Annotated in this window: 58 protein-coding genes (2 of these 58 only partly in view); 37 read left to right on the forward strand and 21 right to left on the reverse strand. The window is 48.5% G+C overall.

Annotated features, from left to right (window positions below):
• On the forward strand, positions 1-828 hold the 3' portion of the coding sequence (locus DFP83_RS01970) for a sensor domain-containing diguanylate cyclase (protein ID WP_110572636.1). 504 nt of this gene lie to the left of the window's left edge; 828 of the gene's 1,332 nt are visible here — the last part of the coding sequence; its start codon lies off the left edge, out of view; it ends in the stop codon at positions 826-828.
• Here the strand turns inward: DFP83_RS01970 and DFP83_RS01975 are convergent.
• Together DFP83_RS01975 and DFP83_RS01980 are read right to left on the reverse strand one after the other, a co-directional pair.
• The gene (locus DFP83_RS01975; RefSeq protein WP_110572638.1) at positions 825-1,487 is read right to left on the reverse strand and encodes an SdpI family protein; all 663 of its coding nucleotides are present in this window, start codon (positions 1,485-1,487) and stop codon (positions 825-827) included. The two genes, DFP83_RS01970 and DFP83_RS01975, sit on opposite strands and share 4 nt — an antisense overlap.
• A complete protein-coding gene (locus DFP83_RS01980; RefSeq protein ID WP_110572640.1) occupies positions 1,484-1,759 on the reverse strand; it encodes an autorepressor SdpR family transcription factor in 276 nt (91 codons plus the stop codon). Before DFP83_RS01980 ends, DFP83_RS01975 begins: the two co-directional genes overlap by 4 nt.
• 99 nt (positions 1,760-1,858) lie before the next feature.
• Here DFP83_RS01980 and DFP83_RS01985 point away from each other — a divergent pair, with 99 nt between their 5' ends.
• Positions 1,859-2,407, forward strand: coding sequence for a GNAT family N-acetyltransferase (locus DFP83_RS01985; RefSeq protein WP_110572642.1), 549 nt, complete (start codon positions 1,859-1,861; stop codon positions 2,405-2,407).
• Here the strand turns inward: DFP83_RS01985 and DFP83_RS01990 are convergent.
• Genes DFP83_RS01990 through DFP83_RS02000 form a run of 3 tightly spaced genes read right to left on the reverse strand, consistent with a single transcriptional unit; the run spans position 2,393 to position 4,470 of the window.
• Complete coding sequence (locus DFP83_RS01990) at positions 2,393-3,388, reverse strand: branched-chain amino acid aminotransferase (protein ID WP_110572644.1); 996 nt, start codon at positions 3,386-3,388, stop codon at positions 2,393-2,395. The two genes, DFP83_RS01985 and DFP83_RS01990, sit on opposite strands and share 15 nt — an antisense overlap.
• Before the next feature lie 59 nt (positions 3,389-3,447).
• Positions 3,448-3,735: a hypothetical protein gene (locus DFP83_RS01995; protein ID WP_110572647.1), complete on the reverse strand. Its 288-nt coding sequence runs from the start codon at positions 3,733-3,735 to the stop codon at positions 3,448-3,450.
• Between the two features lie 6 nt (positions 3,736-3,741).
• The gene (locus DFP83_RS02000; RefSeq protein WP_110572649.1) at positions 3,742-4,470 is read right to left on the reverse strand and encodes a sulfite exporter TauE/SafE family protein; all 729 of its coding nucleotides are present in this window, start codon (positions 4,468-4,470) and stop codon (positions 3,742-3,744) included.
• A gap of 76 nt (positions 4,471-4,546) precedes the next feature.
• Between DFP83_RS02000 and ftsB the strand changes: the two genes are divergently transcribed.
• From ftsB to rpoS, 9 genes are all read left to right on the forward strand, one after another.
• The gene (gene ftsB, locus DFP83_RS02005; RefSeq protein ID WP_006956042.1) at positions 4,547-4,834 is read left to right on the forward strand and encodes a cell division protein FtsB; all 288 of its coding nucleotides are present in this window, start codon (positions 4,547-4,549) and stop codon (positions 4,832-4,834) included.
• A 1-nt stretch (position 4,835) separates the two neighbouring features.
• On the forward strand, positions 4,836-5,540 hold the full coding sequence (gene ispD, locus DFP83_RS02010; protein ID WP_110572651.1) for a 2-C-methyl-D-erythritol 4-phosphate cytidylyltransferase: 705 nt from the start codon (positions 4,836-4,838) through the stop codon (positions 5,538-5,540).
• Positions 5,540-6,025, forward strand: a complete 486-nt coding sequence (gene ispF / locus DFP83_RS02015) for a 2-C-methyl-D-erythritol 2,4-cyclodiphosphate synthase (protein WP_110572878.1) — start codon at positions 5,540-5,542, stop codon at positions 6,023-6,025. The genes ispD and ispF overlap by 1 nt, the downstream gene beginning before the upstream one ends.
• Complete coding sequence (gene truD, locus DFP83_RS02020; protein ID WP_110572653.1) at positions 6,022-7,083, forward strand: tRNA pseudouridine(13) synthase TruD; 1,062 nt, start codon at positions 6,022-6,024, stop codon at positions 7,081-7,083. The genes ispF and truD overlap by 4 nt, the downstream gene beginning before the upstream one ends.
• Positions 7,061-7,822 carry a 5'/3'-nucleotidase SurE gene (gene surE / locus DFP83_RS02025; protein ID WP_110572655.1) on the forward strand — a complete coding sequence of 254 codons (762 nt, stop codon included), beginning with the start codon at positions 7,061-7,063 and terminating at the stop codon, positions 7,820-7,822. Before truD ends, surE begins: the two co-directional genes overlap by 23 nt.
• Positions 7,812-8,450, forward strand: coding sequence for a protein-L-isoaspartate(D-aspartate) O-methyltransferase (locus tag DFP83_RS02030; RefSeq protein WP_181416351.1), 639 nt, complete (start codon positions 7,812-7,814; stop codon positions 8,448-8,450). Before surE ends, DFP83_RS02030 begins: the two co-directional genes overlap by 11 nt.
• Positions 8,447-9,031, forward strand: a complete 585-nt coding sequence (locus DFP83_RS02035; RefSeq protein ID WP_110572657.1) for a YqaA family protein — start codon at positions 8,447-8,449, stop codon at positions 9,029-9,031. Before DFP83_RS02030 ends, DFP83_RS02035 begins: the two co-directional genes overlap by 4 nt.
• A gap of 31 nt (positions 9,032-9,062) precedes the next feature.
• Complete coding sequence (locus DFP83_RS02040) at positions 9,063-9,941, forward strand: peptidoglycan DD-metalloendopeptidase family protein (RefSeq protein ID WP_244912972.1); 879 nt, start codon at positions 9,063-9,065, stop codon at positions 9,939-9,941.
• Between the two features lie 70 nt (positions 9,942-10,011).
• Positions 10,012-11,016 (forward strand): RNA polymerase sigma factor RpoS, encoded by a 1,005-nt coding sequence (rpoS, locus tag DFP83_RS02045; protein WP_110572661.1) that lies wholly within the window; start codon positions 10,012-10,014, stop codon positions 11,014-11,016.
• Here rpoS and mutS read toward each other — a convergent pair.
• Complete coding sequence (gene mutS / locus DFP83_RS02050) at positions 11,013-13,574, reverse strand: DNA mismatch repair protein MutS (protein ID WP_181416354.1); 2,562 nt, start codon at positions 13,572-13,574, stop codon at positions 11,013-11,015. The genes rpoS and mutS overlap by 4 nt on opposite strands.
• Before the next feature lie 35 nt (positions 13,575-13,609).
• Here mutS and DFP83_RS02055 point away from each other — a divergent pair, with 35 nt between their 5' ends.
• Together DFP83_RS02055 and recA are read left to right on the forward strand one after the other, a co-directional pair.
• The gene (locus DFP83_RS02055) at positions 13,610-14,113 is read left to right on the forward strand and encodes a CinA family protein (protein WP_110572663.1); all 504 of its coding nucleotides are present in this window, start codon (positions 13,610-13,612) and stop codon (positions 14,111-14,113) included.
• A 63-nt stretch (positions 14,114-14,176) separates the two neighbouring features.
• The gene (recA, locus tag DFP83_RS02060) at positions 14,177-15,271 is read left to right on the forward strand and encodes a recombinase RecA (protein WP_110572665.1); all 1,095 of its coding nucleotides are present in this window, start codon (positions 14,177-14,179) and stop codon (positions 15,269-15,271) included.
• Positions 15,272-15,329: 58 nt separating this feature from the next.
• Here recA and DFP83_RS02065 read toward each other — a convergent pair whose 3' ends face one another.
• Positions 15,330-16,649, reverse strand: coding sequence for an anti-phage deoxyguanosine triphosphatase (locus DFP83_RS02065; protein WP_110572667.1), 1,320 nt, complete (start codon positions 16,647-16,649; stop codon positions 15,330-15,332).
• 17 nt (positions 16,650-16,666) lie between these two features.
• Positions 16,667-17,881: an EAL and HDOD domain-containing protein gene (locus tag DFP83_RS02070; RefSeq protein WP_110572669.1), complete on the reverse strand. Its 1,215-nt coding sequence runs from the start codon at positions 17,879-17,881 to the stop codon at positions 16,667-16,669.
• A gap of 87 nt (positions 17,882-17,968) precedes the next feature.
• On the opposite strand from DFP83_RS02070, the gene rssA reads away from it, so the two are divergent.
• Complete coding sequence (gene rssA, locus DFP83_RS02075) at positions 17,969-18,943, forward strand: patatin-like phospholipase RssA (RefSeq protein WP_110572671.1); 975 nt, start codon at positions 17,969-17,971, stop codon at positions 18,941-18,943.
• Between the two features lie 79 nt (positions 18,944-19,022).
• Here the strand turns inward: rssA and putP are convergent, their stop codons facing one another.
• Genes putP through pspF form a run of 7 tightly spaced genes read right to left on the reverse strand, consistent with a single transcriptional unit; the run spans position 19,023 to position 26,992 of the window.
• The gene (gene putP, locus DFP83_RS02080; protein WP_110572673.1) at positions 19,023-20,546 is read right to left on the reverse strand and encodes a sodium/proline symporter PutP; all 1,524 of its coding nucleotides are present in this window, start codon (positions 20,544-20,546) and stop codon (positions 19,023-19,025) included.
• Between the two features lie 17 nt (positions 20,547-20,563).
• Positions 20,564-21,376, reverse strand: coding sequence for an ATP-binding cassette domain-containing protein (locus DFP83_RS02085; RefSeq protein WP_110572675.1), 813 nt, complete (start codon positions 21,374-21,376; stop codon positions 20,564-20,566).
• A complete protein-coding gene (locus DFP83_RS02090; RefSeq protein WP_110572676.1) occupies positions 21,373-22,365 on the reverse strand; it encodes an oligopeptide/dipeptide ABC transporter ATP-binding protein in 993 nt (330 codons plus the stop codon). The genes DFP83_RS02085 and DFP83_RS02090 overlap by 4 nt, the downstream gene beginning before the upstream one ends.
• Before the next feature lies 1 nt (position 22,366).
• Complete coding sequence (locus DFP83_RS02095) at positions 22,367-23,260, reverse strand: ABC transporter permease subunit (RefSeq protein ID WP_110572678.1); 894 nt, start codon at positions 23,258-23,260, stop codon at positions 22,367-22,369.
• Positions 23,247-24,275, reverse strand: coding sequence for an ABC transporter permease (locus tag DFP83_RS02100; RefSeq protein ID WP_110572680.1), 1,029 nt, complete (start codon positions 24,273-24,275; stop codon positions 23,247-23,249). The genes DFP83_RS02095 and DFP83_RS02100 overlap by 14 nt, the downstream gene beginning before the upstream one ends.
• Complete coding sequence (locus DFP83_RS02105; protein ID WP_110572682.1) at positions 24,272-25,894, reverse strand: ABC transporter substrate-binding protein; 1,623 nt, start codon at positions 25,892-25,894, stop codon at positions 24,272-24,274. The genes DFP83_RS02100 and DFP83_RS02105 overlap by 4 nt, the downstream gene beginning before the upstream one ends.
• A 3-nt stretch (positions 25,895-25,897) precedes the next feature.
• Entirely contained in the window at positions 25,898-26,992 is a 1,095-nt protein-coding gene (gene pspF / locus DFP83_RS02110; RefSeq protein ID WP_110572684.1) for a phage shock protein operon transcriptional activator, read from the reverse strand.
• A 204-nt stretch (positions 26,993-27,196) separates the two neighbouring features.
• Here pspF and pspA point away from each other — a divergent pair, with 204 nt between their 5' ends.
• The 14 genes from pspA (at position 27,197) to DFP83_RS02180 (ending at position 41,757) form a co-directional block, all read left to right on the forward strand.
• Positions 27,197-27,874: a phage shock protein PspA gene (pspA, locus tag DFP83_RS02115; protein ID WP_110572686.1), complete on the forward strand. Its 678-nt coding sequence runs from the start codon at positions 27,197-27,199 to the stop codon at positions 27,872-27,874.
• 23 nt (positions 27,875-27,897) lie between these two features.
• Complete coding sequence (gene pspB, locus DFP83_RS02120; RefSeq protein WP_110572688.1) at positions 27,898-28,131, forward strand: envelope stress response membrane protein PspB; 234 nt, start codon at positions 27,898-27,900, stop codon at positions 28,129-28,131.
• On the forward strand, positions 28,128-28,511 hold the full coding sequence (gene pspC / locus DFP83_RS02125; RefSeq protein WP_110572689.1) for an envelope stress response membrane protein PspC: 384 nt from the start codon (positions 28,128-28,130) through the stop codon (positions 28,509-28,511). Before pspB ends, pspC begins: the two co-directional genes overlap by 4 nt.
• A complete protein-coding gene (locus tag DFP83_RS02130; protein WP_110572691.1) occupies positions 28,508-29,872 on the forward strand; it encodes a YcjX family protein in 1,365 nt (454 codons plus the stop codon). The genes pspC and DFP83_RS02130 overlap by 4 nt, the downstream gene beginning before the upstream one ends.
• On the forward strand, positions 29,869-30,837 hold the full coding sequence (locus tag DFP83_RS02135; RefSeq protein ID WP_110572693.1) for a TIGR01620 family protein: 969 nt from the start codon (positions 29,869-29,871) through the stop codon (positions 30,835-30,837). Before DFP83_RS02130 ends, DFP83_RS02135 begins: the two co-directional genes overlap by 4 nt.
• A 166-nt stretch (positions 30,838-31,003) precedes the next feature.
• On the forward strand, positions 31,004-32,227 hold the full coding sequence (locus tag DFP83_RS02140) for a trans-sulfuration enzyme family protein (RefSeq protein ID WP_110572695.1): 1,224 nt from the start codon (positions 31,004-31,006) through the stop codon (positions 32,225-32,227).
• A gap of 60 nt (positions 32,228-32,287) precedes the next feature.
• Positions 32,288-33,082 carry a phenylalanine 4-monooxygenase gene (gene phhA, locus DFP83_RS02145; protein WP_110572698.1) on the forward strand — a complete coding sequence of 265 codons (795 nt, stop codon included), beginning with the start codon at positions 32,288-32,290 and terminating at the stop codon, positions 33,080-33,082.
• A 20-nt stretch (positions 33,083-33,102) separates the two neighbouring features.
• Entirely contained in the window at positions 33,103-33,441 is a 339-nt protein-coding gene (locus DFP83_RS02150) for a 4a-hydroxytetrahydrobiopterin dehydratase (protein WP_110572700.1), read from the forward strand.
• A 128-nt stretch (positions 33,442-33,569) separates the two neighbouring features.
• Positions 33,570-35,129, forward strand: coding sequence for a transcriptional regulator TyrR (tyrR, locus tag DFP83_RS02155; RefSeq protein ID WP_110572702.1), 1,560 nt, complete (start codon positions 33,570-33,572; stop codon positions 35,127-35,129).
• A 251-nt stretch (positions 35,130-35,380) separates the two neighbouring features.
• The gene (gene hppD / locus DFP83_RS02160; RefSeq protein WP_110572704.1) at positions 35,381-36,454 is read left to right on the forward strand and encodes a 4-hydroxyphenylpyruvate dioxygenase; all 1,074 of its coding nucleotides are present in this window, start codon (positions 35,381-35,383) and stop codon (positions 36,452-36,454) included.
• Complete coding sequence (locus DFP83_RS02165) at positions 36,447-37,577, forward strand: homogentisate 1,2-dioxygenase (RefSeq protein WP_110572706.1); 1,131 nt, start codon at positions 36,447-36,449, stop codon at positions 37,575-37,577. Before hppD ends, DFP83_RS02165 begins: the two co-directional genes overlap by 8 nt.
• A gap of 6 nt (positions 37,578-37,583) precedes the next feature.
• Positions 37,584-38,606, forward strand: coding sequence for a fumarylacetoacetate hydrolase family protein (locus DFP83_RS02170; protein ID WP_110572708.1), 1,023 nt, complete (start codon positions 37,584-37,586; stop codon positions 38,604-38,606).
• A gap of 2 nt (positions 38,607-38,608) precedes the next feature.
• Positions 38,609-39,247 carry a maleylacetoacetate isomerase gene (gene maiA / locus DFP83_RS02175; protein WP_110572884.1) on the forward strand — a complete coding sequence of 213 codons (639 nt, stop codon included), beginning with the start codon at positions 38,609-38,611 and terminating at the stop codon, positions 39,245-39,247.
• Between the two features lie 11 nt (positions 39,248-39,258).
• Positions 39,259-41,757, forward strand: a complete 2,499-nt coding sequence (locus DFP83_RS02180) for a S9 family peptidase (RefSeq protein ID WP_110572710.1) — start codon at positions 39,259-39,261, stop codon at positions 41,755-41,757.
• Here DFP83_RS02180 and rrtA read toward each other — a convergent pair.
• A complete protein-coding gene (gene rrtA, locus DFP83_RS02185) occupies positions 41,754-42,338 on the reverse strand; it encodes a rhombosortase (RefSeq protein ID WP_157981510.1) in 585 nt (194 codons plus the stop codon). The genes DFP83_RS02180 and rrtA overlap by 4 nt on opposite strands.
• 70 nt (positions 42,339-42,408) lie before the next feature.
• Here rrtA and ggt point away from each other — a divergent pair, with 70 nt between their 5' ends.
• Together ggt and DFP83_RS02195 are read left to right on the forward strand one after the other, a co-directional pair.
• On the forward strand, positions 42,409-44,208 hold the full coding sequence (gene ggt / locus DFP83_RS02190) for a gamma-glutamyltransferase (protein WP_110572714.1): 1,800 nt from the start codon (positions 42,409-42,411) through the stop codon (positions 44,206-44,208).
• A gap of 8 nt (positions 44,209-44,216) precedes the next feature.
• The gene (locus DFP83_RS02195; protein ID WP_241971560.1) at positions 44,217-44,711 is read left to right on the forward strand and encodes a hypothetical protein; all 495 of its coding nucleotides are present in this window, start codon (positions 44,217-44,219) and stop codon (positions 44,709-44,711) included.
• Between the two features lie 2 nt (positions 44,712-44,713).
• Here DFP83_RS02195 and DFP83_RS02200 read toward each other — a convergent pair whose 3' ends face one another.
• Positions 44,714-45,082 (reverse strand): histidine triad nucleotide-binding protein, encoded by a 369-nt coding sequence (locus tag DFP83_RS02200; RefSeq protein WP_110572716.1) that lies wholly within the window; start codon positions 45,080-45,082, stop codon positions 44,714-44,716.
• Positions 45,083-45,147: 65 nt separating this feature from the next.
• Positions 45,148-45,471 carry a heat shock protein HspQ gene (gene hspQ, locus DFP83_RS02205; protein ID WP_241971561.1) on the reverse strand — a complete coding sequence of 108 codons (324 nt, stop codon included), beginning with the start codon at positions 45,469-45,471 and terminating at the stop codon, positions 45,148-45,150.
• Between the two features lie 91 nt (positions 45,472-45,562).
• Here hspQ and DFP83_RS02210 point away from each other — a divergent pair, with 91 nt between their 5' ends.
• Positions 45,563-45,844 carry a PilZ domain-containing protein gene (locus DFP83_RS02210; RefSeq protein WP_110572718.1) on the forward strand — a complete coding sequence of 94 codons (282 nt, stop codon included), beginning with the start codon at positions 45,563-45,565 and terminating at the stop codon, positions 45,842-45,844.
• Positions 45,845-45,854: 10 nt separating this feature from the next.
• Here the strand turns inward: DFP83_RS02210 and metG are convergent, their stop codons facing one another.
• The gene (gene metG, locus DFP83_RS02215; protein ID WP_110572720.1) at positions 45,855-47,900 is read right to left on the reverse strand and encodes a methionine--tRNA ligase; all 2,046 of its coding nucleotides are present in this window, start codon (positions 47,898-47,900) and stop codon (positions 45,855-45,857) included.
• 89 nt (positions 47,901-47,989) lie between these two features.
• Here metG and DFP83_RS02220 point away from each other — a divergent pair, with 89 nt between their 5' ends.
• Positions 47,990-49,009 carry an Mrp/NBP35 family ATP-binding protein gene (locus tag DFP83_RS02220; RefSeq protein ID WP_110572722.1) on the forward strand — a complete coding sequence of 340 codons (1,020 nt, stop codon included), beginning with the start codon at positions 47,990-47,992 and terminating at the stop codon, positions 49,007-49,009.
• A 22-nt stretch (positions 49,010-49,031) separates the two neighbouring features.
• Positions 49,032-49,619: a dCTP deaminase gene (gene dcd / locus DFP83_RS02225; RefSeq protein WP_110572724.1), complete on the forward strand. Its 588-nt coding sequence runs from the start codon at positions 49,032-49,034 to the stop codon at positions 49,617-49,619.
• Here the strand turns inward: dcd and DFP83_RS02230 are convergent.
• Entirely contained in the window at positions 49,616-50,509 is an 894-nt protein-coding gene (locus DFP83_RS02230) for a gluconeogenesis factor YvcK family protein (protein WP_110572726.1), read from the reverse strand. The genes dcd and DFP83_RS02230 overlap by 4 nt on opposite strands.
• 103 nt (positions 50,510-50,612) lie before the next feature.
• Between DFP83_RS02230 and DFP83_RS02235 the strand changes: the two genes are divergently transcribed.
• From DFP83_RS02235 to DFP83_RS02250, 4 genes are all read left to right on the forward strand, one after another.
• On the forward strand, positions 50,613-52,010 hold the full coding sequence (locus DFP83_RS02235; RefSeq protein WP_110572727.1) for a protein adenylyltransferase SelO: 1,398 nt from the start codon (positions 50,613-50,615) through the stop codon (positions 52,008-52,010).
• 66 nt (positions 52,011-52,076) lie between these two features.
• On the forward strand, positions 52,077-52,583 hold the full coding sequence (locus DFP83_RS02240; protein ID WP_110572729.1) for a DUF192 domain-containing protein: 507 nt from the start codon (positions 52,077-52,079) through the stop codon (positions 52,581-52,583).
• A gap of 14 nt (positions 52,584-52,597) precedes the next feature.
• Positions 52,598-54,289, forward strand: coding sequence for a M28 family metallopeptidase (locus DFP83_RS02245; protein ID WP_110572731.1), 1,692 nt, complete (start codon positions 52,598-52,600; stop codon positions 54,287-54,289).
• 66 nt (positions 54,290-54,355) lie between these two features.
• The gene (locus tag DFP83_RS02250; protein WP_110572733.1) at positions 54,356-54,700 is read left to right on the forward strand and encodes a DUF2371 domain-containing protein; all 345 of its coding nucleotides are present in this window, start codon (positions 54,356-54,358) and stop codon (positions 54,698-54,700) included.
• A gap of 60 nt (positions 54,701-54,760) precedes the next feature.
• Here the strand turns inward: DFP83_RS02250 and DFP83_RS02255 are convergent, their stop codons facing one another.
• On the reverse strand, positions 54,761-57,671 hold the 3' portion of the coding sequence (locus tag DFP83_RS02255; protein WP_110572735.1) for an efflux RND transporter permease subunit. It continues 191 nt past the right edge of the window; 2,911 of the gene's 3,102 nt are visible here — the last part of the coding sequence; its start codon lies beyond the right edge, outside the window; it ends in the stop codon at positions 54,761-54,763.

Genomic DNA, 57,671 nt, shown 5'->3' on the forward strand with positions numbered 1-57,671 from the left:
ACCCGTCACTTTACTTTTTCTGGCTTTTATTGGGGCTCTGTCCGACTGCTGGTTGATATCTCTGAGATTATGAGCCGCGTGCGTGATGGGAGTGCGGCAAATTATGATTTGGCGTTAAGTCGTCCCTCGGTTGAAAAACTCGGCGAGGAAGTGTTTGTCGGTGATGCCGAGATTGTCGATAAGGCAGATGCAACGACAGAGCTTGAGGTGTTTAATGAAACGTGGCGGATCCATGCGCGTGCTAAGCATATCGGTTATGACGTGAATGGCATGGGCTGGTTACGATTCTTTGGTTATGCGGGGGTGTTTGTGCTCGCTGCCGTGATCGCATTACTCAGTCGCAGTTATCGCGCGTTACACCATCAGGCACGCACGGATTCTCTGACGGGGTTGTTAAATCGTCGAGCACTGACACAGCGCTTTAAAGTGCTGACACAGCGCACTGATCGACCGATCGAGGTTATTTATATCGATTTAAATGAGTTTAAGCCGATCAATGATGAGTACGGCCATGCCGTAGGCGACCGCTTTCTCAAGCATGTCGCGTTGATTTTGAATACTTACGTAAGCGACAAAGAAGCAGGGCGAATTGGGGGCGACGAATTTGTTGTGCTGCGGCGACTAAAATCGCCAGACAGTGACACACGCGATAGTGTTACGGCGATTATTGAGCACCTTCGAGAGCATCCATTTACCTTTGAACACGGTGAATTGACGATTCACGCCAGTGTTGGACGCGCAGAATTCCCGAAAGAAGGACGTTCGCTCGAGGAACTCCTGCACGTCGCGGATGAACGTATGTATGAAGATAAAAACAAAAATGCTTAGTTTTTGTTTTCATCTTGGTACAGCCGTCGGTATATAACGAACGAGTAAACTGTTGGTACAAGTGCAAGCGCTATAATAAGTGCGATAAAGAGACTTTGCGGGAGGGCCCACCAAGCCCTCGATACCAATACTGCGCCAATAATGACGAAGCAATAGCTGCCCACTCGGTGTGTTTTGTACCAAACTTCATCGCTGGCCAATGTCCAGGGCGTGCGAATACCAATAAAGAAATTCTTACGCAGCTTACCTAAGTAATTACCTAAACAGATGAATAGGACGCCGACACCCACCATGATGATGGTTGGTAACTCGAGTTCTGCACCGAGCGCAACACTCAGTTGGGCAACCTGAATAAGCAAAAGGAAGCCTAACATCAAGTTGGTAATTAAGCCGATGGTCGTACGAAAACTATCTATGCTGTAGCCTTTGGGTGACAGCACGTGAAGACATTCCATGAGCGCCCAAAGCGCGATCATAAGCAGTGTCATCAGCCAAGCACCAAGCGGTTTGGACTGATAATCGTCAACTTCCCCAGCGAAGTTCCAATGACTAGGGATTTCTTGTGGCAGCTGGTTATAGATTGCAGCCACAAAAACGGCGCTGAGTACTATGAATAACCAGCTTATCCAGCGATGCTTCGATGAGAGCGTAAGGATCATGAATCCTCCTTATGAGAAAATAGATCGAACAAGATCGCCATGACCTCTTCGGCGACTGAACTATTAAGCGAGTAAATGAGTTGTTGACCGCGGCGCTCGCGTCGCACGAGCTCAGCATTTAGCAACAAAGCTAAATGGTGCGACAGAGAAGCTTTAGTTATTGAAAACTCCTCACTCAGCTCACCCGCACTTTTTGAACCAGCGCGCAACGCTCGGAGAATATTCCTGCGCGTGCCGTCGGCGAGTGCTTTGAACACCAGTTGTTGTTTCATTGAGACAATATCACTATTAGTTAGATATTTAGATAATAGTCTAAATATCTAAAGTTACAAGTTTGAGTTATGCTTGTATCCTATCTTTAAGGGCGCGTTATGAAACTGATATCAACTTGGAAAACAGAAAGACTTCTGGTTAGACCGCTTAAAAGGTCCGATGCAGAGTTTATACTCACATTACTCAATGAGCCTGAATTCATTAAACAAATCGCTGATAAGCAGGTCAGAAATCGAGGTGATGCGTTAAATTACATTGAGACCGGACCGCAAACACAGTATCGGCGTCACGGGTTGGGGTTGATGCTTGTCGAACGAGCGCAGGATAATAAGCCGATAGGACTCTTGGGGTTACTACAACGTGACTTCTTAGATTGCCCGGATATCGGGTACGCGTTGTCGGCAGCTTATACGGGCCAAGGGTATGCGATTGAAGCCGCGCGTTCATTGATGCAGCGAGTTGCACAGCATACCGAACTGGAGCGTTTGGCTGCCATTTGCAATCCAACGAATCGGGCGTCGTTAAGCTTATTAGATAAATTGGGGTTTGTTGAGCAAGGAATTATCGAGTTGCCCGACGATGGGCAACCCGTAGTGCTCTTAGAAACCTTCGTTGTACGACAGGAGAACGCATTAAACGGTGGTTAGCCAACCAAAAGTGTCTTCGCGCTGACCCCATTGGATTTCATTTAACGCTCGACGCAGTTGCTGTGTTTGGGTTCCTTCCTCACCCGTGCCGACCGTAATCGTTTGATCGTTATGAATCAGTGAGCCGACGGGCGTCAGCACCGCGGCCGTGCCTGAAAGAGCCGCCTCGGTTTTAGGCTTCTGCGCGCGCTCAAGCAACTCGTCGACACTCAGTGCACGTTCACTGACTTTCATGCCCATGTCTTTGGCGATCGTCAGAATAGAATCACGCGTGATGCCATGCAAAAAGCTACTATCCAAATCTTTGGTAATAATCTCATCACCGTCGATGAGTAAGAAGTTGGCTGCGCCTGTTTCCTGCACGTCGCCATTAGGACAGAACAACACTTGGTCAGCACCATACTGGGCACGGGCTCGCATAATGGGATTGAGTGCACTGGCATAATTGCCACCGCTTTTGATCATGCCCATATGTGGCGCACAGCGCATTCCATCGGTCTCGACCAAGAGTTTTAACGGACGTGTGCCACCAGCAAAGTAATCGCCGACGGGCGAGAGCAAGACGTAAAGCAATGATTGAGTTGCCGCACTGGCTGCCTTACCAATCGCTGGTTCCGTGCCAATATGCGTTGGGCGAATATACATCGATCCCGGCGGCTCAGGTACGTCACGTTTAAAGTGTTTAACAATATCGACGATCATCTGCTCGAGTAACGCCGTATCGACCTCGGGCAAGGCAAGCAGCTCGCTGCTTTGACGCATACGTTTAACGTTTTGATCGAGTCTAAATATATGAACGGAGCCATCTGCATGTTTAAATGCTTTTAACCCTTCAAAACAGGTACTGGCATAGTGCAAAGCGTGCGCACCGGGGTGCAAAGACAATGTATCCGCGGCACTAATTCTAGGGGATTGCCATTGCCCATCACGGTATTGTGCAATACTCATTTCAGGCATGAAAACGGTGCCGAAAGCGGCCATATCAGACTCCTTTAGCTTTAAAATCGACGTTAGTCTACCACGAAAACTACGTGATTTAGCTACGAAGGGTTTCTTTTCAGGTACCAAATGGCAATAGGAATTTCCATCACCGCATAGGTGACGAGGGTGTACCAAAACCAATTAAGTGAGCCACCCAACAGTAAAAATGGATAGCCAAGCCCCATGTATTTGGAACCAACAATAACAAGCGATAAGCAAATTGCACTGGCGCTCGCAATCGCTAACTTACCGAGCGAGTTGCCTGCAACCCGCGGAAAAACATGCAGATAACAGATTAAAAGAATCGCAAGATTCAGTAACACAACTAATAGTTCAGCGGGTAACATGTCGAGTTAACTACTCCCAATCGCCTGAAATAAAACAGATAGCCCCGATAGTAACATTAATCCAAGTATCAGTCGTTTAAACTGGCGCTCGACCACGAATTGTTGCACATATTGGCCCAACATCGCGCCCAAAACCGCACAGGGAACCCATAACCATAGTAAATCCAGGTGCGACGATTGATACACGCCGCGAGCGCCAAAAGTCAGCACATTGGCGATAGCAATAACTAAGAAAAATAACGCCAACGTCGCTCTAAAGGCGGTTTTGTCCACTTTGGCATTGGCAAGGAAAAGAATAATAGGGGGACCGCCTAAGGTCATGAGCCCATTAAGAATACCTGAGGCGGCACCGACACTTGCGTGTCCCGTTGGGTGATTAAATGTCGGTAACTGGCGACCGCTAGCGAGCACAGCAACCACGGTTAGTATTACTGTACCGAGTACCCCTTGAATGATCTGCTCATTGATTTCGACCAGTAGCAAGCTTCCTAAAATTGAAAAAATGAAGCCTGCGCCGAGCAACGACAACCATTGACGAGGATGCGCCGCATGGCGGTTTTTGTAATAAATGATGCCGCTTAGAAAGACATTGACTATCGATAATGTGGGTGTGATGGTTGTCATTGGTAATAAAAGAACCAATAAAGGTACACTCACGAGTCCTGAACCAAAGCCACTGATCCCCTGCAAGGTCGTGGCAAAGAAAACAATGGCAGCAGCGTAGATATATTCCAAAAAAACACCTCAATGGCTTTGCATAGACAGTTTTAGACTTCATAATGGCACTAATACAAGTTCACCAGAGCACACTATGCGAATTGTCATCATTTTGCTGGTTGGCGTATTAGCAGCGCTACAATACCGTCTTTGGTTTGGGAAAAACAGTTTGCCAGACTATTGGCGATTGCAACAAGAAGTGCAACATCAGCGTAAAGCGAACGATAATCTGGCACGACGTAATGAAGTACTCTACGCGGATATTAAAGATCTACGCGAGGGCGAGGACGCGCTCGAAGAACGTGCGCGCAATGAGCTCGGAATGATTAAAAAAGAAGAAGTATTTTTCCGTCTTGTGCACCCGAGGAGGCTAGAGCAGTAATATGTCATCTTCGTCGGGGATTAAGCTCGCCGCCATTATTCCCGCAGCGGGTACGGGAAGCCGAATGCAAAGCGAGCAACCCAAACAGTTTATTAAAATCCAATCCAAGCCGTTACTTTCCTATACGCTCGCTGCGATTCAGCGCGCCCCTCAAGTGCAACGCGTTTTTGTTGCCGTTAACCCTCAGGCGAGTGCGTTATATCCAAGTTGGCCTGCGCAGGTCGAAACGGTCGCTGGCGGCGCGTCACGTGCTGAATCGGTATTAGCAGGTCTACAAGCGGCCGCAGCGCAGGGGTTTAGCCATGCCTTGGTGCACGACGCAGCGCGTCCTTGTCTGCCGTTAGAAGTACTGCTCGATGTCATAGAGCAAGGTACAACGCAGGCACAGGGGGCTATCGTTGCATTGCCTGTGCGCGATACATTAAAGCGCTCAGCCATGGGGAGCCCCGTGATACAGAGCACGGTACCTCGAGCGTATTTATGGCAGGCGCAGACGCCACAAGTATTTGCGATTGAGCCGTTGATAGACGCCATTAATGCGATGGGCTCAACGCATCCTGAGCTCACCGATGAAGCGTCGGCAATGGAGCACGCGGGCTACCAACCGCGCTTAGTAATGGGTTCATATAAAAATATCAAGGTGACCTTCCCGGAAGATATCGAGTTGGTCAGTTACTATTTAAAGGAAGAGATTACTCACTCATGATGAATATTCGTGTTGGCCACGGTTATGATGTGCACCGCTGGGGCGCAGAGAACAAGCCATTGATGTTAGGGGGCGTCGAAGTGCCTCATGATGATGGTCTGTTGGCACATTCGGATGGTGATGTTGTATTACATGCCATTAGCGATGCCGTGCTGGGTGCGTTAGGTTTGGGTGACATTGGTCGTCACTTTCCAGACACCGATGCGCAATTTGCCGGTGCCGATAGCGCTGGATTGTTGAGTCACATTATGCAGTTAGCGTCAGAGCGGACATTTAGCGTGGGTAATATTGATGTCACGATCGTCGCTCAACAGCCCAAAATGGCACCTCATATTGAAGCTATGAGACAGCGTATTGCGAGTTTGTTAAGTGTCGCCAATGACGCCGTGAATGTAAAAGCTACAACCACCGAAAAGCTGGGGTTCGTAGGGCGTAACGAGGGTATCGCTTGTCATGCAGTGGTACTCATGGTGGCGAGCTCGTGAGTCACTTACAAGCCGCGATCAACCCCGTTCGCATCAATGCCAAACGCACGCAAGCAGAGTTTAAGCGAGCGCCGGAGGATTTTATCGTGACCGAGCGACTAGTTGTCGCTGATGATGGTGAAGGTGAACACCAATGGCTTTGGATTCGCAAAAGAGGGGCTAACACCCAGTTCGTAGCCCGCCAGCTCGCGCGCTTTGCCGATACCTCGCCAAAGAATGTTAGTTACGCTGGTTTAAAAGATCGCAATGCGGTCACTGAGCAATGGTTCTCGGTGCAGCTACCCGGTCAAGATACATTGGATTGGCAGCAGCTCAATAATGAAGAGTTCGAAGTCATCAAAGTGATTCGTCGACAAAAGAAGCTCAAGCTGGGTTTACATGAAGCGAATCAGTTTAAGATCCGTTTGCGTGATGTTGCCGATAAAGCAGTGTTTGAAAGCAACTGGAACACCCTCATTACTGAGGGCACTCTGAACTATTTTGGTCCGCAGCGGTTTGGCCATGATCAGAATAATTTAACGCGTGGCTTTGAATGGTTGCGTGCGGGTGGTAGCAATAAGCGGGTCAAAAAACCAGAACAAAGCCGCTTACTGTCGTCAGTACGCTCGTTTTTGTTTAATCAAATTGCCTCTGCTCGATACCAACAATTAGGATTTTCTACTCTCGCCGGGGACTGCGTGATGTTGGCGGGATCGCAGTCGGTATTTCATGTTGAGCAGTGGGACGACGAATTGAAACAGCGTCTAGCGAGTGGCGACATTCAATTGACTGCGGGACAACCCGGTTGGGTGTCTAAACCGCTGACATCTGGCGCTGCTGAGCAGTTTGAAGCCGAATGCGTAAGCGAATGGGCGGATATTATTGAGTGCTTAGCGACGAAGAAAGTAAAAGCCAGCCGCCGCGCTATGAGATTAAAGCCGATCGATCCTGAACTCATCTGGGATGGCGGTGATGCGATTGTAAGCTTTGAATTACCCAAGGGCAGTTTTGCGACGGCCTGTATTAGTGAACTTATTGACTTGTCGGTGACTGAAAATGATGAAGATTCTGTTGAGTAATGATGACGGCGTTCATGCGCCTGGTATTCACGCGATGTATCAAGCGTTGAAATCAATTGCTGAGGTGCGTGTGATAGCCCCCGATAGGAACTGCAGCGGTGCGAGTAACTCATTAACGCTGCACAATCCGTTGCGGTTACATAAACTGGATAATGGCTTTTACTCACTGAATGGTACGCCCACTGACTGTGTACACATTGGCACGAACTCACCGTTCGCAGAAGAAGTCGACTTAGTTGTATCAGGTATCAATGACGGCCCTAACATGGGCGACGACGTTTTTTACTCGGGTACTGTAGCCGCAGCCATGGAAGGGCGGTTTAAAGGACTGCCTGCGATAGCTGTATCAATGGGGGGACGTGGGCACGACTACTATGAGACGGCCGCTCAAGTTGTCGCAGAATTAGTGGCGAGTATGGAGTCTAAACCCTTAAAGCTAGATACCGTGTTGAACGTGAATGTACCGTACGGGCCTTATCAAGATATCAAAGGCACACGCGTCACTCGTTTAGGTCGTCGTCATCGTGCCGAGACCATGGTGCGTGACCGTGACCCGTTCGGACGAGAAATCTTTTGGTATGGCCCTATTGGACATCATTTAGATGATGCGCCGGATACCGATTTTGCGGCTATCCACGAGGGCTATGTATCAATCACACCACTGAGCTTGGATATGACAGCGAAACGTCATCAAGACACATTAGATCAATGGTTAGCGGAACGGGAAGATGCTCAATAAAAATCACCTAGGGATGGCGAAGCGGCTGGTGCAAACCTTGACTCAAGCGGGAATTACCAATCAACGCGTACTCGATGTGATTCAAAGAACGCCGCGCGAGCGTTTTATGCCCGAATCGCTCGCGCACAAAGCCTATGAAAATACCGCCTTGCCGATTGGAAATGGACAAACCATCTCGCAGCCATTGATGGTGGCAACCATGACGCAATTGCTGATTCAGCATGACTGCCGACATGTATTAGAAATTGGTACAGGCTCTGGCTACCAGACAGCAGTTTTAGCTCAGTTGGTAGAGCAAGTATTCAGCGTTGAACGCATCGCTCAACTGCAGTACCAAGCAAAACGTCGTTTACGCAGTCTTGATATCCATAATGTGGCAACGCGGCATGGCGATGGCTGGGAAGGCTGGAAGAGCAAAGCGCCGTTTGATGGCATTATTGTTACCGCGGCAGCAAGCGAGTTACCAGCAGCCTTGTTGGAGCAACTCGCTGATGGCGGTGTGCTGATTATACCGGTGGGTGAAACTAAGCAAAGTTTGACCGTGGTTCGACGCTTCGGCGATGAGTTTGAACAACAGCGGATTGGCGATGTGCGCTTCGTACCGCTGGTGAAAGGGGCGGTTCAGTGAAGCTGTTTTCAAGGATGTATGATGCGGTCTTGCGCTGGTCACAGCATGTTCACGCACAATGGATTTTGGCGGCACTCAGCTTTTCTGAATCGATATTTTTTCCGATACCGCCGGACGTGATGTTAGCGCCGATGGCGATGACTCAGCCCAGACGGGCGTTTCGGTTTGCGGCAATAACGACGGTTACTTCAGTACTAGGGGGATGCGTCGGTTTTTTGCTTGGTATGTGGGCTTATGAGGCTGCGGTACTGCCGTTTATCGAGCTCATGGGATACCAAGATAAGTTAGCGACGATCGTTGACTGGTTCGAGGCGTATGGTATCTGGGTCGTGTTTCTCGCGGGCTTCTCGCCGATACCCTACAAGTTATTTACCGTCAGTGCCGGGATGTTAGGTATGGCGTTCTTGCCATTTTTGTTGGCATCAGCGGTGAGTCGAGGTTTGCGGTTTTACCTCGTTGCTTGGCTGCTGCGTTGGGGCGGACCGAAAATGGCAGTGAAGTTACGCATCTATGTTGATCGTATCGGTTGGGCTACCGTTCTTATCGCGGTTCTTGTAGTCTTGTTCATCAAATTAGTTTAATAAGGGCGGATTATAGATGACTCTGCGTTCGGTGTTTGTTTTGGGTATAGCCATTGCGACGTTAATCGTGGCAGGGTGTTCATCCCGTTCTGCACCCGCGCCTGTGGAGACCCTCTATACCGGGAAAACCTATCAAGACTATGAGGCCGATAGTCTCGCTTCGGCAACGGACTATCAGGTAAAAAGTGGTGAAACGCTTTATTCAATAGCCTTTCGCGCCAGTATGGATGTCAACCAGCTGGCGCGTATAAACAACCTCGCAGAGCCTTACACCATATTCCCTGGGCAACGTTTACGTCTCACAGCACCGCCCAAAAAAACCACTAGTTCTAAAAAAACAACTTCAGCGAAGCAAAAAGATATAAGCCAAACCGTTGCCAAGCCAAAGACGAAAGAGTATGTTCAAAATACATACAGTAAAAAAACGATTGAAAAACAAAAGTCTAAGACAAATGTTAGAGAAAGCGCGACGGCGCAACCGACTGAAAAGCGTCAACAACCGGTTGTAACCCGCTCGAGCACGATGTCTGTTGGTAATAAGGACATCCAATGGCGTTGGCCCGTCAGCAATGATGTCATTCGTGATTTTTCGTTGGCTGAGCGAGGAAATAAAGGGCTTGATTTTGCAGGTCAAAAAGGTGATGTAGTCAATGCCGCTGCTGCTGGGAAAGTGGTGTATGTAGGTAATGGCCTTCGCGGCTATGGTAGGTTAATCATTTTGAAACATAATGATGATTTTATAACCGCCTACGCACACAATGAAAAAATTCTGGTGAGCGAGCAACAGTGGGTCGATGTCGGACAGCCAATTGCAGAGATGGGCGATTCTGGAACCACGCGTGTTATGTTGCACTTTGAAGTGCGTTATCGCGGCAAGTCAGTCAACCCGAGGCACTATTTACCTAAATAGGTAGGTACGCTGCTCGGCCTTGACTGATACACGTTGAGGTCTGTATGTAGAGTAGTGCAAGGGGAACGTCATGAGTAGTAAGCTTAAAAGCGAAGTTGAAGATGACATGAAAGAATCGGATGTGTTGGAGGACGAGGATATCGAGCCTGAGACACTGAGCGATGACGATGTGCGTGATAACTCTGAAGAGGAGCAGGCACTCGAAGAAGCGCTGGTTCATTCTAGTCAATATCAACGTAAAATGGATGCCACACAGATTTATCTCAGTGAGATTGGTTTCTCCCCGTTATTGACTGCCGAAGAAGAGGTTTTTTTCTCGAGACGCGCACTTAAAGGCGATGTCGCTGCGCGTAAGCGAATGATCGAGAGTAATCTCCGCTTGGTCGTTAAAATTGCCCGCCGTTACTGTAATCGAGGCTTAGCGCTACTGGATTTAGTCGAAGAGGGCAACCTTGGGCTTATCCGCGCAGTCGAGAAGTTTGATCCTGAACGCGGTTTCAGATTTTCAACTTACGCCACGTGGTGGATCCGACAAACCATCGAGCGTGCCATTATGAATCAGACGCGCACCATTCGTCTGCCTATTCATGTTGTCAAAGAGCTCAATGTGTATTTGCGAGCTGCGCGTGAACTAGCGCACAAGTTGGATCATGAGCCCACCGCTGAAGATATTGCCGCCAGCCTGAATAAACCTGTAGAAGATATCACCAAAATGCTACGTCTGAATGAGCGGGTCACCTCGGTGGATACGCCTATCGGTGGTGAAAATGACAAAGCGTTGTTGGATATTCTCACCGACGAGACAGACGAAGGCCCCGAAGGCGTGTTGCAAGATGGTGATTTAAAAGAGCGCATCACCGAGTGGCTCGACGCTCTCAACCCTAAACAGAAAGAGGTACTCGCGCGTCGTTTTGGGCTTTTAGGTTATGAGCCTTCAACGCTCGAAGACGTTGGCCACGAAATCGGACTTACCCGCGAACGGGTGCGGCAAATACAAGTCGAGGCATTACGTAAATTGCGCGACTTCTTACGCCAGCAAGGGCTGACGCTCGAAGCTTTGTTTACCGGGCGCTAGCGTGACTTTCGCTTTTCATTAAGCCAGAGAAGCGCTTGCATCGGGGTCATTTGGTCCAAATCAAGCGCTTCTAGCTCCTCTCGCAGTGGGTCTTTCACAGGTGCCGGAGGAGGTGTTTCCGTTAATGGTATTTCCATCTGCTGCGTTTTAGGCTGCGTTTCTAATTGTGCAAGTTTTTGCTTCGCACGTTCAATCACAGCATCCGGTACGCCGGCTAACTTTGCGACTTGTAGACCAAAGCTGCGGTTTGCTGCGCCCTCGCTGACGCTATGAAGAAACACAATATGATCGTTGTGCTCTTGTGCTTCCACATGGATATTACAGCTATTGTGCAGACGATCGGCTAACGCTGTCAGCTCAAAGTAGTGAGTCGCAAATAAAGTCAGGCAATCGAGTTGTGAAGCTAATTGTTCTGCGACAGACCATGCTAACGATAAGCCATCGTAGGTAGATGTGCCGCGGCCAATCTCGTCCATCAATACCAAGCTATCAGACGATGCGTTGTGCAGGATATTCGCCGTCTCGGTCATCTCCACCATAAAGGTTGAGCGACCCGAAGCGATATCGTCGGATGCACCAATTCGGGTAAAGATACGGTCGACATAACCAATTTCAGCCGCTTGCGCTGGCACGAAACAACCCATATGCGCCAAAATAACGATTAATGCCGCCTGGCGCATGTAGGTCGATTTACCGCCCATATTGGGGCCAGTAATCATTAATAAGCGTCGGCTATTCGACATGTCCAAATCGTTAGGAATAAAAGGATCATCACTGAGACGTTCAATGACGGGATGACGGGCTTGTGTTAACTTCAATACACCACTTTGCTTCACTAACTGTGGACGACAATAGTTCTGCTCAAACGCCAGTGTTGCAAATGCACACAATGTATCAAGTTCAGCGATGGCAGAGGCTGACTGCTGCAGCGCCTCAACGAAAGGCAGACATAAGTCAAACAGCTCATCGTATAACGCCTTCTCTCGGGCTAGAGATTTTGCCTGAGCCGTCAATACTTTATCTTCGTGGGCTTTTAATTCTGGGATAATGTATCGCTCGGCATTTTTAAGCGTTTGCCGGCGTTGATACTCAGCAGGAACTTGATGACCATCGCTTTTTGATGTCTCGATAAAGTAGCCATGAACCTTGTTGTAGCCCACCTTTAATGAGCTAATGCCCGTTTTATCGCGCTCGCGTTGCTCAAGCGCTGTGAGATAATCTGTAGCGCCGGTTGCGAGGTCACGTAATTCGTCGAGTTCGGCATCGTAACCTGCAGCAATCACGCCGCCATCGCGAATAAGCACCGGTGGTTGTTCAATGATGGCACGGGTCAAAATATCGAGTAATTCATCGAACGAGGCCATTCGTTCATTTAAGTAAGACAGTGCGTTGGTTTCGCAACCTGCTTTTAACTCAGGTAAACGTGCGAGGCTGTCACGCAAGCGCGCAAAATCACGCGGGCGAGCGCTACGTAAGCCAATACGCGCGACGATTCGCTCAATGTCAGTGATTGCCTTCAGCTGTTCACGCAGGTCAAGGTACCGATCCTCAGCTTGCAATGCCTCGATAGCGTCATAACGCTGATTTAATGTGGCGTGATCGCGTAACGGACGTTGTAGCCAACGCTGAAAGTTACGGCTACCCATTGCACATACGGTCTCGTCCAGGACGGCAGTTAAGTGAGTCGCCTCGCCCTGAGCGCTTTGATTTAACTCCAGGTTGCGACGTGTAGCGGCGTCGAGAATGATAGCGTCGTGGGTGGGTTCACGGGTCATTGAGCGAATATGCGGTAGCGCTGCGCGTTGGGTGTCCTGCACATAATGCATGACCGCTCCGGCACTGCCAAGAATGGGGTCGTGCTGATTAAAGCCAAACCCTGCTAAATGCTGGGTAGCAAATTGTTGGGTCAACAGCTTAAATGCCGTGTCACTGTCAAACTCCCACGGCGAACGCTTACGGCAACGGCAGTGGGCCAGCGGGAGTTGCGCTAAACTCATGCCTTCTGGATACAATAACTCGGCAGGCTGCAAGCGTTGTAGCTCGGCGGCCAACTGTTCGCGTGATTGAGGCGCGCTCAGCCAAAAACGACCACTACTGAGCTCGAGTGTGGCGAGTGAAAAGCTGTCTTTGAGTTCACTAATCGCTGAGAGAAGGTTCTGCTGTTTGTCGTTAAGTAGCGATTCATCAGTGATGGTACCCGGTGTTAAAATACGTACCACTTTACGTTCTACTGGGCCTTTGCTTGTTGCAGGGTCACCCACTTGTTCACAAATAGCGACCGACTCGCCACGTGTAACTAGGCGTGCGAGATAATTTTCGACGGCGTGATAGGGCACACCTGCCATCGGAATAGGCTCACCGTTGCTGGCACCACGTTTGGTCAAAGAGATATCGAGTAGTTGCGCGGCTCGCTTAGCATCATCAAAAAATAGCTCATAAAAGTCACCCATCCGATAAAACAACAACATATCGGGATGTTCCGCTTTAATTCTTAAGTATTGTTGCATCATCGGCGTGTGCGCCTGAATGCTCTGTTCAGAGGTCGGTGAGACTGGCATACTGTTATTATCTTTATTCAACGAGGACTGCGTCTATGGTAACAAGTGGCGGAAACTGGGCGCAACTGATTAAACACGCAAATGAGCTTGCGCAACAACTCAGCCAGCGCCAGCAAACGCTGGCGACAGCCGAATCCTGCACAGGGGGCGGCATAGGTTATCTTCTGACAGAAATTGCAGGCAGTTCGAGCTGGTTTAACGGCGGACTGATCACCTACACTAATGCACTCAAACAACAGCTTTTAGGCGTATCAAGTGACACACTGGCGCAGCATGGTGCGGTGTCACAAGCCTGTGTTGAGCAAATGGCTCAAGGGGCCATTAAACAGTGTCAGAGTGACTGGGCAATTGCAGTGAGTGGTATTGCCGGTCCTGGCGGTGGATCGCTAGAGAAGCCCGTGGGCTTAGTCTGGATGGCTATTTGTCATGGCACGGAGTGCAGTAGCTATCAGCAGCTGTTTGCGGGAGACCGCAGCGAAGTCCGGTTAGCGACTATCGATTACGTACTTAACCGTCTGCTAGAAAAATTACAGAAATAAGCTTGATACTGTTAATTTATACAGTATACTCACAGGTGTTAACGAAACAAATTGGAGCATAGCATGAGCAACGATCGTTCAAAAGCACTGGACGCCGCCTTAAGCCAAATCGAACGTCAGTTTGGTAAAGGTTCAATTATGCGTTTGGGTGACAACCAAACGATGGACATCGCGTCGGTATCAACCGGCTCGCTAGGTCTTGATGTCGCCTTAGGCATCGGTGGTTTGCCATTTGGACGAGTAGTTGAAATCTACGGTCCAGAATCGAGTGGTAAAACAACACTCACATTACAAGTCATCGCCGAAGCGCAAAAGGCGGGCAAAACCTGTGCGTTTGTTGACGCTGAGCACGCATTGGATCCTATCTACGCGGAAGCACTTGGTGTACGCGTTGATGATTTGCTTGTGTCACAGCCTGATACGGGTGAGCAAGCACTTGAGATCTGCGACATGTTGGTTCGCTCTGGCGCTGTCGATGTGGTGATCGTCGACTCAGTTGCGGCGCTTACGCCAAAAGCTGAGATTGAAGGTGAAATGGGTGATAGTCACGTAGGTTTGCAAGCGCGATTAATGTCACAGGCATTACGTAAATTGACTTCTAATATCAAAAAGTCAAACAGCCTATGTATCTTCATCAACCAAATCCGTATGAAGATCGGTGTGATGTTCGGTAACCCTGAAACCACAACGGGTGGTAACGCACTGAAATTCTACTCTTCGGTACGTCTGGATATTCGTCGCACAGGTGCGTTGAAAGAGGGCGATGAAGTGGTCGGTAACGAAACCCGCGTTAAAGTGGTTAAGAACAAGGTTGCGCCACCATTTAAAGAAGCCAACTTCCAAATTATGTACGGTCGCGGCATCTCTAAAGAAGGCGAGTTGGTTGATTTAGGTGTTAAGCACAAGCTTGTCGACAAAGCCGGTGCATGGTACAGCTATAACGGCGACAAAATTGGTCAAGGTAAAGCAAACGCGATGAAGTTCTTACAAGAGAACCCGTCTATTGCAGAAGAAATCGAAGTGAAGCTACGCGAGCTGTTGCTTGTTAAGCCAGCTAAAAAGAATAAGCAGGAAGAGCCTGCTGCTGAAGCTAAAGAGCAAGGTAAGACGAAAGCTAAAGCAAAGGCTGACACTGATGATGACTTGTCACTCAGTTAAAGATGTAAGCTCTAAAAAAAGCGCCTTTTAGGCGCTTTTTTTGTGGGTATTGCAGTAACTACATACGGGGCGGTTGCACCGAGAATAAGTCCTGGTGAAGCTTTGCAGCATAGGCATCGGTCATACCTGAAAGGTAGTCTGAGATCACGCGGGCAGCGTTCAACCCTTTCTTTTGAGCTGCCTGATAACGAGCCGCGGTATTTTCGGGAAGTAACCGATCGGGTTCAACTGCAAGAGCATCAAATAGCTCCATTACAATTTGCTGCCCCTTAAACTCTTGCACTTGCATCTCGGGTTTGCGTATTACGAACTTAAAAATAAACTGCTTTAACGCATTTAATAATTGTTGTTCAGGGCTTGCTAGCTGTGCTTTGTATACTAATAAACTCGATTCAAATTGCTGATCCTGAGTCACCAATCGACTGGATGTCAAAATCCGGTTAACGAGGCTACCAATCGCTGCCTTACGTTCATAATGATGGCTAGAAAATAAATTATCGGTGAGTTCGACCGCATCAAAGTCAGTAAACGATGATGCGAGCGCTTGTAACGTCGGGAACATTTGCTCGAGCCATAACTCTCGGTTGATTAAACCGACGACAATGGCGTCTTCGAGGTCATGGACTCCATAAGCAATATCATCAGCAATCTCCATAATCGATGCATCGACACTTTTAAATGCACTACGACCATGGCTATCGGTGCTAGGGGATTCACTGAATTGACCAAAGCGCTCACGATCAGCGTGTGATAATGGCTCCAGTAGCCAATCTAACGCCTCTTTATCATCATCATATAAAGCCTTAGCGGGTAACCACTGACGTGTAGGTAAATGCCTAAAGTGAGCCACATCATCGGGTAAAATTTCACGTCTCGCTGAGGACATTAGCACAGGGTATTTTAATAATCCGAGTAGCGTACGGCGGCAGAGATTCATGCCCGCATTAGGCGTATACGCTTCAATTTGGGTCACAATTCTAAAGGTCTGTCCGTTACCTTCGAAACCACCATTGCGACGCATCATATAGTTAAGTGCGATTTCGCCGCCATGCCCAAAAGGAGGATGACCAATATCGTGTGCAAGACAGAGCGACTCGATGAGCGACTTAGATAAACCTAAGGATTGGCTCAGCTCCGGTTGCTGTTGGCTTAAGTGTGCAACTAAGCTCGAACCAATTTGGCTCGCTTCAAGGGAGTGTGTGAGTCGCGTACGCGGAAAATCATGCATACCAATATACATGACTTGAGTTTTTGCCTGTAATCTACGAAATGCCGCAGAGTGAAGAATACGTGCTTTATCACGTTGAAATACCGAGCGTGTATCACCCGAGCGTTTCGGTGTTGGCGCGTAACGTTCAAGCCAGTCTGATGAGCGCATGATGATGTCCTTAATAATTAGTGTCTCCCGACTTCACGAACCCAAATATGAGCTTGATGGTAATAAAGTACTAACGTGTTAGCCTCAATTCTTAAGCGTTTTGCAAACAACTCAATTTTAGTCCAATCGCTTGCTTCTATTGCCTCACAGACTTTTAAGAAAAAGCTTAACGGACCTTTGCCTTCTATCAATGTGCGTTTTATCTCAGATGAAATCGCCACTCCCTCCAGAATGGCGGATAGATCGTTATCCATCATGGCGTCCAATTTAGACAGCAGCCCGGTAAGAAAAGCACTCGTGGAATCGGCGCCGTAAGCTTGATTCGATAACGCTAACTGCTCCATAAATCGCGCTCGTACAAAGGACAATTTAATGAGCTCATCTGGCTTGCCCTCAGCGAGGGTTGCAGTTGCCATTAGTGCAGTAAACCTGCACACTTCTGATTGACCAAGCCGCACGATCGCTTGATGGATTGATTGAATTTCAGATTGTCGTTTGAAAAGTGCCGAATTTACAAACCGAAGTAACTTATAGGTTAGACTAATATCTCTCTCTATCAGTGCAACAATCGCGTTAACTTCATAATTAGGCTGACTTGAAAGCTCAAGTAATTGCATGCATACAGTTTGCGATGCATTTAAAGCGCGCCGTTGAATCATTTCTGGACGTGCGAAAAAATACCCTTGAAATAGACTGAAGCCCAGTTTGCACGCTTGCGAGAATTCCGCTGGCGTTTCAATTTTTTCAGCTAAATACTGGCCTTTAAACTCGCGCAGATTACTAAGCAACTGGCGAATTTGTGGAATATTTAGCGCCCGAAAGTCGACTTTAATAATATCAACGTAAGGCAAAAATGCGAGCCACTCGGGCGTGTATTCGAAGTCGTCCAATGCTATTTGATAACCGTCCGCTTTGAGTGCTTTAACCGCAGCAAGAATCTGTTCAGTAGGTTGGATTGTTTCCAATAGTTCAACCACTGTACCCTTTACCGGAAGTAAACGAGGTAGGCCCTCAAGGATAGCTTGCTCTGAAAAATTCACAAACGCATGATGGTCATCCGTTAGCTGGCGGATACCTGTATTGAATTCACCACCTTCAACGAGGCGTAGGGTTGCCTCATCCGAAGTGACATTAGGAAACGCGTTGTGGGGCCCATCTCGAAACAGTAATTCATAGCCAAACAGTTGTTTGTCTTGGGTTAAAATGGGTTGCCGAGCAACGTAAAAGAACACTGAGTAGACTCCAAGCTGATAAATACTCTATCCTAGGTGATAGTTTGTCCAGTTTACTCACATTGTTAATCATTGGGAAGTCGCTAAATGTCAGAAGTGAAAGTAGCACTTGCGCTTGGATCAGGCGCTGCACGCGGTTGGTCTCACATTGGTGTAATTAAAGCGCTCGAAGAAATGGGTGTGCACATAAATATGGTCGCGGGCACCTCCATCGGCTCATTAGTTGGCGCGGGCTATGCATCGGGTCGCTTAGAAGAAATCGAGGATTGGGTGCTAAACATGGGGCGCTGGGAAGTCTGGAACTTACTTGATTTTGGCTTTAACCAGGGCGGTCTTATCGGCGGCGAGAAGGTATTCAACGTAGCGCGTGAACAATTCGGTGCAAAGAAAATAGAAGATTTACCGATTACTTATGGCGCGGTGGCGACCGACCTTTATAGCGGTCGAGAGATCTGGCTACGTAAAGGCGATTTGTACGATGCGTCACGTGCCTCGTGCGCGATGCCAGGGGTGTTAGCACCTACCGCTTTTGATGGGCGTTGGCTTATTGATGGCGGTTTGGTGAACCCTGTTCCCGTGTCACTGTGTCGTGCGCTGGGAGCTGACTTTGTGATTGCAGTACATCTTAACTCACAGCTCAATGCACGCGCTGTTGAACAAAGAGGGCGCAGCATTCCGCCGCAGACCGAAGCCGAACAGGTGCAGAAGGAGCAAATGGATCAGAAGCGTGGTGAGGGTGAACACAGCTTCTTTGAAAACTTCTGGTCGAGCAGTACACACTACATCGATAACCTAAAAGACCGTTTTAAGGCGAACCCGAACAAGCCACCCGGTATGTTCAGTGTCATGTCCGGTGCTATTGATATTATGCAAGAGCGTATCACCAAAGCACGTATGGCGGGTGATCCACCGGATATACTGATTCAGCCCAAGCTGGGTCATATTGGCATCATGGAGTTTGATCGAGGTAACGAGGGCATTGAGATTGGCTATGAGACAACCAAGCGAATGGAGCCCTTGATCATGGAAGAGATTCAATTGTTCGCTGAACGCAGAGGCTAAGCGCTTGCTGAAGCAGCCTTAGTAAGGCAAAAAAAAGCCACCGTTAAGGTGGCTTTTTTGTATGTACTTAATCGCCGTTTTATTTGGCTGTGTGATAGTGCTCGTCCATGATTTTTTCCATCTCGTCGAACTTATCACGTAAGTTTTTATCGGGTTCTGCGGTAACCAAACTACCCACGATAATCGCGATGGTTGAGACAATGAACCCTGGTACAATCTCGTAGACATAGGCACTGAGGTGCTCACCGTCTACCGTTGGCCCATAAATCCATAACAATACTGTGATAGCACCTAATAACATGCCTGCCAGAGCACCGTGACGGTTCATACGACGCCAGAATAAGCTCAGGATAACCACTGGACCAAATGCGGCACCAAAGCCTGCCCATGCATTAGACACTAATGACAGAATGGTGTTTTCTGGGTTCCAAGCTAACCAAATGGCAACCAACGAAACCACCAGCACTGAAATACGGCCCACAGCAACCAGTTCTTTTTGTGAGGCATCTTTACGCAAGAACGCTTTGTAGAAATCCTCGGTCAATGAGCTTGAGCTCACCAACAGCTGCGATGAGATGGTACTCATAATAGCGGCCAAAATCGCTGCCAGCAAAAAGCCACTAATCAATGGGTGGAACAAGAACTGCGAGAAAATGATGAAAATCGTTTCCGCATCGTTCAGCGTCATCTTAGTCTCAGCGACGTAGGCAATACCGACAAAACCTGTTGCCATGGCACCAATGATAGAGACGAACATCCAGCTAATACCAATGCGACGTGCGTTCTTGATATCGCTGACTGAGCGGATCGCCATGAAGCGCACGATAATATGGGGTTGACCAAAGTACCCCAGACCCCAGGCGAGCAGGGAGATTATCCCGAGTGCCGCAAGACTCTCGCCAGTCGAACCATCCATAAAGAAGTCGAGGAACTGCGGATTAATATCTTTGACTTGACCGACCACATCACTGTAACCACCGAGCTCAGCAAAGGCGACGATAGGCACCAGTACCAGTGCGACAAACATGATACAGCCTTGCACAAAGTCGGTCATACTGACTGCGAGGAAGCCACCGAACAAGGTGTACGCACAGACCACACCGGCAGTTACCCATAAGCCAGTGGTATAGTCCATGCCGAAGGAGCTATCAAATAGCTTACCCCCTGCGACTAAGCTCGCTGATGTGTATAACGTAAAGAAGATAATGATAACGACCGACGAGAAGATACGCAGCGCACGTCCTTTGTCGTTAAAACGGTTCGCAAAATAATCTGGAATAGTAATCGCATCATCTGCTACTTCAGTGTATGTGCGCAATCTTGGCGCGACAATCAAGTAGTTAAGATAGGCGCCAATGACCAAACCCACAGCAATCCATAGTTGCGATACGCCGGCAACATAAATCGCTCCGGGTAGACCCATCAACATCCAACCACTCATGTCGGACGCACCTGCTGACAACGCGGTTACAGCGGGACCTAAACCACGGCCACCCAGCATATAGCCGGATACAGAGTCCGTTGATTTTTTATAAGCATATAAGCCAATGCCCAGCATGACCATGAAGTACAGCGCTAGCGATATCAGAGTACCTGTTTCCACATTAAACTCCTGTCTTGTTATTCGGTAACCTTAGCGCTCGAGTTACCGGTTATTTGAGAATGATTCGTTAAGTGTTCGTGCAACAACGTTTCTACGTAAGGTTGTTGCTTCTCTGTTAATAAACGTTCTGTTTCATTAAACGCGATCATTTTACCACGATATAAAATTAAGATCTTGTCGGCAATATGTTTCACGATCTGCGGCGAATGTGTAACGATAATATATGAAATACCCATATCTTTCTGCAGATCGAGCATTAAATTAATAATTTGTGCTCTAACAGATGGGTCCAGTGCGACCAATGCTTCGTCCGCTACGACGATTTGCGGGTCTAATATAATGGCACGGGCGATAGCAACCCGTTGTTTTTGACCCGTTGACAACATATGCGGGTAAAACGCCGCGTGCTCAGCTAACAGACCCACCTTACGTAATGTACTGTTTATCAGCTGGTTTCGTTCACTACTGGGCATATCGCGATTAAACAGTAGGGGTTCTTCGAGCTGCTGACCGACCGTCAGCTGCTGATTAAGTGACTTGTCACTATCCTGAAACACCATGCGAATATTCTGGCATCGGCGTTTTGATTGGGCGTAATTAAGCTTTTGCCCATTTAAATACAGCTCACCGCCAGAGGGCGCTTCGACGCCTGCGATTATTTTTGACAAGGTTGATTTACCCGAACCTGTCTCACCCATAATGGCGAGTGTTTCGCCCGCTTCTAATGTAAAAGATGTCGGTTCTAATGCCACCGATTTTTTACTCCATGGCCAGGCGCGTCGTGGTCGAAACGTCTTGAATAGGTCGACAGCCTCTAATAAGTGACTCATGATTCAGGCTCATTCAATGGAAAGTGACAGTAGTAACTTTGCGCTTCGCGGTGACGTACCAAAGGCGCTTTAACACATTGCTTTTGGGCGTATGGGCATCGAGGTCCTAAACGACAACCGATGGGCATGTGGCGTAATGTCGGCACGGCGCCAGGTAAGCTCGGTAACCTTGATTTCGGTGCCAGTTCCGCGTGGGCTTGTAGACTCATTTTAATCATCGCATCGGTATATGGGTGAGCAGGGCGTTCAAGTACCTTTTCGGTATCACCATGCTCCATCATCTGCCCACAATAAAGCAGTGAGACGCGTTGAGTGGCCGGTAAGATCGATGCGACATCTTGTGTAATCAATAATACCGACATGTTTTGACTGACTGCCAACTTACCCAGCAAACGTTGGATCTGCTCCTTAGTAGAAGGCTCCATCGCTGTGGTAGGTTCATCGGCTATCAGCAGTTTAGGTCGGTGGGCAATGGCAATTGCGATACTCACTTTTTGGGCTATACCCTCCGAAAGCTCGTACGGATAGCTTTGCATGATGGCATCATGATCGCGGATACCGACACGATGTAGCAAATTAGCTACGCGTGTTTTGCGATCCACGCGGCGGTGTAGGAATGTACCCGTGACATCGCCCGCCGGAATAGCTTCTGTAATCTGCTCAGCGACGGTTGCATTAGGATCAAGGTAGGCGAGTGGATCCTGAAAAATCATCGCCATATCACGCCCAGTAATGGCACGACGCTGCTTAGGTGTCATTGCCAGTAAGTCTTTACCATTCCACCACAACCGGTCTGCTGTAACATCCCAAAGCGGGTTCAGCACACCGATCACAGCTTTCGCAAGCAAGCTCTTACCTGAGCCCGATTCTCCCACTAACGAATGCACTTCACCTTCTTTTAGTTGCAAACTCACCTTGTCGAGCACACGGACTCGACCATGTGGACCATCCATTTCGATGGTTAAATTGCGAATATCCAATAAATCCATATCAGGTATCCATTCGTTGTTTGATAGCGCGGCGTAAACTGTCACCGACGACATTAATTGCCATAATCGTGACGAACAGCGATAGCCCCGGCAGCACCATGCTCCATGGCGAGAGATACACTTCGTCCAAACTACGAGCCAGCATACTGCCCCACTCAGGCGTTGGGCTTTGCACACCTAAGCCCAAAAAGCTGAGCGCGGCGATATCCATGATCGCAACCGATAGCGCAACGGTCAGTTGCATGACGAGGGTGGGTGTAATATTGGGCAGAATGACACGATACATCAGATATGTATTGCTGCAGCCATTCAACCGTGAGGCGGTGACATAGTCTTTTTGCCACTCTTGGTAAACGGCGTTACGTGTCACATAAATAAATTGCGGTATCAACGAAAGCGTAATGGCAATAATCGCGTTACCCAAACCCGCACCGAGAATGGCAATAAGCACCAACGCTAACAAAAACGAAGGAATGGTCAGCAAGCGATCTAAGGTGCGACCGAGTACACGAAGCTTTGACTGGGTATCCGCTCCCACCATGGCACCGATAAAAATCCCCACAGTCGACGCCAGCACCACGATGATAATTGGAAGCCCGAAGCTAAAGCGTCCACCAATCAGCAGGCGCGATAACAAGTCACGGCCGAGATCATCGGTACCAAACAGAAACTGCATGTTACCTTCATTCGTCCAACTCGGCGGTAGGGAGATCGCATCGACGAACTGTACATTAGCCGAATAGGGCGTAATAACCGGCGCTAAAATGACTAGCACCAGTAGGCTGGCGAGCAACCACAACGAAATCATCGGTGCTAACCGACGTTTAAATGCAAACCAGACCAACTGTAGAGGGGATGGGTTGCGTTCTTGATAATACAGTTCAATATCCGCCATATCGCTCTTCTCGAGTCATAGGGAAACGCCAGCCGCGATACACTTCGACGAGCAAGTTAATCGCCAATATCAGTGCCATTAGGGTAAACAACACCATTTGAATGACTGGATAATCACGTTCGATGATCGCTTTCAACAACCAAGCACCCGCACCCGGCCAGTTAAAAATATGTTCGACGATGACCAAGTTCGCCATCATCAGGCCAAAAATAAAGGTCAGCTGTGGTAATACGTCTTGTAAAACATTGGGTAGCGCGTGTTTAAATAACAACCGTTGCTGACTTAATCCTCGCGCTCGGGCGGCTTTTACATAAGGCTTTTGCAGCACTTCGATGGTTTGGTTACGTGTAATCCTTAGTAACAACATCGACGGCAAGCTCGATAGTGTGAGTACCGGCAGAATCAAGTGCAGCGTGGCATCTTGTAATGCCGCAAGCTTATACTGGCTGTCACTCAACAGAACGTCGATAATGACGGACCCTGTAATTGAGTCGATTGCGTACAGCGGGTTAATTTGACCTGTAATGGGTAGCCATTCAATTTGCACCGCAAATAGCAGTATCAGTAACTGCGCGAGCCAGAAGACGGGAATCGAATAACCCGTCATAGCACTGGTTAAAATAACTTTATCGATGTTATGGCGAAAGTAGTTAGCAGCGAGCATACCCAGTGGCATGCCGATCAATACCGCGAGTAAGAAGCTCAATAATACCAGCTCAGCGCTCACCACCATGTACGTTGCTGCATCCTGCCAAACTTCGGTGCCTGTCGACAGTGATAGACCCCAGTCAAGTCGGACAATATGCTCAAGGTAATTGAGGTATTGTTGCACGACGGTACTGTCGAACTGGCGACTTGCCAGCATGGTTTCATAACCGACCTGACCCACACGTATACCGCTCATGTTGGTCAATGGGTCGCCGGGAAACAGCCAGTTAAGTGCAAAGGTCACTACGCTCAACACTAATAGGGCCAGAAAAAAGTAGAATAAGCGTGTCATGAGATAACGTGTCATTGGGCAGGTTGCTCCTTACCTGCGAGCCTAAAGCTAATCCCACCATAGGGCGGAAGCTCAACTCCTTTGACGTATTCGCGTTGTGCTTGATAGCGCATCGAATGCGCAATGGGTAATAACGGCTGCTGTTGCATCAGCAATTGTTGTGCTGATTGATACAGTTGCTTACGTTCCGCACTTTCGGTGGTTGAAATTGCTTGGTATAGAATTTGGTCGAAGCCAGTGTGACACCAGTTTGCCCGGTTACTCCCACTTGCGACAGCGGCACAACTGAGCAGTGGTCGGAAAAAGTTATCAGGATCGGCGTTGTCGGCGTACCACCCGATAAGCACCGAGTCATGCTCAGAGCGACTCAATCGACGTCGGAAAGTGTTCCACTCGTAGCTAATAATACGTACGTCGACGCCGACTTCGGCCAAATCAGACTGCATCAGCTCGGCCATGCGGCGTGCGTTGGGATTGTATACGCGTTGTACGGGGATCGCCCAGATATCCATTTTAAAACCAGGCTGAATACCAGCCGCTCGCAACATTTGACGGGCTTTGTCAGGATTATATTGGTATTTTAGCTCAGCATCAGTGGAAGCCCATGATGTTGGCGGCAAGATTGACTCCGCCAGTTCGGCGTTACCATAGTAGATAGTGTCAATGATCGCTTGCCGGTTGATCGCATAACTGAGCGCCTGACGCACCTGTGGGTCATCAAAGGGTGGCCTTTCGGTGTTAAATGCCCAAAACGATACGTTCGGACTGACCTCTGAGCGGACTTCGATTTCTTCGCGGTTGAGTGATTTAAGCTCACTCACCAAAGGATACGGGATTACATCACATTCACCAGTGACCAACTTCAACATACGTTTATTGGCATTCGGGGTGATGGAAAAAACTAAGCGCTCGATATCGGGTCCTTGGCGCCAGTAGCCTTCGTGACGTTGATAACGGATGTGGTAATCCTTTTTGAACGAGACAAACTTAAATGGGCCCGTGCCGATTGGTAAGGTATCGATGAAGCGCTGCTGGTCTTTTTCTGACAATTGCTCGGCGTATTCTTTTGAAAGAATAATGGCAAAGTCCGTGGCTAAATTGGCAAGAAACGAACTGTCGGGGTGCGTTAAAACGATATCGACGGTATATGCATCCACCTTTTCAACATCGCTGATGAGCTGATCAAGACCGGTTGCTGCAAAGAACGGATAAAAGCCGCCGCCCACAGCGTGATACGGGGCGTCGATATCGAGCCAGCGACGAAAACTAAACACCACATCATCGGCATTGAATGTGCGGCTTGGTTGAAAATAGTCGGTGCTGTGAAAAGTGACACCTTTACGCAAATTGAAGCGGTAGCGTTGACCCTTATCGAGGGCTTGCCAGTCGGTCGCTAATGCACTAACGAACGTTTGTTGCGCCGCATCGTAGTCAATCAGTCGGTCGTATAATTGCGATGCGGTGGCGTCGACGGTGGTTCCCGAGGTGACCCGCTGCGGGTTGAAACTCTCAGGGTTACCCTCAGAGCAATAAATCAAACCATTTTGTAATGGTTCGGGTACGTCGGTCTGCTCACTACAGCTCATCAAAAAAAAGCTTGTGAAAGCAGTCACTAAAATCGACCGTTTAGACATGTGTTATTGCGTTCCCTCGAGCAATTGGTACTTTTTTAGATAGCCACGCAACTGATGGTACGTTAAACCCAAATGCTTTGCTGTGCGCTTTTGGTTATATTGACATAACTTAAGGGCTTCGGTCAGCAATTGAATTTCAAACTGTTGCGATTGTTCTTTTAAGTCTATTGGGCTTTCAAGATTGATCGTGGGCGATTTAATATCAGGCGACTCTGACTCTGTGGGCGTATCATGGGTGTTCGCCTCATCGATATGCTCGGATGACGCCGCGGTATTTGCTGTGTTACTCCGAGTCAGCGGACGGTTTTGTGGCCTAAACGGACTCTCAAAGGCATCAAAGATAATGTCGCTAACTGGAATATGGCCATTGCCTGTCCGATAGACACTGCGTTCGATAACGTTTTTTAGCTCACGCACATTGCCGGGCCAGTCGTAATCAAGTAATGCGCGTTTAGCGCGTTCACTAAAGCCACTAAACAGCTCGTACTCAAGTTCACGTGCCATATTGATGGCAAAATGCTCTGCCAAGATCATAATATCTTCGCGGCGATGACGCAGCGGCGGAAGCGTAATAACGTCAAAGGCCAGCCGATCGAGCAGATCGTGACGGAATTCACCTGCCGCAGCTAAACTGGGTAGATCCTCGTTGGTGGCGGCAATTAGACGTGTATCGACTTTTATCGGCCGTGTTCCGCCGACGCGTTCGAATTCACCGTATTCAATCACGCGGAGTAACTTTTCTTGCACCAACATTGAGGTGTTGGCAAGCTCATCTAAGAATAGACTTCCGCCATCGGCTCGTTCAAAGCGTCCCTCATGGCGTTTCGAAGCGCCGGTAAAAGCGCCCGATTCGTGACCAAAAAGTTCGCTCTCTAGCAAATTATCGTTTAACGAGGCACAATTCAGCGTGACATATTTTTGGTCCCAACGTTGGGATAGATAGTGACAACGTGCAGCAATGAGCTCTTTACCGGTGCCACGTTCACCGATAATCAGGATAGATTTGTTGAGGGGTGCAACTTGCGACACGTGCTCAAGCACTTCGATGAAGCTATTTGATTGGCCAATAAGGTTATCGGCAGGGCGGCTTCGGCTCATTTGATTATTTTTCCATTTTTATAGTTATTTTTGCTAATTATTAGTCAAATATACATAAAAAGGCAAGTGCTAAAAACAGTGTTAAATAAAAAAATATAGTAAAAACAATGTGTTAAAAATAAAATACAAGTTGGCGTGGATATTGAATAGATCATGGCACGGTCGTATGACCCAATTTGTATTTAACACCAAGGGGTATTAGTTATGGGTATCTTTTCACGCTTTAGCGATATTGTTAACTCAAATATCAATTCACTGCTTGATAAGGCAGAAGATCCACAAAAAATGGTGCGTCTTATCATTCAAGAAATGGAAGACACGCTTGTTGAAGTGCGCTCAACATCAGCGCGTTTAATCGCTGAAAAGAAAGACGTACAACGTCAGCAACAGCGTGTTGAACATGAAGTATTGGATTGGGAAAACAAAGCCGAATTAGCGCTTTCTAAAGATCGCGAAGATCTAGCGAAACAGGCGTTGATTGAAAAGCAGAAAGCGCAACAGGCGGTTGATTCATTGCAAAAAGAGCTCGAGCGCGTGGACGAGAGTTTGTCGAAACTGAACGACGAAATCTCGCAGTTGCAGGAAAAGCTCGCTGATGCAAAAGCGCGTCAAAAAACGATTTTAATGCGCGAGAAAACCGCATCGAGCCGACTCCAAGTGCGCAAGCAAGTGGATAGCGGTAAGGTTGATGAAGCGATGATGAAGTTTGATCGCTACGAAGCCAAGATCGATGATATTGAAGCACAGGTTGATGCTTACGATATGGGCAAACGAACACTGCGAGATGAATTTGCAGAGCTCGAAAATGAGAGTAAAGTGACTGATGAACTCGAGGCTTTAAAAGCGCGCATGAACGCGAAAAAGAACGAGAACAGTCAATAACTTAGCCTTTAGGACGAAGCAATATGGACTTTCTAGAGTTTTTGATGGCGCCAATTATCATCTTCTTGGTGATTGTCGCCCCCATTTGGTTGATTCTTCATTACCGTAGTAAGCGTAATGCGAACCAAGGTATTAGCGAGGAAGAACGCAACCAATTGAATCAAATGAGTGAGCGAGTTGAGAAAATGCGTGAGCGCGTGCAAACGCTAGAGCGCATCTTAGATGCTGACTCACCTAGCTGGAGGGAACACAAATGAGTGCTACTGAACGCAAACGTCAGCTCCAACGGAATACTGAAAAAGGCAAAATCGCCGGCGTATGCGCCGGCCTTGCCGACTACTTGAATATTGAAACTTGGGTGGTGCGGTTAATTTTCTTCACCGGTTTAATTTTCTCCCAAGGTTTCTTCTTGGTGCTTTACATCGCCGGTTGGCTTATTCTCGATAAGAAGTCACTATCGGAAGGGCATCATGATATGCACATTAAGACTAACGTGTATGGCAGTGGTCAGCCTGCAAGCCAGGCTGTTGTTGAAATGGAGCGTGAGTTGAGATCGCTTGATGAGCAAGTCCAACGGATGGAAAAATACGTAACGTCAACACAATACAACTTAAATCGTGAATTAAAACAGCTGTGATTTCACTGAAAAAGACGCAACAGCAAACCCGCGATCTCATCAATCGCGGGTTTGATCGTCATATAAGACTGGCGGTAACTGGGCTCAGCGGTGCGGGTAAGACAGCGCTCATAACCGGTATGCTTGAACAAGTACTGAATGGCTATGACGCAAAGCAACTGGCATTTTGGCAAGTAAAGCATTCTGGTCGTTTATTGGGCAGTCGCTTGATCGAAAATCGAGACTGGTCGATTCCTCGTTTCGCCTATGAAGACGCTGTCAAAGTCCTCACTTCTGCACAACCGAGCTGGCCTTCTTCAACCCGTGATGTGAGCGAAATTCGCTTTGAAATTAAGTATCAACCTCGTTCCGGTCTGGCTAAACATTTGATGGACGAGCGTCGGCTCGTTGTTGAGCTGGTCGATTACCCCGGCGAGTGGTTGTTGGATTTACCGCTGCTGCAAACCGATTACGGTGCTTGGTCATTACAACAAAATCAACTCAACCAACAGGCTGAGCGTTCTATTCACTTTGCTGATTGGTACCAACACGCTCAGGCGCAATTGAACAAGAACGATGTTGCAGATGCAACGCTGCGCGAATTAGCACAAGGTTATCAGCAGGCGCTTAAATCCGCTCAACACGCGGGATTTTATAACCTCCAACCTGGGCGCCATTTACTCCCTGGACAACTCGAGGGCGCGCCGGTCTTGGCATTTTTCCCGTGGCCGTTCAGTGATCAACGTTCAGCGCAGTTTGAGCACTTAAATCGCGTCTTTGAACGTTACAAAGAACAGGTGATTAAACCCTTTTACAAGCATCATTTTCAGGGGTTTAACCGCCAAGTTATTTTGGTCGATGTGCTAACCGCATTAGAGCAGGGTAAAGCGCGTTTTGATGAACTGATAGAGACGTTAACCGGGTTATTGAACAGTTTTGAATACGGTGAAAACGCCTTGTTGAGAAGAATTATTTCACCAGCTATCGACAAAGTTGCACTGGTCGCGTCAAAGGTTGATCATGTGGGCCCCGACGGACAACAGGCGTTAAATCAGTTATTGGCGGAGATGCTTCGGCGCTCACGCCAGCATTTCCAATTTGAACGTATTGAGCATGAACTGTTTGCGGTTGCCGGTATCGCGACGAGCAAAGCTGGGCGGCTCAGTGATGGCACAGTGGTATTAGATGGCTACCTCAACGGCAACGAAAAAGTACGCGTTGGTGCGCCGTTTGTCCCCACGCAACTCCCCAGCGCAGAGCAGTGGCAGCAGGGGTTCGAGTTTCCACAATTTGTGCCGCATTTTAGTGCCGCTGATTCACCCTTACCGCATATCCGACTCGATCAATTACTTGAGTTTTTATTAGGGGATAAGTTGAAGTGAAGCAGGATACAAAATTAACGTTTTACGCGATTGACGAACCGGTTGATAAGGTCGATGACGCCACGGCCGACATCAATGCCGAGGCGGCTGAGCACATCGCGGCGGCGACGCAGCGTAAAGGCAAGACTAAACTTCGCAAGCTCGCTGTCGTCACCTTGATTGCTGTACTCATCGCTGTGTTGACCGAAACGGTATTGGGTATCTACGCGGCGTTTCAGTCGTCCGTTTGGCTCGGTGGGCTTTGGCTAGCGGTAAGCATTTTGTTATGCCTGACGTTGTTTGGCTTTTTTATTCGTGAGTGGTGGTTACTCAGAAAGCTCAAGCAGCGTTGGCAAATGCAAACACATTTTGATGAGCAGACACATGTGAAAGCATTGCAACGACCCGACCTCGAGCAACAATGGCAGCAACAACGGCAGTCGCATTGGACCGATACGGAAATAGCGACGCGCTTTGAACAAGATATATTGGCGAGTGTTGACCAAACAGCGTTAAGGCGTATTCGTAAATGGTCACTAGAAGCCTCGGCACTTGTTGCGATAAGCCCGAGTAGCCTAGCCGATATGGCTCTGTTGCTGTGGCGCAATCAACGTATGATCAGTGAACTGAGTCAGCTATACGGTGTGAAGTTGGGGTATTGGAGCCGTATCAAGCTGTGGCGCCAGATACTAACGAATCTGGCTTATGCTGGAGTCAGTGAGTTGATCGTCGATATGGGCAGTCAGTGGTTGAGCACTGAGTTAGTTGCTAAACTCTCGGCACGTGCCGCGCAAGGCGTAGGTGCCGGGTTACTAACGGCTCGTTTGGGTATTCAAACCGTTAAGCTGGTACGCCCAATACCATACATCCATACTGCAAAACCCAGTCTAATGTCGATCCAAAAACTGTTGGTTAAGGATTTAGCAAAACAGTTTCCAACCTTGTTTAAAGGAAAGCCTGATCAGCCGCAACGTCAGAGCTATTAATGACCGCAGCTGGTTAGACCAGTTAAGTGGAAAACTAGCGTTACAGCCGTTGAGAGATATGTCAGCGGCGTAACCATTGCCTTTTAGTGCTCTCTCACTGCACTCTTATTCCATAACAAAAATATGACAAATGAATAATTTTTAGTCGTGACCTTGGGACGGAATAATGAGCGCAGACAAGCAAGTGACAAAGCATCACCAGTTAGCTACACAAGTGATTCATGGTGGTCGAGCCCCTCAGGATCCTGAGGGTGCGTTGGTTGCGCCGCTTTATCAAACGTCGACGTTCAAGTTTAGTCACTCGGAGCAAGGCAGTGCTCGGTTTGCGGGTGAAGAATCTGGCTATATTTATAGTCGCTTGGGTAACCCCACGATTACTCAATTAGAAACCCGTGTTGCCGGACTCGAGGGCTTTGATGCCGCGGCCGCCAGTGCGACCGGTATGGGTGCTATTGCAGCAACCACGATGGCTTTAGTGCGTTCGGGTGATCACGTGTTGGTATCTGACGCAATTTATGGCTGTAGCTATGCTTTATTTAGTGAGCTCTTTGAACGTTTTGGCGTGACGGCCGAATTTGTCGACATGTCTGATGCGACCGCGGTCACTGACCACTTACGCGATAACACACGGTTTGTGTTTATTGAGACACCGGCTAACCCACATTTAAAACTGCTCGATATTGCTGCAATTAAGCAGGCGATGGGCACAAGTCGCGCCAAATTAATAGTTGATAACACCTTCATGACGCCACTACTGCAACAGCCAAAAGCGTTCGGTGCGGATATTGTTATTCATAGCGCAACCAAATTTCTAAACGGTCATGGCGATGTGGTTGCCGGAATTGTCTGTGGAGATGAGCCAACGATTACTGATATCAAACGCACGACGCTCAAAGACATGGGCGCAACTATGAGCCCTCATGATGCGTGGCTAATTCTGCGCGGCCTGAAAACGCTCGATGTGCGTATGCAACGGCATTGCGATAATGCCGAAAAGGTGGTGAATTTTTTACAGCAACACGAGTTAGTTAGAACGATCTATTATCCCGGTTTAACGAGTCACCCAAAACATCATTTAGTCGGCACCCAAATGCAGCGAGCCGGCGCGGTCATCGCGTTTGAACTGCACAGTGACGAGCAGGGCGCACGCGCCTTTTTAGACGCGCTTAACATGATTGCGTTGGCAGTGAGCCTAGGCGACGCCGAGACTTTGATTCAACATCCAGCATCAATGACGCATTCACCCTATACACCAGAGGCGCGTCAGGCCGCCGGCATCAGCGATACCTTATTGCGCATTGCCGTTGGATTAGAGGATGCGGACGATATTATTGCCGATCTAAAACAAGCGCTGGATAACGTCGCTCACCGCTGGCGAGATTCGGCCTAGTCGCACATACTTAAGTTATGAATTTCATAGTAAATTAGAACAGCAAGAAGAGGCATAATTATGGGTAAAGAGAGTAAATACGTATCCAAACAGCCCGATGCCGAGGGAATCATTCATTGGACTGATGAGGACAATCAGGTTTGGCATGATCTGGTCGAACGCCAGTTAAAGTGTATCCCTGGTAAGGCGTGTGATGAGTACATGAAAGGACTCGAGTTACTCGACTTGCCGCAAGACCGTATTCCGCAATTGCATGAGCTTAATGAGGTGCTTGAGCGTGAGACGGGGTGGCAGGTTGCAGCAGTGCCTGCACTGATTCCATTTGATGAGTTCTTTCGGCTACTGGCGAACAAACAGTTCCCCGTTGCGACGTTCATTCGTACGCGAGAGGAGTTTGATTATCTGCAAGAACCCGACATCTTTCACGAGATCTTCGGTCACTGTCCGTTATTAACTAACCCAGCGTTTGCCCATTTTACCCATCAGTACGGTAAGTTAGGTTATGCGGCGACGCCGAAAGAACGCGTTTACTTAGCTCGGTTATACTGGTTTACTGTGGAGTTTGGGTTGCTGCAAACCGATGAAGGTATTCGCATTTATGGTGGGGGTATTTTATCGTCACCGGCCGAAACGGAATATGCCGTTAACAGCGATAAACCAGAGCGTCATCCGCTGAAAGCTTTGGATGCGCTGCGCACACCGTATCGAATCGATATTATTCAGCCCGTGTACTACACCATTAAAAGTGTTGATGAACTGTTTGAGATTTCGGACATGGACATCATGGCGTTGGTACGCGAAGCGATGGAACTCGGGCTTTTTGAACCAAAATTTCCGCCTAAAGATGCGGCATAATAATTAATAGGAGTATTTATATGGCTGCTTTGAACCAAGAACACTGCGAAGCGTGTAATGCAGACGCACCTAAGGTGAGCGATGATGAACTTGCATCGCTGATGCGTGAGATCCCTGAGTGGACGCCTGTCACCGACGACGGTGTGATGATGCTGCGTCGTGAGTTTAAGTTTAAAAACTTCCGCCAAGCACTCGAGTTTACGAATAAAGTAGGTGAGATAGCTGAAGCCGAGAAGCACCACCCAGAGATTATCACCGAGTGGGGCAAGGCAACGGTAACTTGGTGGACCCATGCAATTAACGGCTTACACAAAAATGACTTTGTGATGGCCGCAAAAACCGATGAAATCTTAAAATAAGCTTAAGATTCTGCAATCAGTTCGATAGAACGACAAAAACCCTAGCTCAAACGCTGGGGTTTTTCTGTATCCACGCTTGAATATCCTGTACGATATACTTTACAGATCTCTCAACCTGAACGAATGACATGAGACTAGAGATAACCTGCGATGATCGTTTGGGCATTTGCCTTGATGTATTGCAGATACTTCGCGATCAAGAAATCGATTTAAGAGGTATTGAAATTGATCCGCGCGGAAAGATTTACCTAAACTTTCCAGAACTCGCGTTTGAAGACTTCAGCCACTTAATGCCGCAAATACGTCGAATTCCAAATGTTATTGATGTGAAAACCATCCCTTACATGCCGTTTGAGCGTGAGCATTTTGAATTTGATTTACTCTTGAGTACCTTGCCTGACCCTGTCATATCTATCGATATTAAAGGGCGCATTGATATCATTAATGATGCCGCTGCCCAGCTGTTAGGTGCACCTAAAGACTCACTCAACAGCGAGTACCTATCACAATTTATTACGGGCTTTGGGTTAGCACGCTGGTTAGATAAACAACCCAAAGAGCCGGTGTTTGAGGCTGTGGTGATTAATAACGCCGAATACTATGCGCAAATCCTCCCCATCTGGGTCACCGGCGAAGACCAGAGCCGCTCGTTTGCGGGGGCGGTTCTGACCTGTAAGACCGAGCCCAATGTTGCTAAATGGCAGAACAACAAGAACGACTCAGCGTTCGAGCGATTGTTGACTGACAATGCGGGCTTCAAAAAAGTTATCAAAGAAGCTCAGCGTATGGCGGAACTCGATGCGCCACTGCTGATTGAAGGCGAAACCGGTGTCGGTAAAGAACTCCTCGCTAAAGCCTGTCACCAAGCGTCGGTGCGCGCTGATAAACCGTTTTTAGCAATCAATTGTGCGGCACTGCCAGATAATGTCGCAGAGAGCGAGTTATTTGGTCATGGTGCTGGTAGTTTGTCTGAACACAGTGCCAAGAAAACCGGTGTGTTAGAGCAAGCCGCGGGCGGTACCGTGTTGCTGGATTCTGTCGGTGAAATGTCGATCAACCTACAAGCGAAACTGCTTCGCTTCCTCGAGCATGGCGTGTTTCGCCGTATTGGAGAAGAGCAAGAGGTCAGTGTTGATGTGCGGGTTATCTGTACGGCACAGAACCACCTCTATGAACTTGTTGAATCAGGTGCTTTCCGCGAGGACCTGTATTATCGCCTGAACGTACTGGCATTGAATGTGCCGCCGCTGCGTGAACGCAAAGCGGATGCGGTGTTGTTGGCGGAACACTTTATATCGCAGGCATGTAAGTCTCTAGGACGCAGTTTAGTCAAGCTCAGTCGTTCAGCTAAGGATCGCATTAAAGGGTATCAATGGCCGGGCAACGTGCGTCAGTTAGAAAATACAATATTTCGCTCGGTATCGATGCTTGATGGTGATGTGCTCGAAGCCAATGATGTCAAACTGCCAGAAGCTCAGGTTGATGATGATCCCCTCGCTATCGAGATAGAGGATATCAGCTTGGACGAGGCAGTAAGACGATTTGAGAGCACGGTACTGAAACGACTCTATCCAAGTTTTCCGAGTACCCGTCAACTTGCCCGTCGTTTAGGCCTTTCCCACACGGCTGTGGCAAATAAGCTGCGTGATTATGGTATTGGAAAGCAGCGCAAGAAAAGCCAGTCGTGACCACTCTGTAAACTTTTGCTAACACCCAAACAGTGGCTGTAACATAAAGTTTACGATGAATTAATGACACACCATGAGTAGAGCGCGTCTTAACGCGCTCTATTTTTTTGTAAATAAAAGGTTACAAAGTTTCGAGGCGCCCGCCCTGGGCAAGTTTTTAAGCTTTACTCGCTCATTTTCAATTCGCCCCCTAAAGTAACGATTACATAACACAAAAAATACCTATGTAACGAACACAGAAGGAAGTGACTATGAGCGACATCAACTACAACCCACTCAATACCGATGGTTTTGAATTTGTTGAATACACCGCCCCAGATGCCAAGGGCATCGCGGCACTTAAAGATTTGTTTGATAAGCTCGGGTTCACCGAGGTGGCTAAGCATAAGAGTAAAGATGCATGGCTTTACAAGCAAAATGACATTCAGTTCGTTATCAACTCGCAAGTAGGCGGCCAAGCTGAAGAGTTTGCTAAAAAACATGGTCCCAGCGTATGTGGCATGGCATGGCGCGTCGCGGATGCAAAAAAAGCATTGGAGCACGCGTTAGACAATGGCGCCAAAGCCTTTCCTGGCGACCAGGGCGTGATTGAAGAAATTCCAGCGGTGTACGGTATCGGTGAGAGTGCGTTGTACTTTATCGATAACTATAAGGATATGGCGGTTTACACGGATCACTTTGAATTCTATCCCGACTGGCAAGAAAAAATGTCGTCACATGCGGCAGGTCTGTATGAAATCGATCACCTGACTCACAACGTGTTCCGCGGCAATATGGATACATGGGCAGGCTTTTATGAGCGCATCGGTAACTTCCGTGAGATCCGCTATTTCGATATCGAAGGCAAGCTCACTGGCTTATTGAGTCGTGCCATGACGGCTCCGTGTGGCAAGATCCGTATCCCAATCAACGAATCGCACGATGATAAATCGCAAATTGAAGAGTATTTGCGCGAGTATAACGGTGAAGGCATCCAACACATTGCGTTGACCAGTGACAATATTTACAAAACAGTTAAAGATCTGCGCAGCATTGGTATGGAGTTCATGGATACGCCAGACACGTATTACGAGAAAATCAATGAGCGCGTAGAAGGTCACGAAGAAGATGTAGAAGCACTGCGTGATCAGCGTATTTTGATTGATGGCGCGCCAATGAAAGACGGTATCTTGTTGCAGATCTTCACTCAAACCGTGATTGGTCCCGTGTTCTTTGAAATTATTCAACGTAAAGGTAACGAAGGCTTTGGTGAGGGTAACTTTAAAGCCCTGTTCGAAAGTATCGAAGAAGACCAAATTCGTAGAGGAGTATTGAGCGATGCGTAAGTGGATCAGCTTTCCTAAACAGGAAGGCGCGCATTCACGGCAGGCTCATGCTGACTTTCCTGAGCAAGCGCTGTATGAACGTGAAGCGGGTCGAAGTGGATTCTTCGGCCCCGCTACCCACTTCCATCATCAGCATGCACCGACAGGTTGGTCTGATTGGCAAGGGCCATTGCGTCCGCGCGCCTTCGATTTTAACCAACTCAAAGACTTAGACCAAGAAAACCCATGGCTGGTGAGCAACCTGCTTGAGAACGCTCATTGCAAGTTTCGTTTATGGCATTGCAAAAGCAAGATGAACTATCTGGTGCGTAATGCCGATGGTGATGATTTGCTGTTTGTGCATGAGGGCAGTGGTCATGTCTTTTGTGATTACGGTCACATTAAGCTCGTTAAAGGGGATTACTTTGTCATTCCTCGTTCGACGAGCTGGCGCATTGAACCCGAAGAGCCGATGCAGCTGTTGATGATTGAAGCCACTCACGGCGCTTATCAGTTGCCGGAGAAAGGGCTGGTCGGTAACCATGCGATCTTTGACCCAGCGGTATTGGATACGCCTGCGATTGATGATGCATTTAAAGCACAATACAGCGAAGAGCAGACGCAAACCTTTGTGAAGCGTCATCAACAAGTTTCGGTGATTACTTACCCGTTCAATCCGCTCGATGCGGTCGGTTGGCACGGTGATTTGGCGCCGGTACGACTCAACTGGCGTGATATTCGTCCATTGATGAGCCACCGTTATCATTTACCACCTTCAGCGCATACGACGTTCGTTGCGGAGCGCTTTGTGGTGTGTACCTTTGTGCCGCGTCCTATCGAGAGCGATCCAGGTGCATTGAAAGTGCCGTTCTATCATAACAATGATGATTATGATGAAGTGTTGTTCTATCACGAAGGCGACTTCTTTAGTCGCGATAACATCGATCGTGGTATGGTGACCTTTCATCCGGCAGGTTTTACCCACGGACCGCACCCAAAAGCCTTTAAAGCGGGTTTAGAACATAAAAAGAAATTCACCGATGAAGTCGCAGTCATGCTCGACACCCGCGATGCATTAGAAGCATCCGATGCGGCAATGAGTGTTGAGAACCCAGACTACGTGTTCAGTTGGAAGGAGAAGTAAAACAATATGAAACTAGCAACCTATCGAAATGGTACGCGTGACGGTCAACTGATGGTCGTCAGCCGTGACTTAACTAAAGCGGTGGCAATTCCTGCTATTGCGAGTTGCATGCAAGAGCTCGTTGATAACTGGGATGAACTGGCACCAAAAGCTGACGCGGTTTATCAGTCACTAAATCAAGGTGACGTAGAAGGGTCTGTGACATTTGAACAGCATTTATGTGAGTCACCGTTACCGCGTGCTTATCAATGGGCCGATGGCAGCGCCTACGTTAATCACGTTGAGTTAGTGCGTAAAGCCCGTGGCGCCGAAATGCCGCCGAGCTTCTGGGAAGATCCGTTGATGTATCAAGGTGGTTCAGATGACTTCCTTGCGCCGCACGATGATATCGAGATGGCAAGTAACGAATGGGGCATCGATTTCGAGGGTGAAATCGCGATTATTACCGATGATGTGCCCATGGGCGTGCAAGCTCAAGATGCAGAACAGCACATCAAGCTGTTGATGCTCGTTAACGATGTTTCGCTGCGTGGTCTGATTCCAGGCGAGTTGGGTAAGGGCTTTGGTTTCTTCCAAAGCAAGCCGTCATCGGCGTTTTCACCCGTTGCAGTGACACCTGATGAACTTGGTGATGCGTGGAAAGACAGCAAAGTACATTTGCCATTGTTGTCGAATTACAACGGTAAGCCATTTGGTAAACCCAATGCGGGCGAAGATATGACGTTCAACTTTGCGCAATTGGTGGCACATGCCGCGAAAACCCGCCACTTAGGAGCGGGAGCAATCATTGGCTCGGGTACCGTGTCGAACAAACAAGGTACCGAGCATGGCACCGCTATTGCTGAAGGTGGCGTTGGCTACAGTTGTATCGCGGAAGTACGCATGATTGAGACCATTCGCGATGGTCAGCCAACGACAAAGTTTATGGATTTCGGTGACACGATCCACCTAGAAATGAAAAACGCCGATGGCGAATCAATCTTCGGTGCCATCGATCAAAAAGTGGTGCAATACACAGGACCTCAATAATGATGGAACTATACGGATACTGGCGCTCAAGCGCCAGTTTTCGTGTACGCTTAGGACTCGCGTTTAAACAGTGCGACTATACCTATCATCCGGTTCACCTCGTTAAAGATGGTGGTGAACAACATAGTGAGGCGTACCGAAAACTAAACCCTTCAGAGCTCGTACCTACGTTAATTGACGGTGACGTTAAGCTGAATCAGTCGCTTGCGATTATTGAATACCTTGATGAATGTTACCCAGAAAATCCTTTATTACCCGTCGATCGGGTTGCCAAAGCACAAGTGCGTGCGCTTGCCTACGATTTAGCCTGCGAATTGCAGCCGGTGACCAATTTACGCGTCTTGCAATACCTGACGGGCACTCTTAATTGTAGCGATGAGCAGAAGGTTGGCTGGATTCACCATTGGGTGAGCAAGAGCTTTAACGCATTTGAACAGCGCCTTGCCGATTATGCAGGTGATTATTGCTTCGGAAATTCGGTAACATTGGCAGATATTTGCTTATTGCCGCAAGTGTACAATGCGCAGCGGTTCAACGTACCTCTCGAGGACTACCCAAATCTGCAGCGTGTACACAGTAATTTGTTAAAATTAGACGCGGTTCAACAAGCATTACCCGAAAATCAACCCGACGCACAATAAAGGAAATCAGTATGCAAAAATCCCGTTTGGTGATCGCACTGAGCGCGGCGCTCGTCACTGCGTCTTGCGCATCCACGCAGAGCACGGTTGCGCAATCTACAACCACCGCCCCTCAGGCGCCCACTCCGGCGACCTTAAAAGCAGACCCATTGGCTTCGGCTGATGGTGTGGCGGAACTCACACTTGAGCAGATCATGGCCGATCCCGATTGGATGGGACGCTTCCCTGAGAACGCGTTTTGGAGTTTAGATGGACAAGATGTCCTGTTCTACCAAAAGCGTGAGGGCAGTGAAGTCCGCGATCTAATGATTATTAAAGGCGCGCAAGGTGAGCCCGAGACGGTTCCGCTATCAGAGCAACACCTGTACGTGGCGGATGAAAAAGAAGCCTCGGTGGCGGGCGACTGGTTGGCCTATACCTTTAAAGGCAACGTATTTGTGCGTTTCGGCAATGGCGAAGTGAAGCAACTGACCCGTGATAGCGAGCGTCAGCACAATCTGCAAGCCATGGCCGATGGTTCGTTGAGCTACCAACAAGGGCAGCAGTTTTATCGAATTGATGTCCGTTCAGGATTATCGCAACAAGTCGCCGATATTCAGTTTGCTGATGAGCCGCAAGCGAACAAAGCACCAGCAGATTATCTTGCGCAAGAAGAACAGAAATTGATTCAGTTTGTGCAGAAAGAACGTAAGAACCGCGCAGAGCAGTTCGAGTATCAGCAACAGCTACAACAACAAAATGCGACACTTGCACCGCAGGCTTTTTATTTAGATAAGCGTATGCAGTGGGTCGATGGGCGTTTGTCGCCAAATGGTCGCTATTTGTTGGTCGCCATGTCTGAGCCACAAAGCTGGCGTGACGAAGGCGACATCATGCCGAATTATATCACCGAAGACGGGCGTATTGAGCCAGAAAAGGTACGTCGTCGTGTTGCCGATGCTAAGCCACAACAGCATCAGTTAGTGTTGCTTGATTTACAAGACCATACGCAAACGAGTCTGACGTACAATACGCTTGAGGGCTGGAACGAAGACGTGCTTGCCGCGGTTAAAAAAGAGAACGCGAAAGCTGAAGGTAACGCTTACGAACCTAAAAAAGAACCACGTGCCATTCATTTGATGGCTGACTGGGGCTGGGAAAACGGCGCTATTCAGTGGAACGAAGATGGCTCAGAAGTGGCGGTCATGTTAGAGGCATGGGATAACAAAGATCGTTGGATTGCTACCGTCGACTTTGGTGCGAAGCAACTTGAGCAACAAGATCGTTTGCACGACGATGCATGGATTAACTACACCCACAATGAATTTGGGTGGGTCGATCAAGACACCCTCTGGTTTATGTCTGAAGCGGATGGCTATTCGCACCTGTATGCGCGTGACCTGGATGAGCAAACGACTCAGCTAACGCAAGGCAAGTACGTTGTTGAAGCACCGACATTGTCCGCCGACAACAGTCAGCTTTACTTCCAAGCGAATCAGCCGCACCCAGGTGTGTATGAAATTTACCGTGTTGCGGTTGATGGTTCGAGTGAGCCAGAGCCGTTGACCGATTTAGGTGGCATGACCGCTTTTGAGCTGAGTCCAAACAGTGATCAGTTGCTGCTAACCTATTCGACGCCGCTGATGCCACCCGAACTTTACGTCAAACAGACCGATGCAGCCGATGAGGCGCAACGTCTAACGCACACGGTATCTGAGAAGTTCTTGAGCATTGATTGGACGGCGCCCGAGTTGGTTGCGATTGACTCATCGCACGTTGAACACCCAATTTATACGCGCATTTATAAGCCTGAGGGCTTTGATGCAGAACGAGCAGAAGAATACCCTGCTGTCGTATTTATTCACGGTGCAGGTTATTTACAAAACGCGCATATGGGTTGGTCGGGTTACTTCCGTGAGTTTATGTTCCATAGCTTCCTTAATAAACAAGGCTATGTCGTCGCCGACCTGGATTACCGTGGCTCTAAGGGCTATGGACGTGATTGGCGAACCGCTATTTACCGTCAAATGGGAACGCCCGAAGTCGAAGACTTAGTGGACGTAGCCGACTGGTTGCAAGCCAATGCCAATGTTGATGGCGAGCGCATGGGTACTTACGGTGGCTCCTATGGCGGCTTCTTAACCTTTATGGCGTTGTTCAAAGAGCCAGGCTTGTTCCAGGCGGGATCGGCATTGCGTCCAGTGACTGACTGGGCTCATTACAACACCGGTTATACCTCGAATATCCTTAACTTGCCGCAAGATGACGCGATTGCGTATCGTCGTAGTTCGCCAATTTACTTTGCGGATGGGCTAGAGGATGCACTACTCATTAACTCGCCAATGGTCGATGACAACGTCTTCTTCCAAGACAGCGTGCGCCTTGTGCAACGTTTAATTGAGTTGAAGAAAACCGACTGGGAAACCGCGATCTATCCGGTGGAACCTCACGGTTTCCGTCAGCCTGAGAGCTGGTTGAATGAGTACCGTCGTATTTACAAGCTGTTTGAGGAAAACCTACAGCAGGATTAATCCTGCTGTGCTTTTTTTCTACGTACGGCGTCGGCAATCCGGCGCCGTTGTAGAAACCAAGTCAACGCTCCAGCAATGATGCCCGCTGCATGAATCAGTGCCACATCAGGGCCGACAAAATGAGCAGGCCTAAAGCCCATCAACTCGGCAATCACCTTGCCAAGCACAACGACAATAACCACCGCGTACCATGGCTGCTTCAACGCCACATTAATCAAGCAAACCAATAGCAAGCCATGCAAAACACCGGATAATCCCACATATTGCACTGTTTCTGGCCAAAGCCATAACAAACCACCGCTGAACACGCTAATGAGCAAGTAGTTATTGAACAGTTGGCGCATATCAAACTGTTCGTTAAAGATGCCGACGATGAGCGCCAAACCGGCCATATTGAACAACCAATGGTTCCAATCCAAATGGACGAGCGGGGCGCTGATTAAACTCCAGATACGCTCACTCAAGGCTGCGCTGTTGTACGTTAAAACGTCGTGGTATGGAAGCCATTGAATCACTGCTGACACAAGTATTAATAATGCGGCGGCCATGGCACCACTGGTGAGTGATTGGGTTTTGTTCATAAGCGTTTGCCTGTTCTCCAGTTGCTCCGTATGATAGAAGGCATTACTTGTACCAGATGTTAGGGCTATCATGAAGTCAATTAATACCTCGCATTGGATTTTATCATCCGTCGCTGCGGCGTTAATCGCAGCGTGCTCACCCGCACAAAACACCACCAGTACATCGGCTGCGCCACACGATGCAGAGCCTGCACAGGAGGCACGCGAGCCAGAAGCGGCGACCGGCTTTTCCGACAAGCAAGTCGTGGTCAGTGACCGCTACATGGTAACCGCGGCAAACCCGCATGCAGTTGAAGCCGGTTACAAGGTGTTAAAAGCCGGTGGTAGTGCGGTCGATGCCGCGATCGCGGTACAAGCGATGTTAGGGCTGACTGAGCCACAGTCATCGGGCATTGGCGGCGGAGCCTTTATTCTTTACTGGGATAATGAAGAGCAGAAACTATACACCGTCGACGCGCGCGAAACCGCGCCGATGGAAGCAACAGAGGCGTTGTTCCTTGATGAAGATGGCAATGCGCCCTCTTGGATTGAAGCGGTCGTGGGTGGACGTTCGGTGGGTACACCTGGTGTGCTGCGTGGTTTAGAGCTGGCGCATGACAAATGGGGAAAACTAGATTGGCAACCCTTGTTCGCTGATGCCATCGATATGGCAGAAAAAGGCTTTGAAGTGTCACCTCGGTTGGCGAAATTGGTTGAGAGTGAAATCAATCCTGGCGTTAAGAAAATGCCAACCATTTCAGACTATTTGTTTCCCAATGGGCAACCTATTGAAGCCGGATCAACCTTGGTGAACCAAGACTATGCCGACAGTTTAAGCCTAATTGCGGAGCAGGGGGCTGATGCGTTTTACCAAGGTCCACTTGCTAAAGACATTGTGGATGCCGTTCGTAACAGCCCAATTGCCCCAGGCGTATTGAGCACTCAAGATTTAGCCGAGTATCAGGCAGTGATTCGTGAGCCGGTCTGCGATGCATACCGCCAATATCAAGTGTGTGGTATGGGACCGCCGAGTTCGGGTGGCCTCACGACATTGCAAACCTTGGGCATCTTGCAAAACTACGATGTCTCATCATGGTCAGTGAACGGAGAGACCTTTGCTCACCATTTTACGCAAGCATCGCGCCTCGCTTTTGCGGATCGCAACCAATGGATCGCCGATCCTGACTTTGTATCGGTGCCGACCGCAGGTATGCTCAACGATGATTATCTTGCCAAGCGCGCCAAACAAATCGACGAAAACGACATGGAGAAGGCTAAGCCGGGCTTATATCTAAAGCCTGAGTATGAACAAGATATTGCCTATGAGCTGCCGAACACCAGCCACATGTCGATTGTGGATAGTGAAGGTAACGTTATCTCTATGACCACCAGTATTGAAATGGGTTTCGGTTCAACGGTGATGGCCGGTGGTTTTATTTTGAATAACCAGTTAACCGACTTCTCACTGACACCCATGGATAAAGCCGGACGTAAAATTGCCAACAGAGTGCAGCCGGGCAAGCGCCCTCGCAGTTCGATGTCGCCGACCATCGTATTAAATGAGTCGGGTAGTCAAGTGGTACATGCCTTGGGCTCGCCAGGCGGTAGTCGGATAATCAACTATGTGACTCAGACGTTGGTTGGACTGATTGACTGGGATCTCAATATGCAACAAGCGATTGACCTTGGTCATGTGACGAACCGCAACGATTACACCGCGCTCGAGAAGGGACGTGATATCGCAGAGTTGGAAAGCGCGTTGGAAAAACGTGGGCACGAGGTTAAAGTCATCGACTTAAACAGTGGTGTTCATGGCATTACAGTGTTGCCAAATGGACAGTTGCAAGGTGGCGCGGATCCGCGTCGTGAAGGTATTGTGATGGGTCAATAAGGTAGCGAGTGATGTACATTGTTCAGGCTAAACGACGTTTTTTCTCTGCTCTACTCGCTGCGGTGACGATGGGCTTCTTAGTGGGCTGCGAGCCTGCTAAGGAGACCAGCTATACCAACAGTATGGGTCAAGAGGCCAGTCACGAAACACAGAGCAAGATGCATGCTGCACTGAGTTTCTATTACTCAATCTACCGCGAAAATAACCTAAGTAAAGCAAAAGAATTTGCATCGCAACGGTTATCGCAATTACTCGAACATTATGGTTCGGTCAGTGCCGTACAACGGTACGTGCTTAATCGTTACTTTGACCGTGTGGAGATTTCCATCGACCCGGCTTCATTCGATGCCTACTTGAATCGAGATGATGAGCAACGTGTTACGCTGGTTTTTGATGGTCGTTACGATGGTGAGATGGTCAAAGACCGTCGAGATATCGTACTGGTGAAAGAGAACAATGCGTGGCGCGTGGATCAAATTCTCGACCCACGCTACCGGCCGTAATGCTAAACCTGTTTAGGCGTGTCCGTGTATGGCGGCCAGCCTAACGGTTTGCCTGCCAATAGATGCAAATGGATATGGTAGACCGACTGTCCGCCATGTTCGTTACAATTCATCACGCAACGGTATCCGTCTTTGGCGAAACCGTACTGCACGGCGAGTTTGCCCGCAACGACGTATAAATGACCGACAAGCCCAGCGTCGGCATCGTCGATATCGTTAATGGTTGCAATCGCCTTTTTGGGAATAATTAAAAGATGCACGGGGGCTTGCGGATTAATATCCTTGAACGCGAGCGCATGGTCATCTTCGTAGACGATATCCGCAGGAATCTCGCGATTAATAATCTTGGTGAAAATCGTTTCTTCTACCATAACCTTATGTCCCTTATAAGTACGTTACCCTCATGGTACATTTAGGCTCATAGTAGGGCAATGGATCAACTGTGTTTTTGTAATCCCGCTAGCGCAGGGTCGCTTATTTGTCGTAATAGCGATTGATTCACACGTGGTTGAGTTGCTAATTGCTCTAGGCAACTCTCGGCAACATAAGTTTGGATGGACGAATTTTTTACCAGTATCAGGTACCAAGGTTGGTTTTTACTCGCCCCAGAAAATACTTGGCGTTGATACCATTCGTCACTCAAGCTAAATGATGCGTCCACATCTACAACGACACCTTCATAACCATATAAACGATGTTTTACCGGTTGTCCAAGGTTAAAAGACGCACGCACAATAGAGTTTTGATTGTTATAAGCCACTATTTATCACCATCATGAAGCATTGTTATTTTCTTATCGGCCAGTGTGTGCTATTTCTGAACCTAAATATTTCTATTTTTGGGGCTAAACCATGCACGATGATGATAAACGCAGTGACCGTCGAGTGCCGATCAGAACATCCGCGATCGTTGAGGTAAGTGGCAAGACATATCACGGGGAGTGTTGTGACTTGAGCGCGCATGGTGTTTTATTGATTTTGCCAGAGCGGCTCGATGTTGGCGTGATGTTTGATATTGCGGTGAAGGCAGCAGGCTCAACGGCTGACTTAAGAGCCACCGGTATCGTCGTACGTGTCGACGATACCGGGGAATCAGGCTACGAACATGGATGTAAACTCATCGATGTATCTTAGCCTGATGGGGTTACATGACGCGCATACCTGGCTTTGCACCTTCATGCGGGTTGAGGATATAAATCTCATCTTTACCTGGACCCGCTGCGAGCACCATGCCTTCTGACATACCAAAACGCATTTTCCGAGGGGCTAAGTTAGCGACCATCACCGTATGCTGACCAATCAGTTTCTCTGGCGCGTAAGCTGATTTAATACCTGCAAACACTTGGCGTTGCTCGCCACCTAAATCCAGTGTGAGTTTAAGTAACTTATCTGCACCCTCGACATGTTCAGCATTCACAATCAGCGCAACACGTAAATCGACTTTGGCAAACTCGTCAAAGTTGATGGTTTCAGCAATCGGCTCTTTAGTGAGCTCATCGTTCACCTCTGCTTTTACCGCAGGTGTTGCTTCGGCAGTCGCCTGTTGTTCTTTTGAGTCTTCTAACATCTGCTCAATATCCTTCATTTCTACGCGTTGCATGAGCGCTTTAAATTTATCAATCGGGTGGTCGGTTAATGCATGCTTGTGGCTGTCCCAGGTAAACTGGTCATTCAAGAAGGTTTGCACCGACTGAGACAACTCTGGCACGACTGGGGTCAAATACACCATCAGCGTACGGAATAAGTTGATACCTAACGAGCAAATATCATGCACTTCGTTCGCTGCATCAGGGTTTTTGATCAACTGCCACGGTTCTTTATCAGCAATATACTGGTTAGCGCGGTCCGCAAGTGTCATGATTTCACGCATCGCTTTTGAGAATTCACGCTGTTCGTACAGCGCCGCAATCTCAGTCCCCGCGTTTTGGAAATCTTCTAACAGTGCTGAGTCGGCAATCGAAGCCGAAAGTTTGCCGTCAAATTTCTTGGTAATGAAGCCTGCACAACGGCTCGCAATATTAATCACTTTACCGACTAAATCGGAATTTACGCGTTGCGCAAAGTCAGTCAGGTTTAAGTCTAAATCGTCGATGCGGCTCGTCAGCTTAGCGGCAAAATAATAGCGCAAATATTCTGGGTTTAGGTGATCAAGATAGGTGCGTGCTTTAATGAACGTACCCTTTGACTTGGACATTTTAGTGCCGTTAACGGTAATAAAACCATGCGCCCAGATATTAGTAGGCTGGCGGAATTGCGCGCCTTTTAGCATCGCTGGCCAGAACAAGCTGTGGAAGTAGATAATGTCTTTGCCAATGAAGTGATAGACTTCCGCATTACTATCGGCTTGCCAATACTCATCCCAGTTGGCGTTACCGGTGGTATCACAATAGTGTTTAAAGCTACTCATGTAGCCAATCGGCGCATCGAGCCAAACATAAAAATATTTGTCTTCGGTGCCGGGGATTTTAAACCCGAAATAAGGCGCATCACGCGAGATATCCCAACGTTGCAAGCCTTGTTCAAACCATTCATTAAGCTTGTTCGCCATTTCACCCTGCAGTGAACCTGAGCGGGTCCAACTCTTAAGCATGTCGCCAAAAGCGGGTAGGTCAAAAAAGTAGTGCTCTGATTGACGTAGCTCAGGGGTCGCTCCCGATACCACCGAGCGTGGGTTTTTCAGATCCGTTGGTGCATAGGTCGCACCGCACACATCACAATTGTCGCCATATTGATCTTCAGCGCCGCACTCAGGGCAGTCGCCTTTAACAAAGCGATCCGGTAAGAACATGTTTTTTTCAGGATCATATAACTGCTCGATGACTTCAGTTTTGATATGACCTGCCTCATCGAGGCGCTGATAGATGGTTTCTGCCAGCGTTTTGTTCTCTTCACTGTGGGTGCTGTAATACTCATCAAAGCCAATATTGAAACCGGCAAAATCGGCTTCATGTGAGCGTTGCATATCGCCTATCATTTGCTCTGGGGTAATACCCAGTTGCTGAGCTTTCAGCATAATGGGCGTACCATGGGCATCGTCTGCGCACATGTAGTGGCATTCGTTACCACGCAGTTTCTGATAACGAACCCAAATATCGGCTTGGATATAGCCCAAAAGATGACCAATATGAATTGGACCGTTCGCGTACGGTAACGCGTTTGTCACCAAAATTTTACGATCAGTGTGGCTCATGCGAGAATTAGCTTCCATCGGTGTTATGATTAGATAATGCTAAATATTATCATAGGATGCGCATGATACACAGAGCCAAGAGGTGGCTGATGAAGTCGTTTTCAGCAAAAAATGAACAACTGGTAGCGTTACTGTCTGATTTAGCTCATCCCGCGTGCGAGCATGGTATTCATCCTGATTGGCTAAGTCTGGATAGCGATACCAAGGAAGCCAAACTGACCTTTCCGTTTGCGATTGATAAACCTTCGTTGATTGCCGCTATGGATAACGATCCAGATTTATCCGCATGGCAGTGGACAATCGATTGCCAGATTAAACGCTTAGCCAACAGTAAACCTGACTTACCGATGAAAACCGGTAATGTGATCGTCGTGTCGTCGGGCAAGGGGGGCGTCGGCAAGTCATCTGTGAGTGTATCACTGGCACTCGCCTTGAGCCGCATGGGCGCACGTGTCGGGTTGCTAGACGCCGATATCTATGGACCGTCGATTCCGACCATGTTGGGTAAGCCTGAACACAAGCTCGAAGTAAAAAATGATAAGTTGCAGCCTATTAAGTACGAGCAATTAAGTGCCAACTCAATCGGCTATTTAGTGGACGATAACGATGCCACGATTTGGCGCGGTCCGATGGCGAGTCGTGCTCTGCAGCAATTGTTTAACGATACCGACTGGGGGCTGTTAGATTATTTAATTGTCGACATGCCGCCAGGAACCGGTGATATTCAACTGACCATGGCACAACAACTGCCGGTAACCGGTGCAGTGGTGGTAACAACACCACAAAATGTCGCACTCAAAGATGCGGAAAAAGGTGCCAGCATGTTTGAGCGTCTTGAGATACCCTTAATTGGTGTATTAGAAAATATGAGTTACTTTGAGTGTGGTCATTGTGGCACGCCCACCTACCTATTTGGTCAAGGGGGTGGCGAGCAATTGGCGCGACGTCATGCAGTCAAGACATTAGGGCAGTGGCCATTGACACCTGAATTTGGTGCGCAGCTTGACGCGTTGCAAAAGCAGACAACACTCGAGTTATCAGCATTACAAAAGCAAACCGCGCAACGCGTGGTGGCCGAACTCTATCACCTCAAGCAGCAATCGGTGTAAGATAAATAAAAAAGGGGATGATATGCGCTTAACGGATCATGAAATTGAACAAGCTCTAGCAGATGGACGAATTGGCATTGAGCCGACACCGAGCCAACAGAATATATCGGGTGTAACGCTCGACATTCATTTGGGCAGTGAGTTTCGTGTATTACAGGATCATGCCGCTGCATACATTGATATCAGTGGTTCACGCGCCGATATTGAGGCAGCCATTCACGAGGTGATGAGTGATGAAATCAACCTCAAACCTGACCAAGCATTTTTTATTCACCCAGGTGAATTTGCCTTAGCGGTGACTCATGAATCGATTCACTTACCTGATGACATGGTGGGTTGGCTCGATGGTCGATCGTCGCTGGCACGTTTGGGCTTAATGGTACACGTAACCGCACACCGAATCGATCCCGGTTGGAAAGGGCAAATTGTACTGGAGTTTTATAATGGCGGGAAATTGCCATTGGCGTTGCGTCCAGGAATGAAAATTGGGGCGATTAGCTTTGAACAGTTAAGCGGTCCGTGCGCACGCCCTTACAATAAACGCGCCGATGCTAAGTATAAAGACCAGCAGGGCGCTGTTGCCTCTCGTATCTCAGCAGATGGCGGCTAAGCCGCCGTTCTTAGCTGTTTTAATAGCTGATTGAGCTGAGCTAAAAGGACATCGGTGTCATGGCGGTAATGAACGTCATGATCGGACTTTAACTCACCTATTTGTGGAATGTTTACACTGGGATCAGCAAAATTAGTCAGGACCGCGTCGATAACCGGCGCGCCGACATGTTGTTCAATAAACGCGAGTTTATCGCCCACGCTCATCGCGCCTGCGGGGCCTTTCTCATGCACAAGGTTATCAATAAACACGACCCGTCCTCGCGTAGCCGCTAATGCCTCACCAATTTTAGGTACGAGTAAGGGCGGCAAAACCGAAGTGAGAAAACTACCGGGACCTAAAATAACCAGCTCGCTTTTCTTAATGTGCTGCAGCACTTCAGGCGTAGCAATGGCATCATTTGTAAGCTTGAGCGAACGCGGTAACTGCGGCAAGTTATCAATTAAGATTTCACCATGGCATTCAATGTCGTCTTGCGTCACTGCAATCAGGTCGGTCGGACACTCGGACATCGGCAATAACCGCGTATCCACGTTTAACAGCCGGCTGAGAAGGTGAATACCGTCTGATGGTCGCGCACTGATTTGATCCAAGGTGTGTAGTAGTAAATTGCCAAAATTGTGTCCAGCAAGCGGGTCGTCGCCACTAAAGCGGTAATTGAGTACTTGAGCAGCTAAAGGTTGCTCGACCAACTGCGATAGACAATTGCGAATGTCACCCCACGCAATACAGTCATGAGACTGGCGCAATAAGCCAGTGGCACCACCGTTGTCGGTGGTGGTCACCACACCCACTAAGCGGTGCTTGAGAAAGCGCAGTGACGAAAGTACGCGACCTAAGCCATGCCCGCCACCAATGGCGGTAACGCGTTTAAGCGTTGATAGTTGCATTGAATTAACCCAGCAATGGTATGATACATGATAAACGAATGTGTAAAACGATAGCGCATTTAAACTTTAAAGCGCAAGTGCCACGCCACTTATAAGGAGTTTTATGAGCCTAGTGCTAACGCAAGCGTATGCCACCGACTTTCCAAGTTTAGTACGCGCGCATACCGTTGAACCCTTGGCTGGCGCAAGACTATCACTGTTTAATCAGCCACTTGCACACCAGTTAGGAGTTGCAGAGGAGGATGTTGGGCAGCTACGCGAGTGGTGTCTCGGTAACCCTCCTGTACACGGTCATGCACAAAAATACGTGGGTCATCAATTTGGGGTTTTCAATCCTGACCTAGGTGATGGACGCGGTGTTTTATTGGGCGAGTTAACTGATCAGCAAGGTCAGTCATGGGATTTACACCTAAAAGGCGCTGGAGCCACTGCGTTTAGTCGTGGTGGCGACGGTCGAGCCGTGTTGCGCTCGAGTCTGCGTGAATATATTGCCAGTGAAGCTTTTCAGCACTGGGGGATCCCGACAACGCGCGCCTTGGCATTGGTGAGCTCACAGCACGGTGTGCAGCGTGAACGGTTGGAGCCCGGAGCTATGCTAACCCGAGTCGCCAAAACACACGTACGCTTTGGACATTTCGAATATTGCTACAGTAAACGCTTAGTCAACGAACAACAGCAGTTGTGGCAACATGTGATGCAGCGTTGTTGGCCTCACCTCGCTGATGCCGAACCTATTGAACAATTTCGCGCGGTCGTTAAAGCGACTGCCGAAATGATAGCGGACTGGCAGGCGTTCGGCTTTATTCATGGTGTGATGAACACTGACAATATGAGTATTTGTGGCGAGACCTTTGATTTTGGCCCTTATACTGTATTTGACCGCTTTAATCCTCAGCAGATTTTTAACCATACCGACCACCGCGGTCGTTATGGCTTTTTAAGACAGCCAAGTGTCGGGTTGTGGAATCTACAGCGCTTGAGTCAGGCGCTTTCTTTGATACTCCCGGCGGATGTGTTAGCGCCTGTTGTCACAGAATATGAGGACTATTTACAGCAGCGTTACCTCAAGCGCATGAGTGCGCGATTAGGACTTATTCAAGGTGATGAACAAACCGCGTTTGCATTAATTGGCGAGTGGATGGGGTTAATGCAACGCTTCGAGTGGGACTTCCAAGATAGCTTTATTATGCTGCAAGACATTAATAGCGGCGCGCGTGCGATGCCCGATGAACCGTTATTTAAAGCGTGGTTTGACCGCTACCTGACATACAATCAACAACAACCGCAACAGGCATCGATGCAGCAGACAAATCCACGTATCTCATTGCGTAATCACCATTTAGCGGAGGTTATAGGGCACGCGGAGCAGGGCGACTGGGAGCCAGCGCGCAGCTATCTCGCAGCGTTAACCGGTAAGGCGGTCAGTGATGAATCGTTCAAGCACTGGCAACAGCCGCCCAACGATAATCAGCAAGTGACCTCGCTGTCGTGTTCGAGTTAGCGGCAGCATTGCGATTTATAGCGGGATAGGACACAATCAAGAGATTCCATTTAAGGACAATGAACCATGAGTAAGTTAATCTTTTTAGGGTTAGTCAGTGCGTTAAGTTCGGGCGCACTCGCGCAGCAGTGGTCAGTGCCGCAACCACAGGAATTCGAACAAGGCTATGTATGTCTCGAGGGCGTTTCGCAACCGATACAAGTTGAGTTTGCGGACACAGTTGCGCAGCAAGCGCGAGGCTTGATGGAGCGGACCGAGTTGGGAGAATACTCGGGTATGCTATTTCGTTACCCAAGCGAGCGTCCAGGGGGTTCGGGCTTTTGGATGTACCAAACATTAATACCGCTGGATATTGCGTACTTGGCCGAAGACGGGAGCATTGTCAAAACCTTCACGATGATGCCGTGTGGCAGTGATGACCCTCGTCAATGTCGCAGTTACGCGCCTGGCGAACCTTATCATGATGTACTTGAACTGAATGCCGGGTTTTTAGCAAAACACGATATTCGAATGGGCGATCACGTGCAGGTGAATCCGCCGCTCAATGAAAACGAGCAGTGTCATAATAACTAAAAAGGGGAGAAGCGATGAAACCACTCATCATCAGCGCGGTCGCATTGGCCGTGTTAACCGCGTGTGGTCCGCAGCAGTCTGAGCAAAAGACAACGACGGAACAAACCAGCGCCGAAAAACAGCCGGCTGATTTAACAGGATCAGCGTTTAATCCTAATTTTCGCGATTACCTCAAAACTATAGCTTCGGATGAGTTTGAAGGACGCGAGCCGGCATCTGCGGGCGAAGAAAAGGTCGTCTCATTTATCGAGAACCATTTCCGCGAGTGGGGATTAAAGCCGTTTGATAAAGAAAAGGACAGTTATCGTCAGCCATTCCCGCTAGTAAAAATTATGCCGTATAAAGTAAGCGACATGTCATTTAGCGGAGAAAATGCGCCGGAAACCATGAATTACCGCACCGAAATGATGGCGTGGACAATGCAAGTCACTGAAGAAGTCGATTTAAGTGACAGTGAAATGGTGTTTGTCGGTTACGGTATTGTCGCACCTGAGTACGACTGGAACGACTATGAAGGCCTTGATGTTGAGGGCAAAACGGTGGTCATGTTTGTCAACGACCCAGGCTACGCGACACAAGACCCTGAACTCTTCAATGGTAATGCGATGACGTATTACGGACGCTGGACATACAAGTATGAAGAGGCGGCGCGTCAGGGCGCAGCGGGTGCACTGATTATTCACGAAACGGGTCCAGCCGGCTACGGTTGGGGTGTCGTTGCAGGTGGTTCACCAGTGCGGTTTGATTTAAAGCGTGAAAACAACAACATGGATCGCGCAAAAATTGAGGGTTGGATTACCACCGAAAGCGCTGAAGCACTTTTTGCAAAACAAGGCATGACACTTGAAGATGCCCGTAAAAAGGCATTAGACAAAGAATTCGAAGCAATGCCATTGAACGCACAAGCGTCCGTATCTGTGAAAAACAAGTTTGAATTCCTTGATACCAATAACGTGGTTGGTTACATCGAGGGAACCAAATATCCAGAGGAGCATGTTATCTATATGGCTCACCACGATCATTTGGGTACCGATCCGGTACGTGAAGATGATCCGATTTACAACGGTGCGCAGGATAATGCGTCAGGTACAGCGGGCTTACTTGCGATTGCTGAGAAGTTTGCGCAACAACCTGCACCTGAGCGTTCTATTGTGTTTGCCGCTGTTGGTGCAGAGGAAAGTGGGCTGTTAGGTTCAGCTTGGTATGCAGATCATCCGTTGTTCCCCCTTGCAAAAGCAGTCGGTGGCATCAATATGGATGTTATGAACGTTTATGGACCGATGAAAGACTTGGTCGTGGTGGGTTATGGTAACTCAGAAATGGATGAGTACGTAAAACCATTCATTGATGAGCAAGATCGTTACTTAACGCCGAACCCAACACCTGAAGCGGGCTTTTTCTATCGTTCAGATCACTTTAACTTGGCGAAAAAAGGCGTGCCTATGTTGTACGCAAAAGGCGGGAACGACCATATCACCAAAGGTAAAGAGTGGACTGAAGAGCAACGTGCAAAATATGTCGCTGAGGCTTACCATAAGCCAGCGGATGAGTTTGATCCCGATTGGGATTTGCGCGGCACGCAACAAGATTTGTCAGCGTTCTATCAGTTAGGTCGTTCGCTTGCGAACTCACGAGACTGGCCACAGTGGGCTGAGGGTAATGAGTTCGAAGCAACGCGTAAAGAAACCGAAGAGCAGCGTAAGTAATCTGTTTGCAGGCGGAACGGATTGTTAACGGTGTTGTCCTAGTAGAAAGAGGATTGAGGAGTACCTATGAATCAGTACAAAAACCGAATCTATGTCCGCCAAGCGAATTCAGGTGGTAGCATTTTGGGCCGTATTCTTGGCGTCATTATGCTACTTGCTATTGTCGGTTTCTCGATTGCATTTGGTTTGATTATTCTTGCCGTCGGGTTTGTCTTGCTTATCCCTGTGATGTGGAAACAACGTCATGCGATAAAGCAGATGTGGCAGATGCGTAAACAAGCCAAACAACAGTTTGAGCAGCAACGCCAAGCCCAGCAAGAGGCAGAAAGTCATCATACCGAACGCGATAGTCAAGGTTCCGTTATTGATGGCGAATACAAAGATTTATCCGATTCAAAAGATAAGTCATAAAGCAATTAAGTAAAAAAAGCCCAGCTAAAAATAGCTGGGCTTTTTTGTGTCTTAACGTTGTTACTCTTCTTGTTGCTTGGGTGGGAACACCTTACGCACCGCATAGAAGAATAGTGGAACGAAGAAGATAGCCAGTACTGTACCACCAAGCATACCCCCGATGACACTGGTACCAATGGCGTTACGACTTGCTGCGCCGGCGCCAGAGCTGAGTGCCAATGGCATCACACCAAAGATAAATGCCAGTGATGTCATTAGGATTGGACGTAGACGCAAACGGACCGCTTCGAGCGTCGCTTCTAACAAGTCCTTACCTTGCTCCTGTAGGTCTTTGGCGAATTCTACAATCAAGATTGCGTTCCGCGCCGAAACACCCACCGTCGTTAACAGACCGACTTGGAAGTAAACGTCGTTTTGGATACCGCGCAACATGGTTGCAATAACGGCGCCTAAGATACCCAAAGGCACAACCAGCATCACTGAGAATGGAATCGACCAACTCTCATAGAGTGCCGCCAAGCACAGGAATACGACAAAGATGGAGATGGTGTACAGGATAGGGGCAAAGTCACCTGACTGTCGCTCCTGCAATGAGGTACCTGTCCACTCATAACCAATACCGTTAGGCAGTTTACTGATCAACTGCTCCATCGCCATCATCGCTTCACCGGATGAGTAACCCGCGGCTGCTTGACCTTGGATCTCCATTGCCGATACGCCATTGTAGCTTTCGATACGCTGCGGACCATAGGTCCATTCCCAGCTTGCGAACGAGCTGAACGGTACCATGTCGCCTTGGTTGTTACGCACGTACCACTCACTGACATCTTCCGGCAGCATACGTGCGTTTGCTTCACCTTGCAGGTAAACGCGCTTCACACGACCGCGGTCGATAAAGTCATTGATGTACGACGAACCCCAAGCAGCACTGAGCGTATTATTGATATTCTCAATCGTTAAGCCCAACGCAGTGGCTTTTTCGTAGTCAACATCAATTTTGAGCTGCGGTGCATCTTCCAAGCCGTTTGGACGCACTTGCTCCAAAATCGGATTTTCAGCGGCCATGCCGAGCAATTGGTTACGCGCATCAAGTAAGGCTTGATGGCCCAAATTACCCCGATCCTGTAAGTACAAGTTAAAGCCCGTTGCCGTACCGAGTTCAGGAATAGGCGGTAAGTTAAAGGCAAAGATCATCGCCTCTTTTACGCTCGCGAAGAAGCCAAACGCACGCCCAATCACATCGGTAACGTCTTGATCTTCGGTTCGTTCACTCCAGTCTTTTAATCGTACGAACGCAATACCGTTGTTTTGGCTTCGACCCGAGAAACTAAAACCAACCACCGAGAAGACCGATTGCACCGCATCTTCTTCGTTGAGGTAGTAGTTTTCGATACGGTCCATGACCGCTACGGATTGCTCCATGGTTGAACCCACGGGCAGTTGCATTTGGGTTAGGAATACACCACGGTCTTCGTCGGGTAAGAATGCCGATGGTAGACGCGTGAATAAGAACGCCAACACAGCAACCAAACCAAGATACAACACGCCAAAGCGGATGGTCCGACGCAGAATCGAGTGCACGCTATCGCGGTATTTCAGAGTAGCTTTTTGCAACGTACGGTTAAACCAACCGAGCGGTCCCCAACCACCATTTTCTTTATGTTTGACAGGTTTAAGTAAGGTCGCACATAACGCAGGTGAGAAGATAATAGCAACTAATACCGATAGCCCCATTGAGGTAATAATGGTCAATGAGAACTGACGATAAACGGCACCGGTCGCACCTGGGAAGAACGCCATAGGTGCGAATACGGCTGCCATAACCACACCAATAGCAACGAGCGCTCCGGTGATTTGCCCCATGGATTTAATCGTCGCTTGTTTCGGCGACAAACCTTCCTCGGACATCAATCGCTCAACGTTCTCTACAACAACGATAGCATCGTCAACCAAGAGACCGATGGACAGCACCATACCAAACATGGTGAGGGTGTTAATGGAGAAGCCTGCGATCGCCATGACCCCCATCGTACCCAAGATAACCACGGGAATGGCGAGGGTAGGGATGAGCGTCGCCCGAAGGTTTTGCAGGAACACGAACATCAACACGAATACCAAAATAATGGCTTCGATAAGCACCTGAGCAACCTCACTGATCGAGATTTTGATGAACGGCGTGGTATCGTAAGCCGTAACCATCTTCATCCCATCAGGGAAGTAAGGCTCTAATTCTTCAACGGTCTGCTTCACTGCTTCGGCGGTTGCAAGTGCGTTGGCACCTGTTTGTAGCTGAATCGCCAAACCAGTAGCCGGGTTGCCATTATAGTTTGCTTGAATCGCGTAGTTTTCCGCACCTAACTCAACACGAGCAACATCTTTCAAACGCACTTGCGAGCCATCAGGTAACACTTTAAGCAAAATGTTTTCAAACTGATCAGGCTCGGACATACGTGTCTGCGCGATGATCGTCGCGTTTAAACGTTGTCCTTCAACCGCCGGTGCTCCGCCGAGCTGGCCAGCGGCGACCTGTGCGTTTTGAGCACGGATGGCAGATTGCAGTTCAGCAATTGTCATGTTGTAGTTCACTAACGCATCGGGCTTAACCCAAATACGCATCGCATAGGGTGCACCAAAAATCTGCACACTACCTACGCCTTCAGTACGTGAAACGGCATCCTGCACGTTAGACGCTAAATAATCGCTTAAGTCTGTTTGTTCATAACGGTCATCCTCCGCCACCATGGCGAGCACCATCAAGAACGAGCTGCTTGATTTACTGACAGTAATCCCTTGCTGTTGCACTTCCTGAGGCAACTGTGGCGTGGCCTGGGAGAGTTTATTCTGGACCTGTACCTGTGCGATATCCGGGTCAGTGCCCGAAGCAAAGGTTAAGCTAACGGTCGCACTGCCAGCGTTACTTTGTGAGGAGAAGTATAATAGGTTATCAACACCGGTCATGTTCTGCTCAATC

This window comes from Idiomarina fontislapidosi (genome assembly GCF_003226255.1).
Taxonomy (GTDB): domain Bacteria; phylum Pseudomonadota; class Gammaproteobacteria; order Enterobacterales; family Alteromonadaceae; genus Idiomarina; species Idiomarina fontislapidosi.

What these genes read in the sequence shown, in the direction of transcription:
- surE (WP_110572655.1), top strand. Translation starts at nt 7,061, where the DNA reads ATGATGAAGATTCTGTTGAGTAATGATGACGGCGTTCATGCGCCTGGT.
- rpoS (WP_110572661.1), top strand. Translation starts at nt 10,012, where the DNA reads ATGAGTAGTAAGCTTAAAAGCGAAGTTGAAGATGACATGAAAGAATCG.
- maiA (WP_110572884.1), top strand. Translation starts at nt 38,609, where the DNA reads ATGGAACTATACGGATACTGGCGCTCAAGCGCCAGTTTTCGTGTACGC.
- pspA (WP_110572686.1), top strand. Translation starts at nt 27,197, where the DNA reads ATGGGTATCTTTTCACGCTTTAGCGATATTGTTAACTCAAATATCAAT.
- DFP83_RS01975 (WP_110572638.1), bottom strand. Translation starts at nt 1,487, where the DNA reads ATGATCCTTACGCTCTCATCGAAGCATCGCTGGATAAGCTGGTTATTC.
- DFP83_RS02030 (WP_181416351.1), top strand. Translation starts at nt 7,812, where the DNA reads ATGCTCAATAAAAATCACCTAGGGATGGCGAAGCGGCTGGTGCAAACC.
- mutS (WP_181416354.1), bottom strand. Translation starts at nt 13,574, where the DNA reads ATGCCAGTCTCACCGACCTCTGAACAGAGCATTCAGGCGCACACGCCG.
- ftsB (WP_006956042.1), top strand. Translation starts at nt 4,547, where the DNA reads ATGCGAATTGTCATCATTTTGCTGGTTGGCGTATTAGCAGCGCTACAA.
- tyrR (WP_110572702.1), top strand. Translation starts at nt 33,570, where the DNA reads ATGAGACTAGAGATAACCTGCGATGATCGTTTGGGCATTTGCCTTGAT.
- DFP83_RS01985 (WP_110572642.1), top strand. Translation starts at nt 1,859, where the DNA reads ATGAAACTGATATCAACTTGGAAAACAGAAAGACTTCTGGTTAGACCG.
- DFP83_RS02140 (WP_110572695.1), top strand. Translation starts at nt 31,004, where the DNA reads ATGAGCGCAGACAAGCAAGTGACAAAGCATCACCAGTTAGCTACACAA.
- DFP83_RS02150 (WP_110572700.1), top strand. Translation starts at nt 33,103, where the DNA reads ATGGCTGCTTTGAACCAAGAACACTGCGAAGCGTGTAATGCAGACGCA.
- DFP83_RS02245 (WP_110572731.1), top strand. Translation starts at nt 52,598, where the DNA reads ATGAAACCACTCATCATCAGCGCGGTCGCATTGGCCGTGTTAACCGCG.
- metG (WP_110572720.1), bottom strand. Translation starts at nt 47,900, where the DNA reads ATGAGCCACACTGATCGTAAAATTTTGGTGACAAACGCGTTACCGTAC.
- DFP83_RS02240 (WP_110572729.1), top strand. Translation starts at nt 52,077, where the DNA reads ATGAGTAAGTTAATCTTTTTAGGGTTAGTCAGTGCGTTAAGTTCGGGC.
- phhA (WP_110572698.1), top strand. Translation starts at nt 32,288, where the DNA reads ATGGGTAAAGAGAGTAAATACGTATCCAAACAGCCCGATGCCGAGGGA.
- DFP83_RS02170 (WP_110572708.1), top strand. Translation starts at nt 37,584, where the DNA reads ATGAAACTAGCAACCTATCGAAATGGTACGCGTGACGGTCAACTGATG.
- pspB (WP_110572688.1), top strand. Translation starts at nt 27,898, where the DNA reads ATGGACTTTCTAGAGTTTTTGATGGCGCCAATTATCATCTTCTTGGTG.
- DFP83_RS02250 (WP_110572733.1), top strand. Translation starts at nt 54,356, where the DNA reads ATGAATCAGTACAAAAACCGAATCTATGTCCGCCAAGCGAATTCAGGT.
- dcd (WP_110572724.1), top strand. Translation starts at nt 49,032, where the DNA reads ATGCGCTTAACGGATCATGAAATTGAACAAGCTCTAGCAGATGGACGA.
- hppD (WP_110572704.1), top strand. Translation starts at nt 35,381, where the DNA reads ATGAGCGACATCAACTACAACCCACTCAATACCGATGGTTTTGAATTT.
- DFP83_RS02220 (WP_110572722.1), top strand. Translation starts at nt 47,990, where the DNA reads ATGAAGTCGTTTTCAGCAAAAAATGAACAACTGGTAGCGTTACTGTCT.
- DFP83_RS02200 (WP_110572716.1), bottom strand. Translation starts at nt 45,082, where the DNA reads ATGGTAGAAGAAACGATTTTCACCAAGATTATTAATCGCGAGATTCCT.
- DFP83_RS02105 (WP_110572682.1), bottom strand. Translation starts at nt 25,894, where the DNA reads ATGTCTAAACGGTCGATTTTAGTGACTGCTTTCACAAGCTTTTTTTTG.
- DFP83_RS02095 (WP_110572678.1), bottom strand. Translation starts at nt 23,260, where the DNA reads ATGGCGGATATTGAACTGTATTATCAAGAACGCAACCCATCCCCTCTA.
- DFP83_RS02065 (WP_110572667.1), bottom strand. Translation starts at nt 16,649, where the DNA reads ATGCGCTCATCAGACTGGCTTGAACGTTACGCGCCAACACCGAAACGC.
- DFP83_RS02180 (WP_110572710.1), top strand. Translation starts at nt 39,259, where the DNA reads ATGCAAAAATCCCGTTTGGTGATCGCACTGAGCGCGGCGCTCGTCACT.
- DFP83_RS02230 (WP_110572726.1), bottom strand. Translation starts at nt 50,509, where the DNA reads ATGCAACTATCAACGCTTAAACGCGTTACCGCCATTGGTGGCGGGCAT.
- ispF (WP_110572878.1), top strand. Translation starts at nt 5,540, where the DNA reads ATGAATATTCGTGTTGGCCACGGTTATGATGTGCACCGCTGGGGCGCA.
- DFP83_RS02100 (WP_110572680.1), bottom strand. Translation starts at nt 24,275, where the DNA reads ATGACACGTTATCTCATGACACGCTTATTCTACTTTTTTCTGGCCCTA.
- ggt (WP_110572714.1), top strand. Translation starts at nt 42,409, where the DNA reads ATGAAGTCAATTAATACCTCGCATTGGATTTTATCATCCGTCGCTGCG.
- DFP83_RS02055 (WP_110572663.1), top strand. Translation starts at nt 13,610, where the DNA reads ATGGTAACAAGTGGCGGAAACTGGGCGCAACTGATTAAACACGCAAAT.
- recA (WP_110572665.1), top strand. Translation starts at nt 14,177, where the DNA reads ATGAGCAACGATCGTTCAAAAGCACTGGACGCCGCCTTAAGCCAAATC.
- DFP83_RS02165 (WP_110572706.1), top strand. Translation starts at nt 36,447, where the DNA reads ATGCGTAAGTGGATCAGCTTTCCTAAACAGGAAGGCGCGCATTCACGG.
- pspC (WP_110572689.1), top strand. Translation starts at nt 28,128, where the DNA reads ATGAGTGCTACTGAACGCAAACGTCAGCTCCAACGGAATACTGAAAAA.
- DFP83_RS01995 (WP_110572647.1), bottom strand. Translation starts at nt 3,735, where the DNA reads ATGTTACCCGCTGAACTATTAGTTGTGTTACTGAATCTTGCGATTCTT.
- DFP83_RS02085 (WP_110572675.1), bottom strand. Translation starts at nt 21,376, where the DNA reads ATGAGTCACTTATTAGAGGCTGTCGACCTATTCAAGACGTTTCGACCA.
- ispD (WP_110572651.1), top strand. Translation starts at nt 4,836, where the DNA reads ATGTCATCTTCGTCGGGGATTAAGCTCGCCGCCATTATTCCCGCAGCG.
- rrtA (WP_157981510.1), bottom strand. Translation starts at nt 42,338, where the DNA reads ATGAACAAAACCCAATCACTCACCAGTGGTGCCATGGCCGCCGCATTA.
- DFP83_RS01990 (WP_110572644.1), bottom strand. Translation starts at nt 3,388, where the DNA reads ATGGCCGCTTTCGGCACCGTTTTCATGCCTGAAATGAGTATTGCACAA.
- DFP83_RS02210 (WP_110572718.1), top strand. Translation starts at nt 45,563, where the DNA reads ATGCACGATGATGATAAACGCAGTGACCGTCGAGTGCCGATCAGAACA.
- DFP83_RS02090 (WP_110572676.1), bottom strand. Translation starts at nt 22,365, where the DNA reads ATGGATTTATTGGATATTCGCAATTTAACCATCGAAATGGATGGTCCA.
- DFP83_RS02235 (WP_110572727.1), top strand. Translation starts at nt 50,613, where the DNA reads ATGAGCCTAGTGCTAACGCAAGCGTATGCCACCGACTTTCCAAGTTTA.
- DFP83_RS01980 (WP_110572640.1), bottom strand. Translation starts at nt 1,759, where the DNA reads ATGAAACAACAACTGGTGTTCAAAGCACTCGCCGACGGCACGCGCAGG.
- rssA (WP_110572671.1), top strand. Translation starts at nt 17,969, where the DNA reads ATGTCAGAAGTGAAAGTAGCACTTGCGCTTGGATCAGGCGCTGCACGC.
- pspF (WP_110572684.1), bottom strand. Translation starts at nt 26,992, where the DNA reads ATGAGCCGAAGCCGCCCTGCCGATAACCTTATTGGCCAATCAAATAGC.